The 57,424-nt window shown below is 72.5% G+C and carries 46 protein-coding genes and 1 pseudogene (2 of these 47 running past the window's edge); 13 read left to right on the top strand and 34 right to left on the bottom strand.

What is annotated here, in order from left to right; translation table 11 throughout:
* The 3 genes from D3218_RS04035 to D3218_RS04025 form a co-directional block, all read right to left on the bottom strand.
* Positions 1–958: the 5' portion of an ActS/PrrB/RegB family redox-sensitive histidine kinase gene (locus D3218_RS04035; protein WP_119538627.1), read on the bottom strand. The gene continues 431 nt to the left of window position 1, outside the view; only the first 958 of its 1,389 coding nucleotides appear in the window; it begins with the start codon at positions 956–958; its stop codon lies beyond the left edge, outside the window.
* A 91-nt stretch (positions 959–1,049) separates the two neighbouring features.
* Entirely contained in the window at positions 1,050–3,533 is a 2,484-nt protein-coding gene (gene hrpB, locus D3218_RS04030) for an ATP-dependent helicase HrpB (RefSeq protein ID WP_119538626.1), read from the bottom strand.
* Between the two features lie 68 nt (positions 3,534–3,601).
* Positions 3,602–4,279 (bottom strand): DUF1345 domain-containing protein, encoded by a 678-nt coding sequence (locus tag D3218_RS04025; protein WP_119538625.1) that lies wholly within the window; start codon positions 4,277–4,279, stop codon positions 3,602–3,604.
* 89 nt (positions 4,280–4,368) lie between these two features.
* On the opposite strand from D3218_RS04025, the gene D3218_RS04020 reads away from it, so the two are divergent.
* The gene (locus tag D3218_RS04020) at positions 4,369–5,202 is read left to right on the top strand and encodes an SDR family NAD(P)-dependent oxidoreductase (protein WP_119538624.1); all 834 of its coding nucleotides are present in this window, start codon (positions 4,369–4,371) and stop codon (positions 5,200–5,202) included.
* A gap of 14 nt (positions 5,203–5,216) precedes the next feature.
* Here D3218_RS04020 and D3218_RS04015 read toward each other — a convergent pair whose 3' ends face one another.
* From D3218_RS04015 to D3218_RS03970, 10 genes and pseudogenes are all read right to left on the bottom strand, one after another.
* A complete protein-coding gene (locus D3218_RS04015) occupies positions 5,217–5,789 on the bottom strand; it encodes an HdeD family acid-resistance protein (protein WP_119538623.1) in 573 nt (190 codons plus the stop codon).
* 62 nt (positions 5,790–5,851) lie between these two features.
* Entirely contained in the window at positions 5,852–6,448 is a 597-nt protein-coding gene (locus tag D3218_RS04010; protein ID WP_168990408.1) for an NADPH-dependent FMN reductase, read from the bottom strand.
* Positions 6,445–7,059 (bottom strand): class I SAM-dependent methyltransferase, encoded by a 615-nt coding sequence (locus D3218_RS04005; RefSeq protein WP_119538621.1) that lies wholly within the window; start codon positions 7,057–7,059, stop codon positions 6,445–6,447. The genes D3218_RS04010 and D3218_RS04005 overlap by 4 nt, the downstream gene beginning before the upstream one ends.
* 59 nt (positions 7,060–7,118) lie before the next feature.
* A complete protein-coding gene (locus tag D3218_RS04000) occupies positions 7,119–7,760 on the bottom strand; it encodes a class I SAM-dependent methyltransferase (protein ID WP_245414914.1) in 642 nt (213 codons plus the stop codon).
* 34 nt (positions 7,761–7,794) lie between these two features.
* A complete protein-coding gene (dnaJ, locus tag D3218_RS03995) occupies positions 7,795–8,931 on the bottom strand; it encodes a molecular chaperone DnaJ (protein WP_119538908.1) in 1,137 nt (378 codons plus the stop codon).
* A 172-nt stretch (positions 8,932–9,103) separates the two neighbouring features.
* Positions 9,104–10,183, bottom strand: coding sequence for an acyltransferase family protein (locus D3218_RS03990; protein WP_119538620.1), 1,080 nt, complete (start codon positions 10,181–10,183; stop codon positions 9,104–9,106).
* 180 nt (positions 10,184–10,363) lie between these two features.
* Positions 10,364–12,328: pseudogene (gene dnaK / locus D3218_RS03985) on the bottom strand (molecular chaperone DnaK); the annotation flags it as partial.
* Between the two features lie 232 nt (positions 12,329–12,560).
* Positions 12,561–15,191 (bottom strand): transglycosylase domain-containing protein, encoded by a 2,631-nt coding sequence (locus D3218_RS03980; protein WP_119538618.1) that lies wholly within the window; start codon positions 15,189–15,191, stop codon positions 12,561–12,563.
* Between the two features lie 246 nt (positions 15,192–15,437).
* Positions 15,438–16,259 carry an alpha/beta fold hydrolase gene (locus D3218_RS03975; protein WP_119538617.1) on the bottom strand — a complete coding sequence of 274 codons (822 nt, stop codon included), beginning with the start codon at positions 16,257–16,259 and terminating at the stop codon, positions 15,438–15,440.
* Between the two features lie 87 nt (positions 16,260–16,346).
* On the bottom strand, positions 16,347–17,177 hold the full coding sequence (locus tag D3218_RS03970; RefSeq protein WP_119538616.1) for a MipA/OmpV family protein: 831 nt from the start codon (positions 17,175–17,177) through the stop codon (positions 16,347–16,349).
* 255 nt (positions 17,178–17,432) lie between these two features.
* Between D3218_RS03970 and D3218_RS03965 the strand changes: the two genes are divergently transcribed.
* Together D3218_RS03965 and D3218_RS03960 are read left to right on the top strand one after the other, a co-directional pair.
* Positions 17,433–18,404: a Bug family tripartite tricarboxylate transporter substrate binding protein gene (locus tag D3218_RS03965; RefSeq protein ID WP_119538615.1), complete on the top strand. Its 972-nt coding sequence runs from the start codon at positions 17,433–17,435 to the stop codon at positions 18,402–18,404.
* 84 nt (positions 18,405–18,488) lie between these two features.
* Entirely contained in the window at positions 18,489–18,851 is a 363-nt protein-coding gene (locus D3218_RS03960; protein ID WP_119538614.1) for an arsenate reductase, read from the top strand.
* 13 nt (positions 18,852–18,864) lie between these two features.
* Here D3218_RS03960 and D3218_RS03955 read toward each other — a convergent pair whose 3' ends face one another.
* Positions 18,865–20,805, bottom strand: a complete 1,941-nt coding sequence (locus tag D3218_RS03955; RefSeq protein ID WP_119538613.1) for a putative bifunctional diguanylate cyclase/phosphodiesterase — start codon at positions 20,803–20,805, stop codon at positions 18,865–18,867.
* A gap of 163 nt (positions 20,806–20,968) precedes the next feature.
* On the opposite strand from D3218_RS03955, the gene D3218_RS03950 reads away from it, so the two are divergent.
* On the top strand, positions 20,969–22,039 hold the full coding sequence (locus D3218_RS03950; RefSeq protein WP_168990407.1) for an MBL fold metallo-hydrolase: 1,071 nt from the start codon (positions 20,969–20,971) through the stop codon (positions 22,037–22,039).
* Between the two features lie 32 nt (positions 22,040–22,071).
* Here D3218_RS03950 and D3218_RS03945 read toward each other — a convergent pair whose 3' ends face one another.
* The 4 genes from D3218_RS03945 to D3218_RS03930 form a co-directional block, all read right to left on the bottom strand.
* Positions 22,072–25,260, bottom strand: coding sequence for a sensor domain-containing protein (locus tag D3218_RS03945; protein ID WP_168990406.1), 3,189 nt, complete (start codon positions 25,258–25,260; stop codon positions 22,072–22,074).
* A 125-nt stretch (positions 25,261–25,385) separates the two neighbouring features.
* Complete coding sequence (locus D3218_RS03940) at positions 25,386–27,641, bottom strand: xanthine dehydrogenase family protein molybdopterin-binding subunit (protein ID WP_119538611.1); 2,256 nt, start codon at positions 27,639–27,641, stop codon at positions 25,386–25,388.
* Positions 27,634–28,692: an FAD binding domain-containing protein gene (locus D3218_RS03935; RefSeq protein ID WP_119538610.1), complete on the bottom strand. Its 1,059-nt coding sequence runs from the start codon at positions 28,690–28,692 to the stop codon at positions 27,634–27,636. The genes D3218_RS03940 and D3218_RS03935 overlap by 8 nt, the downstream gene beginning before the upstream one ends.
* Positions 28,689–29,183, bottom strand: a complete 495-nt coding sequence (locus D3218_RS03930; RefSeq protein WP_119538609.1) for a (2Fe-2S)-binding protein — start codon at positions 29,181–29,183, stop codon at positions 28,689–28,691. Before D3218_RS03930 ends, D3218_RS03935 begins: the two co-directional genes overlap by 4 nt.
* 167 nt (positions 29,184–29,350) lie before the next feature.
* Between D3218_RS03930 and D3218_RS03925 the strand changes: the two genes are divergently transcribed.
* Together D3218_RS03925 and D3218_RS03920 are read left to right on the top strand one after the other, a co-directional pair.
* Entirely contained in the window at positions 29,351–29,962 is a 612-nt protein-coding gene (locus D3218_RS03925) for a TetR/AcrR family transcriptional regulator (RefSeq protein WP_119538608.1), read from the top strand.
* Complete coding sequence (locus tag D3218_RS03920) at positions 29,955–31,208, top strand: glycerate kinase type-2 family protein (RefSeq protein WP_119538607.1); 1,254 nt, start codon at positions 29,955–29,957, stop codon at positions 31,206–31,208. The genes D3218_RS03925 and D3218_RS03920 overlap by 8 nt, the downstream gene beginning before the upstream one ends.
* Before the next feature lie 9 nt (positions 31,209–31,217).
* On the opposite strand, the gene D3218_RS03915 is transcribed toward D3218_RS03920, so the two are convergent.
* From D3218_RS03915 to D3218_RS03900, 4 genes are all read right to left on the bottom strand, one after another.
* On the bottom strand, positions 31,218–32,063 hold the full coding sequence (locus D3218_RS03915) for a type 1 glutamine amidotransferase (protein ID WP_119538606.1): 846 nt from the start codon (positions 32,061–32,063) through the stop codon (positions 31,218–31,220).
* 123 nt (positions 32,064–32,186) lie between these two features.
* Positions 32,187–32,366 carry a hypothetical protein gene (locus tag D3218_RS03910; protein ID WP_119538605.1) on the bottom strand — a complete coding sequence of 60 codons (180 nt, stop codon included), beginning with the start codon at positions 32,364–32,366 and terminating at the stop codon, positions 32,187–32,189.
* 66 nt (positions 32,367–32,432) lie between these two features.
* On the bottom strand, positions 32,433–33,698 hold the full coding sequence (locus tag D3218_RS03905) for an SLC13 family permease (protein WP_119538604.1): 1,266 nt from the start codon (positions 33,696–33,698) through the stop codon (positions 32,433–32,435).
* A gap of 76 nt (positions 33,699–33,774) precedes the next feature.
* Positions 33,775–35,145, bottom strand: a complete 1,371-nt coding sequence (locus tag D3218_RS03900; RefSeq protein ID WP_119538603.1) for an MFS transporter — start codon at positions 35,143–35,145, stop codon at positions 33,775–33,777.
* A 249-nt stretch (positions 35,146–35,394) separates the two neighbouring features.
* On the opposite strand from D3218_RS03900, the gene D3218_RS03895 reads away from it, so the two are divergent.
* Positions 35,395–36,849, top strand: a complete 1,455-nt coding sequence (locus D3218_RS03895; RefSeq protein WP_119538602.1) for an NAD-dependent succinate-semialdehyde dehydrogenase — start codon at positions 35,395–35,397, stop codon at positions 36,847–36,849.
* An 85-nt stretch (positions 36,850–36,934) separates the two neighbouring features.
* Entirely contained in the window at positions 36,935–38,275 is a 1,341-nt protein-coding gene (gene aptA / locus D3218_RS03890; protein WP_119538601.1) for an omega-aminotransferase AptA, read from the top strand.
* 5 nt (positions 38,276–38,280) lie between these two features.
* Here the strand turns inward: aptA and D3218_RS03885 are convergent, their stop codons facing one another.
* The 5 genes from D3218_RS03885 to D3218_RS03865 form a co-directional block, all read right to left on the bottom strand.
* Positions 38,281–39,828 carry a GMC family oxidoreductase gene (locus tag D3218_RS03885; RefSeq protein ID WP_119538600.1) on the bottom strand — a complete coding sequence of 516 codons (1,548 nt, stop codon included), beginning with the start codon at positions 39,826–39,828 and terminating at the stop codon, positions 38,281–38,283.
* On the bottom strand, positions 39,825–41,201 hold the full coding sequence (locus D3218_RS03880; RefSeq protein WP_119538599.1) for an alpha/beta hydrolase: 1,377 nt from the start codon (positions 41,199–41,201) through the stop codon (positions 39,825–39,827). Before D3218_RS03880 ends, D3218_RS03885 begins: the two co-directional genes overlap by 4 nt.
* A gap of 185 nt (positions 41,202–41,386) precedes the next feature.
* Positions 41,387–41,854, bottom strand: a complete 468-nt coding sequence (locus D3218_RS03875; protein WP_136625054.1) for a hypothetical protein — start codon at positions 41,852–41,854, stop codon at positions 41,387–41,389.
* 148 nt (positions 41,855–42,002) lie between these two features.
* Positions 42,003–43,622, bottom strand: coding sequence for an exodeoxyribonuclease VII large subunit (gene xseA / locus D3218_RS03870; protein ID WP_119538597.1), 1,620 nt, complete (start codon positions 43,620–43,622; stop codon positions 42,003–42,005).
* Positions 43,616–44,569, bottom strand: a complete 954-nt coding sequence (locus D3218_RS03865) for a LysR substrate-binding domain-containing protein (RefSeq protein ID WP_119538596.1) — start codon at positions 44,567–44,569, stop codon at positions 43,616–43,618. Before D3218_RS03865 ends, xseA begins: the two co-directional genes overlap by 7 nt.
* Positions 44,570–44,756: 187 nt before the next feature.
* Here D3218_RS03865 and D3218_RS03860 point away from each other — a divergent pair, with 187 nt between their 5' ends.
* Entirely contained in the window at positions 44,757–45,032 is a 276-nt protein-coding gene (locus tag D3218_RS03860) for a DUF1127 domain-containing protein (RefSeq protein ID WP_119538595.1), read from the top strand.
* A gap of 100 nt (positions 45,033–45,132) precedes the next feature.
* Here D3218_RS03860 and D3218_RS03855 read toward each other — a convergent pair whose 3' ends face one another.
* The 7 genes from D3218_RS03855 to D3218_RS03825 form a co-directional block, all read right to left on the bottom strand.
* Positions 45,133–46,446, bottom strand: a complete 1,314-nt coding sequence (locus D3218_RS03855) for a hemolysin family protein (protein ID WP_119538594.1) — start codon at positions 46,444–46,446, stop codon at positions 45,133–45,135.
* Between the two features lie 137 nt (positions 46,447–46,583).
* Positions 46,584–47,417 carry a hypothetical protein gene (locus D3218_RS03850; RefSeq protein WP_119538593.1) on the bottom strand — a complete coding sequence of 278 codons (834 nt, stop codon included), beginning with the start codon at positions 47,415–47,417 and terminating at the stop codon, positions 46,584–46,586.
* Between the two features lie 110 nt (positions 47,418–47,527).
* On the bottom strand, positions 47,528–48,901 hold the full coding sequence (locus D3218_RS03845) for a glutamate--cysteine ligase (RefSeq protein WP_119538592.1): 1,374 nt from the start codon (positions 48,899–48,901) through the stop codon (positions 47,528–47,530).
* Between the two features lie 119 nt (positions 48,902–49,020).
* On the bottom strand, positions 49,021–49,767 hold the full coding sequence (locus tag D3218_RS03840; RefSeq protein WP_119538591.1) for a 16S rRNA (uracil(1498)-N(3))-methyltransferase: 747 nt from the start codon (positions 49,765–49,767) through the stop codon (positions 49,021–49,023).
* Positions 49,768–49,881: 114 nt separating this feature from the next.
* Complete coding sequence (locus tag D3218_RS03835; protein ID WP_136625053.1) at positions 49,882–50,943, bottom strand: phosphatase PAP2 family protein; 1,062 nt, start codon at positions 50,941–50,943, stop codon at positions 49,882–49,884.
* A 216-nt stretch (positions 50,944–51,159) separates the two neighbouring features.
* Positions 51,160–52,134 carry a phosphatase PAP2 family protein gene (locus D3218_RS03830; RefSeq protein WP_119538589.1) on the bottom strand — a complete coding sequence of 325 codons (975 nt, stop codon included), beginning with the start codon at positions 52,132–52,134 and terminating at the stop codon, positions 51,160–51,162.
* Between the two features lie 53 nt (positions 52,135–52,187).
* Positions 52,188–52,721, bottom strand: coding sequence for an O-acetyl-ADP-ribose deacetylase (locus D3218_RS03825; protein ID WP_119538588.1), 534 nt, complete (start codon positions 52,719–52,721; stop codon positions 52,188–52,190).
* Between the two features lie 128 nt (positions 52,722–52,849).
* Here D3218_RS03825 and D3218_RS03820 point away from each other — a divergent pair, with 128 nt between their 5' ends.
* The 4 genes in view from D3218_RS03820 to glcF are tightly spaced (at most 13 nt apart) and all read left to right on the top strand, a layout consistent with a single transcriptional unit that may run on beyond the window.
* Positions 52,850–54,343, top strand: coding sequence for an FAD-linked oxidase C-terminal domain-containing protein (locus D3218_RS03820; RefSeq protein ID WP_119538587.1), 1,494 nt, complete (start codon positions 52,850–52,852; stop codon positions 54,341–54,343).
* Positions 54,343–55,599 carry a glycolate oxidase subunit GlcE gene (gene glcE / locus D3218_RS03815; RefSeq protein ID WP_119538586.1) on the top strand — a complete coding sequence of 419 codons (1,257 nt, stop codon included), beginning with the start codon at positions 54,343–54,345 and terminating at the stop codon, positions 55,597–55,599. Before D3218_RS03820 ends, glcE begins: the two co-directional genes overlap by 1 nt.
* Before the next feature lie 13 nt (positions 55,600–55,612).
* On the top strand, positions 55,613–56,290 hold the full coding sequence (locus tag D3218_RS03810; RefSeq protein ID WP_119538585.1) for a hypothetical protein: 678 nt from the start codon (positions 55,613–55,615) through the stop codon (positions 56,288–56,290).
* A protein-coding gene (gene glcF / locus D3218_RS03805; protein ID WP_119538584.1) for a glycolate oxidase subunit GlcF crosses the window boundary here: on the top strand, positions 56,290–57,424 show its 5' portion. 176 nt of this gene lie beyond the right edge of the window; the window shows 1,135 of its 1,311 coding nt (coding positions 1–1,135); it begins with the start codon at positions 56,290–56,292; its stop codon lies off the right edge, out of view. Before D3218_RS03810 ends, glcF begins: the two co-directional genes overlap by 1 nt.

The following is a 57,424-nucleotide window of genomic DNA, read 5'->3' as shown; positions in this document are numbered from 1 at the left end:
CGGAGGCTTCGAGGACCCGCACCCGGATCGCGACGCCGAAGTCCCGGTGCGGCGCCACCGCCTCCTCCACCAGGGACGACAGGGGAAGCTTGGCGAGGTGCTCCTCGGACACGGAGGACAGGCTGGCGAGCTGGCCGAGGATCGCGCGGCAGCGTTCGGACTGGCTGACCAGGAGATCGATGTCCTCGCGGAAGCCATGGTCCGGCGGCGCCGCGCGGCTCATCTCCTTGGCGACCAGCGAGATGGTGGCGAGCGGGGTGCCGAGTTCGTGGGCGGCGGCCGCCGCGAGGCCGTCCAGCGCGGACAGGTGCTGCTCGCGCTGGAGCATCAGCTCGGTCGCCGCCAGGGCGTCGGACAAGGCCCGTGCCTCGGCCGCGACGCGGTAGATGTAGAAGGTCGAGAACACCAGCGTGGTCACCAGCGCGAACCACATGCCCCCGAGGAACGGGAAGGGCAGGTCGAGGCTGAGGCCCGCCGGCCACGGGATCGGCCAGTGCACGAAGGCGATCGCGGTGGCGCACAGCACCGCCAGCACCCCGATCCCGACCGAGATGCGCGCCGGCTGCGTGGCCGCCGCGATCATCGCCGGCACCACCAGGAACACGGCGAACGGGTTCTGGATGCCGCCGGTCAGGAACAGGAGCCCGGTGGGCTGCACCACGTCGAACACGAGGATCAGCGCCGTGCGCCGCTCCGACAGGCGCTCGGCCTTGGAATAGCGCGTCGACAGGTGGAGGTTCAGGAGCGCCGAGACGCCGATCAGCGCGAAGCAGGCCCAGACCGGATAGGGATACCAGAGCCCCCAGGCCACGAACACGCAGGCCGCCGCCTGGCCGGCGATCGACAGCCAGCGCAGCCGCGTCAGCGTGGCCAGGCGCACGCGCTGGCCCTCGCGCGACAGGCGGCGCTCGGGGGGCAGGTCGGCTTCGAGGTCGGGAGCCTTGGCGACGGTCATCATGACAGGCGAACTAGGTGCCGCGTCGCCCGCGCACAGATGCGGCCAATGCGCCGCGGCGCCGACGCGTGGGCGCCGGGGCGCGTGCCGGCGCTCAGCCGCGCGGCTTGGCCCGGTTGGTGGCGACGGCGCTCGCCGGGTCCTCCGGCCAGGGGTGGCGTGGGTAGCGGCCGCGAAGGTCGGCCCGGACCTCGGCCCAGGAGCCCTTCCAGAAGCCCGGCAGGTCGCGCGTGATCTGGATCGGCCGGTGGGCGGGCGACAGGAGCTCCAGGATCAGCGGCAGCCGTCCGCCCGCGATCGCCGGGTGCCGGGCGAGGCCGAAGAGCTCCTGCACGCGCACCGCCAGAACCGGCCCTTCCGCCTCGTAGCGGATCGGCAGGTGCGAGCCGGTGGGCGCGGTGAAATGCGAGGGGGCGAGCGTGTCCAGCTTGCGCGCCTCGCCCGGCGGCAGGCGCGCCAGCAGCGCCTCGCGCAGCGCGCCCTCGCCGATCTCGGACAGGGCGGCGGCGCCCGGCGCGAAGGGCAGGAGCCAGTCCTCGAGCGTCGCCATCAGCGCCTCGTCCGACGGGTCCGGCCAGCCGGCCTCGGCCCCGTAGGCCGGCTGCAGGAAGCGCAGGCGCGCGAGCAGCCGTTCGCCGTCGCGGCCGAGCGGCAGGGCGCGCGGGCCGAACTCGCGCAGGCCCGCCATCAGCGCGCGCCCCGTCGCCTCGCCCCGGGGCGTCGGCAGCGGCGCCTCGGCTAGGACGGCACGGCCGAGGCGGCGCACCCGCCGTGCGCGCACCGAGCGGCTGGCGGCGTCGAAGGCGAGCGTGTCCTCCTCCACGATGCGCGCTTGGAGGAGCGCGTCGAGGCGGGCCTTGGGAATCGCGGCCGCGCTGCGGATGCGCCCGGTGCGCTGCGCGGCGCCCGTGGACACGCCCTGCAGGTCGGCCACCACCAGCGCCGCCTCGCGCGACAGCGCATGTTCGCGCTCCAGCACGCCGCCCCGGCCGTTGGCGAGCACGAAGGCGCCGGGCGCCCCGCGCGCCAGGGCCACCCGGTCGGGATAGGCGAGCGACAGGAGCGCGCCCGGATCGTCGTCGTCCAGCGGGTCGGGCAGGGCGGGCAGGGGCGTCGCGGCGATGCGGCCGGCCAGATGCTCGGCCGCGCGGGCGCGGGGAGTGCGGTCGGCACGCCACTGGCGCAGCCGCTCGGCGAGGTCTACGCCCAGGCCGCCGAGGCCGGGCTCGGTCAGGAGCACGGTGAGCCGGGCCGCCGCGCGCCGCGCCTCGCCCGCCGCCGCGCCCGCGACCATGCGTGCCAGGCGCGGGGGCAGCGGCAGGGCGCGCATCGCCTCGCCCACCGGCGTCATCCGCCCGTCCCCATCCAACGCGCCGAGATCGCGCAGCAGCGCGCGCGCCTCCGCCACGGCGGGCGCGGGCGGCGGGTCCAGGAAGCGCAGCGAGGCGGGCTCGGCGACGCCGAAGGCCAGGGCGTCGAGCACCAGCGCCGACAGGTCGCTGGACAGGATCTCGGGCCGGTCGAAGGGCTCCAGCGCGGCGGTCTGCTCCGCCCGCCACAGGCGGATCGCGGTGCCCGGCGCGGTGCGGCCGGCACGACCGGCCCGCTGCTCGGCCGCCGCGCGCGACACGCGCACCGTTTCCAGCCGCTGGAGCCCGGTGGCCGGCTCGAACACGGGCTGACGCTTCAGGCCGGAATCGATCACCGTGGCGACGCCGTCGATGGTGATCGAGGTCTCCGCGATCGTGGTGGCCAGCACCACCTTGCGACGGCCCGCCGGTGCCGGACGGATCGCGAGGTCCTGTTCGGCCCCCTCCAGGCGCCCGAACAGCGGGGCGAGAACCACATCGGCCGGCAGGCGCCCGGCGAGGCGCTCGGCGGTCCGCTCGATCTCGCGCTGGCCCGGCAGGAAGGCGAGGATCGAGCCCGAGCCGGCGCCGAGTTCCTCGCGGATCGCGGCGGCCACGGCGTCCTCCACCGCCTCGGCGGCGCCGCGCTCGCGGTGGCGCACTTCGACCGGAAAGGCCCGGCCCGCGCTGCGCACCACCGGCGCCTCGCCGAGGAGCGAGGCCACCCGCGCCCCGTCCAGCGTCGCCGACATGACCAGGAGCCGCAGGTCGGGGCGCAGGGCCTCGCGCACGTCGAGCGCGAGGGCGAGGGCGAGGTCGCCGTCCAGCGAGCGTTCGTGGAACTCGTCGAACAGGATCGCCGCGACGCCTGAAAGCTCCGGGTCCGACAGGATCATGCGGGTGGCGACGCCCTCGGTCACGACCTCGATGCGGGTGCGGGCCGACACCCGCGTGTCGAGGCGCATGCGCCAGCCGACCGTCGCGCCGGGCGTCTCGCCGAGGAGATCGGCCATGCGCGAGGCCGCGGCCCGCGCGGCGAGCCGGCGCGGCTCCACCAGCACGATGCGTCCTTCGGGCAGCGCGCCGAGAAGGTGCAGCGGCACCAGCGTCGTCTTGCCGGCGCCGGGTGGCGCCACCAGGACGGCGACCCCGTGGCCGGCCAGCGCCGCGCCGAGTTCGGCGAGGACGGCGGTGACGGGAAGGCTGGGAAGCGCGGGAGCGGCGGGCATGGGCCCGTCTTGCCCGAGGCGCGCGCGCCTTGTCCAGCCGGCCGGCGGGTGCGCCGCCGGGTCGCGCCCTAGATCACGCTCGCGCCCACATTGACCGCCAGCGCCAGCACCGTGGTGTTGAACAGGAAGGCGAGGATCGTATGGGCGAGCACCAGCTCGCGCATGCCCTTGGCCGAGACGGCGACGTCGGAGGTCTGGCAGGCGGCGCCCATCGTGAAGGCGAAGTACAGGAAGTCGCCGTAGCCCGGCGTCCGGTCGCCGCCGGGAAACTCCAGACCGCCCTCCGCGTCCGGCCGGGCGTAGAACTCGCCGGCATAGTGCAGCGCCATCATCACCTGGGTCACGGTCCAGGACAGGAGGATGGTGCCGCCCGCCAACGCCAGCCGCCACGGATTGGGATCGCGATCGTCGAGCCCGTGAAGGTCAGCCGCGATGGCGCCGAAGCTGGCGGCGATCGCGAGGCCGGTCAGCAGGAGGATCGTCCGCCGGCCCTCGTCCTGACGGCGGGCGCGACGGCGCAGGTTCCCGGCGCCCGAGCTGCGCGCCATCATGCGCGCGATCATGCCGAGATAGAACAGGACGCCGACGTCCCAGCCGACGAGGACGCGGGTGGTGAGGTCCAGCGAGCGCGGCGAGGCGAGGGTCGCCGCCACCGCCAGCCCCGCCGACAGGAGCAGGCGCGGGCGCGCCCGAACGCCGCGCAGGAAGGCACGGTGGAACGTATGGGTTCCGGGCTTCGCCGTCATCGCATTCTCCCTGCCGTCCCGGCCGGTGGCTTCTCGCCGACCCGCGGCGCGCAATCGAGGTTCGCGCGCGGCGGCGGATCGGCTAAAGGATGTCTCGGGCCGCCGCGACCGATCGGGGCCGGCGCAACCTCGCGAGTGATCCGATGCCCCATCCCGCCGCCGACACGTCCGCTTCCGCCTCGGCCGACGAGCGCCCGACGCTGGTGCTCACCGGCGCCTCGCGCGGCATCGGCCATGCGACCGTGAAGCGGTTCTCGCGCGAGGGGTGGCGCGTCATCACCTGCTCCCGCCAGGACTTCTCGGTCGACTGCCCCTGGCCGGCGGGCCCGGAGGACCACATCCGCGTCGACCTGTCGGACCCGGAGGACGTCGGCTACGCCGTGTCGGAGATCCGCCAGCGGCTCCAGGTCGGCGGCGGCCGCCTCCAGGCGCTGGTCAACAACGCGGCGATCAGTCCCAAGGCCGACAAGGGCGCGCGCATGGATTCGATCCGCACGCCCATGCACGTGTGGCGCGACGTGTTCCAGGTGAACCTCTTCGCCCCGATCATGCTGGCGCGGGGCCTCCACCAGGAACTCGCCGCCGCGGGCGGGGCGATCGTCAACGTGACCTCGATCGTCGGCAGCCGCGTCCATCCCTTCGCCGGCACCGCCTATGCGACCTCCAAGGCCGCGCTCGCCTCGCTGACGCGCGAGATGGCGGCGGACTTCGGACCGGACGGCATCCGCGTCAACGCCATCGCGCCCGGCGAGATCGACACCGCGATCCTGTCGCCCGGCACGGAGAAGATCGTGGAGCAGATCCCGATGCGCCGCCTCGGCAAGACCGCCGAGGTCGCCGACATCATCTATTTCCTGTGCTCGGGGCAGGCGTCCTACGTGAACGGCGCCGAGATCCACATCAACGGCGGCCAGCACGTCTGAGCGCCGCCCGCGCCTCACCGCGCGCGCAGCGCGGCGGCAAGAAGGCTGGCGCCGGAGCTGAGGAGCGAGATGCCGAGGAACAGGCCGACGGCCCAGACCGCCGTGCCCGGCAGCCCGACCACCAGGAACAGCGCGAGGCCGACATTGACGATGCCGGCTAGCGCCAGCAGCCAGAACCGCCCGCCCGACACCCGGAAGGCGTTGGCCATGGCGAAGGTCGCAAGGCCCAGCAGCATGAAGTAGATCGCCAAGAGCGTGGTCAGCGCGACGGCCCCCGCGAACGGATCCACGACGATCAGGAGGCCGAGCACCAGCGTCGCGGCGCCGATCGCGAGCCCCGTGCCGAAGCCGCCGAAGGCACGGCCCGCCCGCGCGGTGGCTACCAGGCCGACCAGCCCGAGCGCGGCGAGGAGCCAGCCGAAGAACAGGGTCGAGGCCAGCGTGGCGGCGAAGGGCACCAGGATCGCGAGCGCACCGGCCGCCATCATCAGCACGGCCTGGACGGCGTAGCCCTTCCAGTGGTGGTGCAGGTGTCGCCGGACGTCGCGTTCGAGCTCGCCGGACGGTGTGAGCGTCGCGTGGGACATGGCGCGGATTTCCCCTGGCCGGTGGATGGCCGGCCAACGGCCCCCGCGCCGAATGGTTCCTCTCAGCCGCCCTGTCGCCCGAGCGCGCGGGAGGCGTCGAACAGGCGGTCGAGGAGATCGTCGAGGCGGGCACGCATGGCGGGGTCCCGGATCCGGCCGCTGGCGTCGAAGGCGTCCTCGCCGGCGGCAAGACGCAGTTCGGCGGTGAGCACGTCGGCGCCGAGCGAGGCCAGGATCGCCCGGAGCTGCGCCAGCGCCGAGCGCCCGTCCTCGCCCCCCGCGCCCGTGGCGGCGAGCGCCACCACGAGGCGCGCGAAGGGCGGGCGCCCCGCCGGGTCCGCGGCGCCCACGGCGCCCGCCCAGTCCAGCGCGTTCTTGAGGGCCGCGGGCGGTCCCGCGTTGATCTCGGGGCAGACCAGGAGGAGCCCGTCCTGGAGGGCCAGCCTCTGCGCCAGGAGGCGCGCGTTCTGCGGCGCCTCCTCGACGTGCCCCGAACCGGGCGGCGGGCCCTCGAAGAAGGGAAGCGGGTAGTCGGCGAGCGCCGCCGCCGTCAGCGCCGCGTCGGTCGGCGACAGGGCGCGCGTCGCCTCCTGCGCCAGGCGCGCGGCGGGTGAGCCGGCGGCGGTGTCGCCGGCGAGGACCAGGATGCGCGGGATCAATGCAGCGGTGCGGCGCCGGCCTGCGAATAGATCCAGACCCGGGCGGGCGGGATGTTGTCCCAGACGATGTCGGAGGCCGACACGTCGAAGCGGCCGGGCACCGCGCGCACCGGCGGTTTCCAGAGATAGGAAAGCTGGGTCAGGTTGCCGCCGGGCAGGAGCCGGTCGAAGTAGCGCGAGAACAGGCGCTGGCGCTCCTCCTGCGGGAACTTCACGATCGGGATCGCGAACAGGATGGCGGCGAACCGCGTCCGGCCGCCGTCGCCCAGCGTGGCGTCGAGGTCGAACCCGTCGCCTTGGATCACGTTGATCGCCGGGAACCGGTCCTTCAACGTGGCGGCGAACTCGGCGTCGTACTCGATGGAGGTGATGCGGGCGGGATCGACGCCCGCCTCCAGAAGCGCCCGGGTCACGCAGCCGAGGCCCGGCCCGAGTTCCAGGATCGGCCCGTCGACCTCGGTGGTGGCCGAGGCGACCATGGTGGCGCAGTAGCGGGCCGAGGACGGGGCCACGGCCCCCATCTTGACCGGGTTGCGCATCCAGGTGCCGAAGAAGCGTGCCAGATCCTTCCGGCGCTCGCGCGCCGCGTCCTGTTCCATGCGTCCGCTCATCTGGTCCTCCGGCTCCCCTTCGCGACCCCTCGGGCCGATTGGCGACGATGCTTACCCGATCATTTTGGCACGACGGCGAAGGCCGGCAATGCCTCCCGGCCCGCCCGACCCGCGTCTCGCCTATAGGTGATGACGCGCGCGGGCGGAAGGTTGCGCTTGATCCAGGGCGAGACCGTGGTTCCCGCGTCGACGCGCTCGGCGCGGACCGGCGGCGCGAAGGCGTAGGAGAACTGGATGAAGGGCGCGCCCGGCGGCAGGAGGTCGAGATAGCGCGCGATGGCGCGGGCCCGGTCCGGCTCGGGCCGCGTCATCAGGGGAAGGCTGGAGACCACGGCGCGCAGCGGCCGCCCGTCCAGAAGGTGCGCCAGCGCGGCGGGCGGCTCGTAGGCGTCGCCCTGCAGGACGTGGACGCGGGGAAAGCGCGCCCGCAGGAGCGTGCAGAACTCGGCCGAGTATTCCAGGCACGCCAGGTGGTCCGGCGCGATGCCGGCCTCCAGGAGGCAGGCGGTGACGACGCCGGTGCCAGGCCCGAGCTCCACCACGACCCCGTCCGCCGGCCCCTCCGGCACAGCCTCGGCCATGCGGCGGCCGAGCGCGCGCGAGGAGGGCGAGACCGCGCCCATCTTGAGCGGGTTCTTCAGCCAGCTACGGATGAAGGCGGCGTCCGCCTGCCGGCGCAATGGATGTTGGTCTGCGTCCACACCGGCCTCCCCGCCGCCGTCCCGTGCGATGGTCTCAGTCGCTGAGGCCTTCGAAGAAGTCCTTCATCCGGGAGAAGAACCCGGTCGACTGGGGGGAGTTCTCCGAGGAGGAGATGTCCTCGAACTCCTGGAGAAGCTCGCGCTGCCGGCGCGACAGGCTCTGGGGGGTCTCGATCGAGATCTGGATGAAGAGATCGCCCGTCTGCGTGGAGCGCAGCACCGGCATGCCCTTGCCCTTGACGCGGAACTGCTTGCCGTACTGCGTGCCCTCGGGGACCTTCACGCGCGACTTGGCGCCGTCGAGCGTGGTCACCTCGAAGGAGCCGCCGAGCGCGGCGGTGGTCATCGAGATCGGCACCTTGCAGAAGAGGTCGGCCCCGTCGCGCTGGAAGAACTCGTGCGGCTTCACCGACAGGAAGATGTAGAGGTCGCCCGCCGGCCCGCCGCGCAGCCCCGCCTCGCCCTCGCCCGCCAGGCGGATGCGCGTGCCGTCCTCGATGCCGGCCGGGATGTTGACCGACAGGTTGCGCTCCTCGGGCAGGCGGCCGTCGCCGCCGCACTTGCCGCAGGGGTCGGCGATGATCTCGCCGCGGCCCGCGCAGGTCGGGCAGGTGCGCTCGATCGAGAAGAAGCCCTGCGCGGCGCGCACGCGCCCGACGCCGCCGCAGGTCGGGCAGGCCTTGGGCGCGGTGCCGGCCCGCGCGCCCGTGCCGTGGCACTGGTCGCACTGGATCGTGGTCGGCACGCCGATCTCGGCGGTCTTGCCGGCGAAGGCCTCCTCGAGGCTGATCTCCATGTTGTAGCGCAGGTCCGAGCCGCGCTCGCGGCCCGACTGGCCGCCCTGGCGGCGGCCGCCGCCGCGCCCGCTCATCATCTCGCCGAAGATGTCGTCGAAGATGTCGGCCATCGAGGAGGCGAAGTCGCCGCGCCCGGCGCCGGCGCCCCCATTCTGGAAGGCGGCGTGGCCGAACCGGTCGTAGGCGGCGCGCTTGTTCGGGTCCTTCAGGACCTCGTAGGCCTCGCCGATCTCCTTGAACTTGAGCTCGGCCGTCGCGTCGCCGGGATTCTTGTCCGGGTGGTACTGCATGGCGAGCTTGCGGAACGCGGCCTTCAGGGTCTTGTCGTCGCAACCCTTCACGACGCCGAGCATCTCGTAGTAATCGACCTTCACGGACAAGCGGTTCACCGTTCTCGTGCGCGCCGGGCGGGGCCGACCGGCGCAGTCATGACGTGGGGACGGGCCTCGAGCAGGGAGCCGTCGCGGTCCCGATGTAGGCGCGGACGGGCCGCGTTACCATAGGACGGCGTCCAGCAAAAGTCGGGGCGAGGCCGGCTGCGCCGGTTCAGGCCCCCGCGAGAACGGCGGGGCGCGGCGGCACGCCCGCCAGACGCCTGCCGATGGGGGCCTCCACGAAGCGGGCGCACACCCACGCAAGCGTGATCGTCGCCAGCATCGGCACGGCGAGATAGGCGTAGAACCCGACGAGGTGCATCGGCTCCAGGACGCGCTTCCACAGGAACGACAGGAAGACGATCTCGCAGGCCGCGTGCAGGATGTAGATGCCGAAGGACAGGCGCATCAGCGCCATCCAGGGCTCCAGCCGCTCGGTGGAGCGCGGGCGCGCGCTTTCCGACAGGCCGATCAGCAGGATCGACAGGAACAGGAGCGCCAGCGTCAGGTGCACCAGCGGCGTCGCGACCATGGTCGCCAGCGCGGCGGCGAGCGCCAGGAAGCCGGGCCCGTGCGAGACCACCGGCAGGACGCGCCGCTCGACGAGGGCCGCTGCGAGGGCGCCGGCGGTGAAGTCGGCGAAGGCCCGATAGGCGCCGAACGTGTCGGCCCCGGTCCAGTGGGCTCCGGGAAACACGCCCCCCCGGCTCCACACCTCCAGGACGGCGATCCAGCCGAAGAGCAGGAAGCACAGGCCGGACACGCCGGCGCGCCGCAGCACCAGCACCACCGCCGGAAACAGGAGATAGCAGAAGAACTCGGCGCTCACCGACCAGTTCGGATAGTCGAAGGCGAGGCGCGCGGTTGTGCCCCATGCGTGGAGCGCCAGGACGTGGAAGGGCAGGTCCGCCATGTTCCATCGGGGCAGGTCGTGCAGGGTGACGAGCCCGAGGGCGCCCGCGGCGCCGACGGAGCCGAAGAACAGGAGCGTCAGGAGGTGGAGCGGGTAGAGCCGGGCCACGCGCCGGCGCAGGAAGCGGCGGTAGTCGCCCATCGTGTTCATGCGCGCGGCGTAGCGCGCGGCGATCACGAAGCCGGAGATCATGAAAAACGTGTCGAGAAGCGGCGACAGGTGGTGCAGGAGATCGGTGCCGCTCCGCGCGTCCGCGCCGGGCGCGAAGAACAGGAAGTGATAGGTCATCACGAGGATCGCGGCGCAGAAGCGCCAGCAGTCGAAGATCCGGTAATGCATCGTCGGTTCGCGTCCCGGCAGGTCGTACGGGCCGGATCCTAGGGGCGTCGGGTGTCCAATCCGTTCACGCGGACCGGGGAGGGGAGACGGGGCGAGGCTTGCGTCCGGCAAGCGAAAGGCCCCGGCGGGATGTCCCGCCGGGGCCTCGTGACGCGTGTCGCGCGCAAGGCGTCGCCCGGGTCAGGCCGACTTCTTGCGCTCGTCGTCCTGGACCTCCTCGAAGTCGGCGTCCACCACGTCGTCGCGGCCGGCCTGCGCCGTGGAGGCGCCGGGCTGCGCGCCCTCGTCCTCGCCGGCCTGGCTCGCCTCGTACATGGCCTGGCCGAGCTTCATGGAGACCTCCGCCAGGCTGTCCGACTTCGCCTTGATGGCGTCGGCGTCGGCCTCCGGCTTGTCGAGCTCGACGCGCAGCGCCGCGATGGCGTCCTCGATCGCCTTGCGGTCGTCGGCTGAGACCTTGTCGCCGTAGTCCTTGAGCGACTTCTCGGCCGAATGGACGAGGCTCTCGCCCTGGTTCCTGGCCTCCACGCCGGCGCGGCGCTTCTTGTCGGCGTCGGCGTTGGCCTCGGCCTCCTTCACCATCTTCTCGATGTCGGCGTCCGACAGGCCGCCCGACGCCTGGATGGTGATGCGCTGCTCCTTGTTGGTGCCCTTGTCCTTGGCCGACACGTTGACGATGCCGTTGGCGTCGATGTCGAAGGTCACCTCGATCTGCGGCACGCCGCGCGGCGCGGGCGGGATGCCTTCGAGGTTGAAGCGGCCGAGCGACTTGTTGTCGGCCGCCATCTCGCGCTCGCCCTGGTAGACCTGGATGGTCACGGCGTTCTGGCCGTCCTCGGCGGTGGAGAAGACCTGGCTCTTCTTGGTCGGGATCGTGGTGTTGCGGTCGATCAGGCGCGTGAACACGCCGCCCAGCGTCTCGATGCCCAGCGACAGCGGGGTCACGTCGAGAAGCAGCACGTCCTTCACGTCCCCCTGGAGCACGCCGGCCTGGATCGCGGCGCCCATGGCGACGACCTCGTCCGGGTTGACGCCCTTGTGCGGCTCCTTGCCGAAGAAGTTCTTCACCACCTCCTGGACCTTGGGCATGCGCGTCATGCCGCCGACGAGCACGACCTCGTCGATGTCGCCCTGCGTGAGGCCGGCATCCTTGAGCGCGGCCTTCATCGGGCCGACCGTGCGCTGGACGAGGTCGTCCACGAGGCTCTCGAACTTGGAGCGCGTCAGCTTCAGCGTCAGGTGCTTCGGGCCGGTCGCGTCCGCCGTGATGAAGGGCAGGTTGATCTCGGTCTGCGAGGCGGAGGACAGCTCGATCTTGGCCTTCTCGGCCGCCTCCTTCAGGCGCTGGAGGGCGAGCTTGTCGTTCTTCAGGTCGATGCCCTGGTCCTTCCTGAACTCGGAGGCCAGGTAGTCGACGAGGCGCATGTCGAAGTCCTCGCCGCCGAGGAACGTGTCGCCGTTGGTCGACTTCACCTCGAACACGCCGTCGCCGATCTCGAGCACCGAGACGTCGAACGTGCCGCCGCCGAGGTCGTAGACCGCGATCGTCTTGCCGTCGTTCTTCTCGAGGCCGTAGGCGAGGGCGGCGGCGGTCGGCTCGTTGATGATGCGCAGGACGTCGAGGCCCGCGATCTTGCCGGCGTCCTTGGTGGCCTGGCGCTGGGCGTCGTTGAAGTAGGCGGGAACGGTGATCACCGCCTTCTCGACCTTCTCGCCGAGATAGGCCTCCGCCGTCTCCTTCATCTTCTGGAGGATCATCGCCGAGACCTGGCTCGGCGAGTACTTGTCGCCGTGCGCCTCGACCCAGGCGTCGCCGTTGGACGCGTTGACGATCTTGTAGGGCACGAGGCCCTTGTCCTTGGCCACGGTCGGGTCGTCGTAGCGGCGGCCGATCAGGCGCTTCACGGCGAACAGCGTGTTTTCAGGATTGGTCACCGCCTGCCGCTTGGCGGGCTGGCCGACGAGGCGCTCGCCGTCCGTCGTGAAGGCGACGATGGAGGGCGTGGTGCGCGCGCCTTCCGCGTTCTCGATCACCTTCGCGCTCTTGCCGTCCATGACGGCGACGCAGGAATTGGTGGTTCCGAGATCGATGCCGATCACCTTCGCCATGTCGTGTCTCTCCTTGTTGAGCGTGGAGCCCGGACCCTCGAGCGAGGCGTTCCGTCAGGCTTCACCTGGGAATGGGATTCCGGTTCGCCGCGGGGCCCTGGCGGGGCCGCCCCGGCGGGCTGAGGGCTATATATGAACGGGGTTTGGGGGGCGCAAGACGGTGTCGCGCCCCGCCCGCCGCCGCTGCCGGCCCGCCGCCGGAGCGGCGGAACGCGGGGGGCATGTGGGCCGCGACGCGCCGGGCGTCGGCCCGCCGCCGGCGCGGTGGTCAGCCGCCGAACAGGCCGCGGAACAGGGAGCGGTCGCTGGCCCGTCCGCCCGGCGCGCGCCCTTCGAGCACCGCGTCCGGCGGCAGCTCGTCGGGGTTCACCGCGATCGCCGGCCCTTCCAGGACGGCGTCGGGGGGAAGCTGGTTGCGGCCCACCGCGCGGGGCGAACCGATGTCGGCGGGCGGGCGCATGCGGGCCGGTTCGCCGTAGCCGTATTCGGGCGGCGGGCCGCCGTACCCGTCGTCGCCATAGGGGTCGTCGCCGTACGAATCGTCCCGGCCCGGCGGCGGACGGCGGGCGTATTCGGGCTCGCGCGGCAGCTCGCGATAGCCCGGCATGCCACGGTCCTGCGGCTCGCCGCGCGGGTCGCGGGCGGCATAGCCGTCCTGGCCGGGCACCACGCCGCCGGGCGCGGCTGGCGCGTCGGCGGCGGCGCCGCCGGCGTCCGCCTCGCCGTAGCTTCCCGGCCCGGGCAGCTCGTTGCTCTCGTATACCGGGTTGCCCTGGGCGTCGTAGCCGATGATGCGGTCGCCGTAGCCGGAGGCCATCGGCTGGTTGCCGGGATCGCCGATCCGGTAGTCGCCGGGCAGCGGCATCGGCGGCAGGCCCTCGTGGGCCGCCGTCATGAACATCTTCCAGGCGTCGGCGGGCAGCGAGCCGCCGGTCACCTGGCGCATCGGCTTGCCGTTGTCGTTGCCGAGCCAGACGCCGGTGGTGAGGTTGGCGGTGTAGCCCACGAACCAGGCGTCCTTGAAGTCCTGCGTGGTGCCGCTCTTGCCGGCCGCCTGCCAGTCCTTCAGCGCGGCGCGCCGGCCGGTGCCGGACGCGATCACCCGCGTCATCATGGCGTTCATCATGCCCACGATGTCCGCCGTCACGATCACCGGCGGCACCGCGTCGTCGCGCTCGTAGAGCACCTTGCCCGAGACCGTGGTCACCTTGTTCACGAGATGGGGCGTCGCCTGGTAGCCGCCGTTGGCGAAGGTGGCGTAGGCGCCGGTCAGCTCCAGCAGCGAGACCTCCGAGGTGCCGAGCGCCAGGGAGGCGTTGTCCACCAGGGGCGAGTGGATGCCCATGCGCTTGGCGGTCTCGATCACGGCCGCGGGCCCGACCTGGGCGGTGAGCTGGGCGGCGATGGTGTTGAGCGAGCGCATCAGCGCATCGGCCACCGTCACCGGACCCCGGAAGCGGTTGTCGTAGTTGGAGGGCGACCAGTTGCCGATCTTGGTCGGCCCGTCGTTCATCACCGTCTCGGGCCGGACGCCGTATTCCAGCGCCGTCTCGTAGACGAAGGGCTTGAAGGCCGAGCCGGGCTGGCGCTTGGCGTCCACCGCGCGGTTGAACTGCGACGAGGCGTAGTCGCGGCCGCCTACGATGGCGCGGATGGCGCCGGTGCCGTCGATCGAGACCAGAGCCCCTTGCGTCACGTTCTGCGTGGCGCGGTCGATGGTGGTGGCGACGGCCTTCTGCGCTTCCTTCTCGAGGGTGAGGTCGATGGTGGTCTCGACCACCACGTCTTCCTTGATCTCGCCGCCCACCAGGAGCGGCAGGTCGCGCATCACCATGTCGGCGGCGTAGTGCTCGGGGCCGGTCCAGAAGCTGCGCGCCTCCGTGGGCTTGGCGGCGAGCGCGTCGTCGTAGTCGGCCTTGGTGATCTCGCCCTCGTCCAGCATCGCCTGGAGGACGACCTGGGCGCGCGCGCGCGCCGCGTCCGGGTCGCGCGCCGGCGACAGGCGCGAGGGCGCCTTCAGGAGGCCGGCGATGGTGGCCGATTCGATGAGGTTCAGCTCGTCCGCGTTCTTGTCGTAGTAGCGCCGCGCGGCGGCCTGGATGCCGGTGGCGCCCGAGCCGAAGTAGACGCGGTTCAGGTACATCTCCAGGATCTGGTCCTTGGAGAACTTGGTCTCCAGCCAGAGCGCCAGGATCGCCTCCTGGATCTTGCGCTGGATCGTCTGGTCGGGCGTCAGGAAGATGTTCTTGGCGAGCTGCTGGGTCAGCGTCGAGCCGCCCTGCACCGTGTCGCCGGCGGCCAGGTTTTCCGAGAAGGCGCGCAGGATGCCGATCGGGTCGACGCCCCAGTGCGAGTAGAAGCGCCGGTCCTCAATCGCCATCACGGCCTGCGGCACGTAGGGGCTGATCCGGTCCAGCGCCACGGCCTCGCCGCCCGTGGTGCCCCGGTCGGCCAGGAGGTCGCCCGAGACCGAGACGATCTTGACGTTGGGCGGCCGGGCCGGGATCGCCCAGGCCTCCTGCGGCAGCTTGATCGCGAAGTAGCCGATCACGCCGAGCCCGGCGACGCCGCCCCAGAACAGGACGAGGAAGCACAGGCGGATCACGTGGCCGAGGAACGAGCGCCGGCGCCGGGGCCGGCCGAAGAAGCCGCGCCCGCCCCCGTCGCCCCCGTCCTCGCCGCCCGATCCGCGACCGCCGCGCCGTCCACCGCCGCCGCCGCCACCGGAGCCGAGGTCCTTGGAGCGGCGCGTCGCCTCGCCCTCGATCTGGCGTCCGCGCGCGGAGCGGCTCGCGGCCGTCACCGCCCGGTCGTCGGGCGAGATGCGGATCTCGTCGTCCTTGTCGCCCGACCCGCCGAAGCTCGGCTCGATCCGCTCGCCCTTGCGCCTCGCGGCCATCGCGACTGTCCCCTCGTCTCTCGAACGCCGGATGCGGCTGCGGGGCGCTCGGCCCCCGCGCGATGCCGGCTGCATGCGACCCTTGGGACGGAGCGCCTGAACGCGCGCTGAACCGCTGGCCGCGCGCACCGGCGGACGGCCGCTCCCGATGGGTGGGGGTGCAGACTAAATGCGGCGATTTAACGGGGCGTTAACGAAGGCTGACGGCGCGTTAAGGGGCCCCCGGCCAGCGCCGGGGGCGGCGCCTCAGGCGCGCGCGAAGGCGAGGAGGTCCTCCAGGAGCCGATCCTGCTCGGTGTAGTGCAGACCGTGCGGCGCGCCCTCGTAGATCCGCAGCTGCGCGCCCGCGATCGCCTCGGCCGACCGCGCGCCCGCGATCTCCAGCGGCACGATCTGGTCGGACGAGCCGTGGATCACGAGCGTCGGCACCCGAACGGCGGGGAGGTCGCCCCGGAAGTCGGTCTGCGAGAAGGCGCGCACGCAGGCCAGCGTCGAGCGCAGCGACGCCTGGAGCGCGAGGTCGCTCGTGTATTCCAGGTACTCGCTCGACACGGTGAAGCTGAGCAGGCCCGCGCCGTAGAACTTCTTGCCGAACGAGGCCAGGAAGCTCGGCCGGTCCGACTTCATCTGCTCGATGAAGTCGTCGAAGGTCGAGCGGTCGATGCCGTCCGGGTTGCTCTCGTCCTTGAGGAGGTAGGGCGGCGCGGCCGACACGAGCACGGCCTTGGCGACGCGCTCCGAGCCGAAGCGCGACAGGTAGCGGACCACCTCGCCGCCGCCCATGGAGAAGCCCACCAGAACCGCGTCGCGAAGGTCCAGCGCTTCCAGAAGGGCGTGGAGGTCGGCGGCGAAGGTGTCGTAGTCGTAGGGACCGCCCGGCTGGTCCGAGCGGCCGAAGCCGCGCCGGTCGTAGGACACGGCGCGCAGACCCTCGTCGGCGAGCGCGTTGGCGTGGAAGTCCCACATGTCGGCGCTGAGGGGCCAGCCGTGGATCAGCACCACAGGGCGCCCCTGGCCCCAGTCCTTGTAGAAGATCCGCGTGCCGTCGCTGGTTTCGATGAAGCTCACGTGGCTGGTTCCCTTTTTCCGGTGGGGTGTCGCAGCCACAATGGTCGGCCCACGGCCGGCGTTCCCGCCGGCCGCGGCGAGCGCCGATCAGAACAGGTCGATCGAGAAGCGGCGGGACAGGCCGATGCCGGCGAAGAACTGGTCCTTGGAGCCGACCGCGACGATCGGCGAATCGGCCGCGTCACCGACCATGCGCTCGTAGGCGGCGTTGGCGTTCAGGAACCAGTCGGGGCGGAACTCGTAGCGCGCCGAGGCCGCCACGCCCACCGACTTGAAGCCGCCGTCCGCGTCGAAGGCGGCAAGGCGGCCGCCGGAGGCGACGGACTCGATCGGCAGCACGGAGAAATAGGTGCTCATGTAGTTGGAATCGGCGAAGGTCGTGCGCGGTCCGAGCTTGAACTCCCACTGCTCGGTCGGGCGGGAGATGAAGTCCACACCCGCGCCGCCGACGAAGCCCTCGCCCTCGTTGAAGGCGTAGCGCGCCTCGCCGTACACCTCGACGTTGAGCGTGTCGTAGACCGGGAACTCGTAGCCGGCGCGAAGGCCGAGCTGATAGCTCTCCTCCAGCGGCAGCGTGCCGTCGAGCTCGCGGTACTTGGTGGCGTTGCGCTCGCCCACGTAGCGGAACGAGGGGGCGATGCGCAGGCCGCCCTGCTTCTCCTCGGGCGAGCCGATGTCGAACAGGCCGGGCAGGCTCAGATACTGGAGCGACACGATCGGGTAGGCCGACACCTGGTAGTCGTTCGAGCCCTCGTAGGCGGGCTGGGTCGAAACGCCGGCGCCGAGCTCGATGATGAGATCGACGTTGTTGGCGACCGCCACCGCGCTCGTGTCGACCGTGCCGTAGTCGGCGGCCAGCGCCGGCGAGGCCAGGAGGGCCGTGGCGGCCAGGAGGGCGGCGGGAAGGCGATGCGGCATGATCTGAACTCCGGTGGCGAAATCGTCGCCCTGGCGATCATCTTTCGCACCAGGCATCGCGTTTCAATCGCCGCGGCCCGGATCGGGCGACTTCGCGGCAACGCCGTTGCTGTGCGGACACACGCGCCGGGGGTGGCATCACGAAGTTTCCATCGATCGCGTCGGGTTTGCGTAGGCACACAGCGATTGCGCTCGGCGGCGCGGCCGGCCATCCTCGGCGCGCTTGCCCGTAAAGGGTTTTCGCAGGGAGGACGCATGAAGACCCTATCCGCCATCGCCGGAGCCCTGGCGCTCCTGGCCGCCGCCGCCCCGGTCGCCGTCGCGCAGACCTATCCCGACAGGCCGGTCACGCTGGTCGTGCCCTTCGCGGCGGGCGGCTCCACCGACCTCGTCGCGCGCACCATCGCGCAGAAGATGAGCGAGGAGCTCGGCCAGCAGGTGCTGGTCGACAACAAGGGCGGCGCGGGCGGAAACCTCGGGGCGACCTTCGTGGCACAGGCCCAGCCGGACGGCTACACGATCCTGATGGGCACGATCGCCACGCATGCCCTCTCGGCCTCGCTCTACGCCAAGCCCCCCTTCGACCCGATCGCCGACTTCACGCCGATCGTCTGGCTGGTGACGGTGCCGAACGTGCTGACCGTCAACAAGGACTACCCCGCCAAGACGGTGCAGGAGCTGATCGCGCGGCTCAAGGCGCATCCGGGCGAGGAGCTGTATTCCTCGTCGGGCAACGGCACGCCGCTGCACCTGTCGGGCGAGCTGTTCAAGTCGATGACGGGCACCGACATGGTGCACGTGCCCTACCAGGGCTCCGGCCCGGCGCTGGTGGACGCGATCTCGGGCGCGGTGCCGATCAACTTCGACAACCTTCCCTCCTCGACCGAGCACATCCGGGCCGGTGCGCTGCGCGCCCTGGCGGTGACTACCAAGGAGCGCGCCGCCAACTTCCCCGACCTGCCGACCATGGAGGAGGCGGGCGTGCCGGGCTACGAGACCAACACCTGGAACGCCTTCTTCGGCCCGGCCGGCCTGCCGCCGGAGGTGGTGGCCACGCTGAACAGGGCGGCCAACGCGGCGATCGCGGACGAGACCGTCAAGGCGCGGCTCGCCGAGGTGGGCGCCGCCACGGTGGGGGGCACGCCCGAGGAGCTCGCCGCCCACGTGACTGCGGAGATCGCCCGCTGGAAGCCGGTGATCGAGACCGCCGGCGCGAGGATCGAGTAAGGGGGAGCGCCGCCCGCGCGGCGATAGATTCGATCCGAAGGGCGGAGCGATCCGCCCTTCCTGCTTTTTCGGGAGTTCCCGCTCGTGACCCTCACGCTCCACGGCATCCGCAACTGCGACACGGTGAAACGCGCGCGCGCCTGGCTCGACGAGCGCGCGATCGCCCATCGGTTCCGCGACTTCAAGACGGAGGCGCCGGACGAGGCCGCGTTGCGGCGCTGGTGCGCGGCGGCGGGCTGGGAACGGCTGCTGAACCGCGCCGGCAACACCTTCCGTCGGCTGCCCGAGGCCGAGCGCGTCGATCTGGACGAGGACCGGGCGATCGCCCTGATGCTGGCCCATCCGAGCGCCATCCGGCGGCCGGTGGTGGAGGCGGACGAGACGATCCTGGTCGGCTTCCGCCCGGACGAGTTCGAGCGCGCCCTGCGCCGAGACGCCGGCGCCTAGCGCGCCCGAGACCTCAGGCGACCTCGGCCCTGCGCGCGGCGCCCTGCGCGGCCAGGAAGGCCGGCACGTCGGCCTCGGGCAGCGGCCGGGAATAGAAGTATCCCTGGATCAGGCGGCAGCCGATGCCCTGCAGGATGTCGAGCTGCTCGCGCGTCTCCACGCCCTCCACCACGCAGGACAAGGACAGGTCGCGCGACAGGGCGTTGACCGAGCGAACGATCTTCCGGCTCGCCTCGCTGCTGGCGAGATCTCGCACGAAGCTTCCGTCCACCTTGATCTTGTCGAGCGGCAGCTTCTGGATCTGGCTGAGGCTGGAATAGCCGGTGCCGAAGTCGTCCAGGGAGATGCACGCGCCCGTCGCCTTCAGGCTGTGGAGGTTGGCGATCGCCGCGTCGAGGTCCATCATCAGCGCGGTCTCGGTGACCTCGAACTCGACCCGGCGGGGCGACACGCCGCTCGCCATCAGGATGCCCACCAGCGCCAGGACCCGCTCGGGCGAGCAGATGTCGTGGCCGGACAGGTTGAACGAGATGCCCACGTCGTCCGGCCAATGCCGGATCGCGGCCAGCGCCTTGCGCAGGAGGACGGGGGTGAGGGTCGAGATGAAGCCCGACTGCTCGGCGGCCTCGATGAAGCGACCCGGCGAGACGGCGCCCAGGACCGGGCTGTGCCAGCGCGCCAGGCATTCGAGCAGCGGCGTCCGGTCCTCCTGCGAATCGACGATCGGCTGGAACACCAGCGAGAACTCGGCCTCCAGGTCGGCCGCGCGCAGCGTGCGCTCTAGGAGCGCCGCCTCCCGCACGTCGCGCTCGTGCTCGTCGCTGAACACCACGGTCTTCAGGCGCCCCGTGCGCTTGGCGTGGAACAGCGCATAGTCGGCGCGGTCGTGCAGCTCGGTGGCAGTGCCGGCCGAGCGCGGAAAGGTGGCAAAGCCGACCGAGCAGCCCACGAGAAGGCGCAACTCGCCGACCTGGAGCGGCATGTGCACGGCCTCGATCACCGCGTCGCCCAACCGCCGCAGCCCGTCCGGGTCGTCCACGCCGAGCACCACGAAGGCGAACTCGTCGCCGCTCAGCCGGTAGACCTCGCCGTTGTCGGCCAGCGCCTCCCGCAGGCGCCCCGCCATCGCCCGCAGCAAGCGGTCGCCCGCGAGGTGGCCGTGGCTGTCGTTGACGCTCTTGAACCCGTCCAGGTCGATGATGCCGAAGGCGACGGTGCCGCCGTCCGCGCGCGCCCGGCGCAGCGTCGCCTCGAGGTCGCAGAAGCAGCTCCGGCGGTTGCCGATCTCGGTCAGCATGTCGGTGTTGGCGATGCGCAGGTTCTGCTCGCCCAGCGCCGCGATCTCGGCCGACTTGGCCTCCACGGCGATGCGCGACAGGACCAGGCGGCTGAAGTCCCGCTGGATCTCGTAGGCGACATAGGCGAGCCCGGCCAGGCCGCCGCCCAGGAGCACCAGGATACCGAGGACGTCCGGTCCCGTGCCGGCCGCGATCGCCAGCAGGCCCGCGACGCACAGGCAGGCGGCCAGGACCGAGAAGACGCGCAGGTGGAGGAGGCCGAACAGGAGGAACACCATCTGCCCGCCCATGCACAGCGACAGGAGCAGCAGCGCCTGCGGCGTCGCCCAGCGGCTGATCCAGACCTGCCAGACCACGATCACCGCGATGCCGAGCACCACCTCGACGCCGACCAGCCGGATCCGCCTCGCGCAGTCCGCGGGCGCGGGGAGCGTGCCCCAGTCGCGCAGGAACATCGCGTACCAGAAGATCGCCTTGGGGATCATGAACAGGGCGAGAAACGGGGCCCAGGCCCACCACGGGGCCGTCGCGGCATGCACGTAGGCGATGGCGCCGAGGTCGGCGCTGAGCGCCACGTACATCGCCAGGCAGCTCCGTCCCAGTGCCTGGAAACGGGCCTGCTCGATGGAGCCTGCGGCCGAAAGATCCTGAATCATGACTGGTCCCGAGGCCGGCTCTGGCGAGACCCTGCCAGGGGTTCGTGAATTTCCGCGTAAGCGATTTGCGCAGATTGGCCGGAACCGCCGGCGGCCGGATCACACAGTTGCGACCGGTTGCCGGACTTGGCCCCGACCCGACGCCCCGCTAGGCTCCCCGCCGATGAACCGGCGCCAGATTCTCCAGACCCTCGGCCTCGCCGCGCTCGGCGGCGCCAGCCTCGCCGGCACCGGGATAGCCATGGCCGCGAACCGCTACTACCAGGGTCCCGTCAGCGACCATTTCGACGGGACGCGCTTCTTCAACCCCGGCGGCGCCGAGCCGCGCGGCTTCTCGGACCTCCTGCGCTGGCGTCTCGGCGGGGGCGGCAGCCGCGCCGTCTGGCCACGCCGCGTCGAGAGCCCGTTTCCCCAGGCGGTGCCCGAGGCCCGCGTGGCGGACCTTCGCGTCACCATGGTCGGTCACGCGACGCTGCTCGTGCAGGCGGGCGGGCTCAACATCCTGACCGATCCGGTCTGGTCCGAGCGCGTCTCGCCCGTGTCCTTCGCCGGGCCCCGGCGCGTGGTGGAGCCCGGCATCGCCTTCGACCGGCTGCCGCCGATCGACCTCGTGCTGCTCAGCCACGACCACTACGACCATCTGGACACCGAGACGCTCGGGCGGCTGCGGGCACGGCACGACCCGCTGGTGGTCACCCCGCTCGGCAACGACCGCATCGTCGCCGAGGCGGCGCCCGGCCTGCGGATCGCCACCGGGGACTGGGGCGACCGGATCGAGGTGCCGGGGGCCGTGGTGCACGTGGAGCCCGCCCATCACTGGTCGGCGCGGGGACTGCGCGACCGGCGCATGGCGCTCTGGGCGGCCTTCGCGGTGGAGACGCGGGCCGGCCGGATCTACCATGTCGGCGACACGGGCTTCCACGGGGGAACCAACTACCGCGCGGCGGCCGCCAAGCACGGCGGCTTCCGGCTCGCCATCCTGCCGATCGGCGCCTATGCGCCCCGCTGGTTCATGGCCGCCCAGCATCAGGGGCCGGAGGAGGCGGTGGAGGGCATGCTTCTGGCGGACGCGCGCCACGCCGTCGGCCACCATTGGTCGACGTTCCAGCTCACCGACGAGCCGATCGACGAGCCGGGCCGGCTGCTGGCCGGGGCGCTGGCGGCGCGCGGGCTGGGGCGCGACCGGTTCCGCCCCATGCTGCCGGGCGAGACCTGGGACGTGCCGGAGGCCTGAGGCGCCGCTCCCGCCCCGATGCGGCTGCCCGGTCAGCCGGCGCGCCGCGGCCGGCGGGGCGGAGCGGGCGCTTCGGCCGGCGGCGCTTTGGCATCGCTTTCCAGCAACCGCAAGGCCTCCGGCGACATCGGGCGGGCGAGCAGGAAGCCCTGGACCTCGCGGCACTGGAGCTGCATGAGCATCGCGAGCTGGTCGTTGGTCTCGACGCCCTCGGCGGTGACGCCGATGCCGAGCGACTGGCCGAGGCCGATGATGGCCTGGACCACGGCCCGGCCGCGGCCCGGGTCGTGGAGGCCGGACACGAACTTGCGGTCGATCTTGATGACGTCGAAGGGGAAGTCGCACAGGTAGCTCATGGACGAGTAGCCGGTGCCGAAGTCGTCCATCGCCAGGCGCAGGCCCATCTCCTTCAGCCGCCCGAGCGTCTGGCGCGCCCTTTCGGCGTCCTCGATCAGGATGCCCTCGGTGATCTCGAGTTCCAGCCGGTGGGCGGGTAGGCCCGCCTCGTCCAGCGCCGAGGCGATGATCTCGACGAGGCGCGGGTCGCGGAACTGCACCGGCGAGACGTTGACCGAGACGCTGATCGCGTCGAAGCCGGCGATGGTCCGGCAGGCGTCGCGCAGCACCGCCTCGCCGAGCGGAATGATGAGGCCGCTGCGCTCGGCCTGGGGAATGAACTCGGCCGGCGACACGCGGCCGCGCTCGGGATGCGCCCAGCGCACCAGCGCCTCGACGCCGCGGATGCGGCGCGAGCTGGTCTCGAAGCGCGGCTGGAACTCCACGAAGAACTCGCCGTTGCGGATGCCGCGCCGCATCTCGTCCAGGAGGCGGCGGTGGGCCGCCAGCCGTTCGTTCTGGTCCGCCGCGTAGAAGCTGTAGCCGCCGCGCTCGTCGCGCTTGGCGCGCGCCAGCGCCGTGTCGGCGCAGCGCAGGAGCTCGTCCACCGTGGTCGCGTCGACCGGCGCCAGCGCGACGCCGATCGAACCGCGGACGGGCAGTTCGGTCCCGCCGTGGTGCATGGGCACCGCGAGTTCGCTCGCCAGCCGGCGGCAGAGCTGCTCCGCCCCTTCCGCGTCGAGGCCCGGCGCGGCGATCACGAACTCGTCGGCCCCGAGCCGTGCGGCGATCTGGTCGTTGCGCAGGAGCCGGCGCACGCGGTCGGCGACCTCGCCCAGCACCCGGTCGCCGACCACGTGGCCGTAGGTGTCGTTGATCGGCTTGAAGTGGTCGAGGTCGAGATACAGGACGGCCATGGACGAGCCCGGCTGCGCCAGCGCCGACGCCATGAAGGCGGCCAGGCGCGCGCGGTTGGGCAGCGCGGTGGCGGGGTCGTGCTGGGCCTGGCGCTTGGCGTCCTCGTAGGCCTCCGCCAGCATCACGTTCTGCGTCACGTCGGTGACCAGCGCGACGATCTTGAACGGCTTGCCGGCGAGGTCGAGGATCGGGCTGTAGTTCGCTTGGAGCCAGACCCGGCGCCCGTCCTTGCCCTGGTGGCAGTGCAGGCCGGTGTGGAAGCGCCCGGCGCGCAGCGCCGCCCAGTGGGCCTCCGCGTCCGGCCCGCCGCGCGCGCCCGCCTCCATCAGCATCCCGTGGTGGCGACCGCGGATCTCCTCCAGCTCGTAGCCGAGCGCCGACAGGAAGTTCTCGTTGGCGTCGAGGATCGTCCCGTCGAGAGCCAGCGTCATGACGCCCTGCGACCTGCCGATCGCCTGGATCTGGCCCTGGTGCTCGGCGTGGCGCAGCTTCGCCGCGGTGATGTCGAGCGCGTATTTCACCACCTTGAACGGGCGGCCCTCCAGGTCGAGGATCGGGCTGTAGACGGCCTGCAGCCAGATCTCGCGCCCGTCCTTGCCCACGCGCCGGAACTCGCCGGACTGGTGGTGCCCCTGCGCGAGACCCTGCCAGAACAGGGCGTAGGCCTCGGCCTCGTCCGCCTCGTCGCCGACGGCGGCGATCATCCGGTGGTTGCGCCCGACGAGTTCGGCGTAGCGGTAGCCCGTCACCCGGAGAAAGTTGTCGTTGGCATCGAGGATCGTGCCGTCGAGCGCGAAGGAGATCACGCATTGCGACTTGTGGATCGCCGCGACCTGGCCTTCGATCTCGGCCTGGCGCATGCGCTCCTCGGTGACGATCGTGGCGTATTTCACGACCCGGACCGGGTGGCCGTCCATGTCGAAGATCGGGCTGTAGGTCGCGTGGAGCCAGATCGGCCGCCCGCATCGCCCGATGCGCTTGTACTGGCCGGCATGGTGCCGGCCGGCGCGCAGGTGACGCCAGAAGGCGGCGTATTCGGCCCCGTGCACGAAGGCCGGGTCCACGAAGATGCGGTGGTGCCGGCCCTCGATCTCCCCCATCTCGTAGCCGAAGGCGTCGAGGAAGTTCTGGTTGGCCTGGACGATGGCGCCCGTCATGTCGAAGGTGATCACGGCGTGGGTCTTGTCGATCGCCGCGATCTGCCAGGCGCATTCCGACTGGCGGCGCTTGTGCTCGGTCACGTCGAAGCCGGTCTGGACGACCTTGGCGAGGCGCCCGCACGGATCCAGCACCGGGGTGAAGGTCGTCTGGAGCCAGACCCGCTCGCCGTCCCGGCCCACGAGGCAGCATTCGCCGGCATGGGGGCGGCCCCCGAGGACCTCGATCCAGGCATCGGGCGCCGCGCGGCCGGTTGGCGCCGCGGGATCGGCGAACAGGTCGGCGTGGCGGCCCATGATCTCGTCGAGGCGGTAGCCGGTGAGGCCGAGGAACACGTCGTTCGCGCCGATCACCAGGCGCTCGGGCGACAGGTGCAGCACCGCGTGGGACAGGTCGAGCGCGGCGAGCCGTCCCCGCGTCTCGGCGTCGCGCGCGATCTCCGCCGTCACGTCGGTCAGGATGGCGATGGTCTCGATCGGCGCGCCGTCCTGCCCCGTCACCGCCGTGACGTGGCTGCGCACCCACAGCTCGCTCCCGTCTCGCCGACGGCGGCGGGCGGCGGCGGACCAGTTTCCGCCGGTCTTGATTCGCGTGCGCAGGCGGGCCCAGTTTTCCTGTTCCTCGGGCGGCACGAACAGGGTGACGTCGCGTCCGACGATCTCCTCCAACTCGCAGCCGAACATCGACAGGAAGCGGTTGTTGGCACGCAGCACGCGCCCGTCCGGATCGATCGCCAGCGTCGCGAACCCCCGATTGAGCGCCTGGAGCTCCGACGGGACGTCATACGGGGAAACTTGAATGGGAATCACGGAACCGGTCGCGAAATCGTTTGCCGCGACCATACCCGTCAGACCTTGACAGGGACTGAAAGCGCCGCGGCCGGCCGCGATATGTCGCACGGCCGGCCGCGGCTCCACAGTATCCCAACGGATGCCTATCCGACGAGGTCGGCGAGACCGATCGGGAAACGCCGGATGCGCCGTCCGGTGGCGTGGCGCACCGCGTTGGCGATGGCGCCGGCCGTGCCGGTGATGCCGATCTCGCCGACGCCCTTGATGCCGAGCGCGTTGACGTGCGGGTCGTCCTCGTGGACCAGGATCGCCTCCATCGGCGGCACGTCGGCGTTCACCGGGATGCGGTATTCGGCAAGGTCGGCGTTCATCACGCGGCCCGAGCGCCGGTCCACCACGGCATTCTCGTGGAGCGCGAAGGACAGGCCCCAGATCATGCCGCCGAAGAGCTGGCTCTCGACCATGCGCGGATTGACCACCCGACCGGCGGCGAAGGCGCCCACGAGCCGCGTCACGCGGATCTGGCCGAGATCGGGGTCGACGCTCACCTCGGCGAACACCGCGCCGTGCGCGTGCATGGCGTAGGCCTCCTGCGCGGCGGGGTCGGCCGCCGCCTGCCCCTCGGCCTCGAGCGTGTTCAGGCCGGCGCGCGCGAGGATCGCGGCGAAGTCCTCGCCCCGCGACGGGTCGTCGCGCCGCACGAGCCGTCCGTCGCGCGCCAGCGTGCCCACGTTGCCCGCGCCGAAGAGCGGCGAGCGTTCGTCGGCGGTCGCGAGTTCGGCGAGCCGGGCGATCACGGCCGCGCCCGCCGCGTGAAGCGCGGTGCCGGCGGTGGCCGTGTGGCCCGAGCCGCCGGCGATCCCCGCGTCCGGCAGGTCGGACGTGCCGGCGCGGAACTCGACGCGCCCGAACTCCAGCCCCACCGCGTCGGCGGCGATCTGGGCGAGCGCGGTCCAGGCACCCTGGCCCATGTCGTGCGCGCCGGTCTCCAGGAGCGCCGTGCCGTCGGCGCGCAGGGTGGCGCGCGCCTTGGCCTGGAACATCAGGGCGGGGAATGTCGCGGTGCCCATGCCCCAGCCGAGGAGGCGCCCCGCCTCGTCGCGCATGGCGCGCGGTTCCGGCGGGCGCCCGGCCCAGCCGAACCGCTCCGCGCCCCGCTCGTAGCAGGCCCGGAGCGCCTTGGACGAGAACGGCTTGCCGGAGATCGGCTCGGCCTCGGCGTAGTTGCGCAGCCGGAAGGCGAGCGGGTCCATGCCGGCGGCCTCGGCGGCCTCGTCGATGGCGCTTTCCAGGGCCGCCGACCCCGACGCCTCGCCGGGCGCGCGCATGAACAGCGGCGTGCCGGTGTCGAGGCGCACCGCCTCGTGCGCCGTGCGGATCGCCGGGCTGGCATAGAGCGTGTGGGCGACGTCGGCGGCGGGCTCGAAGAAGTCATCGAAGGTGCTGGACGCCGTCCGGGTGCGGTTGTCGATCGCCGTCAGCGCGCCGTCCGGGGCGAGACCCAGACGGATGTGCTGGCGCGTCGGGCCGCGATGGCCGACGGGGCCGTACATCTGGTCGCGGCGCAGCACCAGCTTCACCGGACGCCCGGTGAGGCGTGCGGCCAGGATGCCGAGGATCTGCGGCCCGGCGGGAAAGCCCTTGGAGCCGAAGCCGCCGCCCAGATACGGGCTGCGGATATGGATGTCCCCGGGCGCGATGCCGAACAGGCCGGCGACGCGCTGCTGGGCCATCGCCAGCGCCTGCGTCGGCATGTCGAGATGGAGCCGGTCGCCGTCCCAGCGCGCCACCACGCCGTGCGGCTCCATGGCGTTGTGGTACTGGGCGGGCGTCTCGTAGGTGGCGTCCACCGTGTGCCCCGCCGCCGCGAGGCCGGCCTCCACGTCGCCCTTGGCGGCATCGGCCGGGTTGCCGGCGCCCACGGTCTCGGGGACGAAGCTCTCCGCCGCGTCGAGCGAGGTCCGGGCAGGCTCGGCCTCGAAGCGTGGGCGCAGGAGCGCCGCGCCCTCGGTCGCCGCCTCCAGAGTCTCGGCCACCACCACCGCGACCGGCTGGCCGGCATAGCGGACCCGGTCGTTCTGCAGGAGGTCGAGCCGGAACATGAACGGATTGGTCTTGGCGTCCGGGTCCATCGCGAGCAGCGGCCGGTTGGCCGTGGTCATCACCTCCACGACGCCCGGATGGGCGCGCGCGGCGGCCTCGTCGAGGGCTGCGAGCCGGCCGCGCGCCACCGTGGCCGTGGCCAGCACGGCGTAGAGCAGGCCCGGCGGGTGGTTGTCGGCGGCGAAGGTCGCCGCGCCGGTGACCTTCAGGACGCCCTCGCGGCGCGTCATGGGCTGGCCGATGTTGGATCCGTGCCGCATGCGGGCGGGATCGTTGGCGAGGCCGATCTCAGACATGGAGCGTTCCTCCCGGAACCGGGGCGAAGGGGGAGCCGGGCAGCGCGGGAACGCGCTCCGGCGTGCCGGCGGCGGCGAGCAGCAGCGCGCGCAGCACGAGGCGCCGGGCGAGCTCGATCTTGTGCGCGTTGTCGCCGGAGGGGCGCGCCTGCGCGAGGGCCGCCTCCGCCGCGCGCCCGAAGGCCTCGCGGCCGGGCTCGGCGCCCGCCAGGAGCGCCTCGGCCTCCTCGGCGCGCCAGGGCTTGAGCGCGACGCCGCCCAGCGCCAGGCGCGCCTCGGCGATCCGCCCGCCGTCCATCCGCAGGAGGGCGGCGACGGACACCACGGCGAAGGCGTAGGAGGTGCGCTCGCGCAGCTTCAGATAGCGCGCGTGGCCGGCGAAGGCGGTCGCCTCGGCGGGCAGGCGGAGGGCGAGGACGATCTCGCCCGGCCGGCGCTCGGTCTCGTGCTCGGGCGTCTCGCCGGGCAGCCGGTGGAAGTCCGCCAGCGGCACCTCGCGCCGCCCGTCCGGCCCCTCCAGCTCCACCACGGTTCCGAGCGCGGCGAGCGGCACGCAGAAGTCCGACGGGTGGGTGGCGATGCAATGCTCGCTCCAGCCGAGCACAGCGTGCGAGCGATTCTCGCCGTCGCGCGCGTCGCAGCCGGTGCCGGGCTCGCGCTTGTTGCAGGCGCTGGCCGGGTCGTAGAAATAGGCGCAGCGCGTGCGCTGGAGGAGGTTGCCGCCGGCGGTCGCGGCGTTGCGCAACTGGCCCGACGCGCCCGACAGGAGCGCCTCGGCGACCGCCGGGTAGCGCGCGGCGAAGGCGCGGTCGTGGGCGAGGTCGGCGTTGCGCACCAGGGCACCGATGCGCGTCGAGCCGTCCGCGAGGCGCTCCACGGCCGACAGGCCCGGCAGACGCGTCAGGTCGACGATCCGTTCGGGGCGCGCGACGCCGCCCTTCATCAGGTCGAGGAGGTTGGTGCCGCCGGCCAGGCAGGCCGAGCCCGGCAGGGCGGCGGCCGCGACGGCCTCGGCCACGGAGGCGGGGCGCACGTAGTCGAAGCGGTTCATGCCGCCTTCTCCCGCTCGGCCGCGATCGTGCCGTGGGCCTCGATCACCGCCTCGGTGATGCCGGCATAGGCGCCGCAGCGGCAGAGATTGCCGCTCATGCCCTCGCGCACGCGCTCCGGGTCGCCGCCGGCCTGCGCCTCGGCGATGAGGCCCACGGCGCTCATGATCTGGCCGGGCGTGCAGTAGCCGCACTGGAACCCGTCATGGGCGATGAACGCCGCCTGGACGGGATGCAGCTCGCCGCCTCGGGCGAGGCCCTCGATGGTGAGGATCTCGGCGCCGTCGAAGGAGAGCGCGAGCGACAGGCAGGAGAGCACGCGCCGGCCGTCCACCAGGATGGTGCAGGCGCCGCACTGGCCGCGGTCGCAGCCCTTCTTGGTGCCGGTCAGCTCCAGCCGTTCGCGCAGGAGGTCGAGCAGCGTGACGCGGGGGTCGTCGAGCTCGACCTCCCGCGGCGCGCCGTTGATGGTCAGACGAATGGAATGGTTCATGCCGTCACCCTTTCGGTGATATGTCGAACCGGACGCGCGGAACCACGGGCTTCGCGCTGGCGGGACACGGGGGAGACGCGCATCCGGGGACGGATCGCGTGGCGCCGCGCCCCAATTATACGGAGGGTACCTCCGTTTTCAAGACTGGAGCGATTCCAATTCAGGAGATGGAGCCCGATCCCCCCAAGGCAACGCGCAGGCCGCGAGCCGATTCGGCCCGCAACCGCGAGCGGCTGCTCGTGGCGGCGGCGGAGGTGTTCCGCGCAGGAGACGGCCGGGCCAGCCTCGAGGCGGTGGCGCGGCGGGCCGGTGTCGGCATCGGCACGCTGTATCGCCACTTCCCGACGCGCGAGGCGCTGTTCGAGGCGGTGTACCGCCGCGAGGTGGAGCAGCTCGTCCGCCTCGCCGAGACGCTGGCGGTGTCCGAGCCGCCGCTCCCCGCGCTGCGCCTGTGGTTGCGCGAGGAGGTTCGGCTGGTGGCCACCAAGCGCGGCATGCTCGCCGCGCTGGCGCTGGCGGTGGACAGCGGATCGGAGCTCTACGCCTTTTCCTTCCGGAACCTGTCCCACGCCGTGGGCACGCTTCTCGACCGCTGCGTGGCGGCGGGCGACGTGCGCGGCGACGTCGGGCCGGAGGACCTGCTCCAGACGCTGGTGGGGCTGTGCCTCATGGCGCGGGAGCCGGACTGGGAGAGCAACGTGGTCCGGCTGATGGACGTGTTCGTGGATGGAATGCGCGTGGGGGCGGGAGCCCCGCCCGCGGGAGGGACGCATGGGTGAGACCGAGGACGGGCGGATCCTGCAACGGGTGTTCGGCGCGGCGCTGGGGCAGGCGATGCCGGCGGGGCGCTTCGCCGGCCGGCTCCCGGAGCGCCCGCGCGGGCGCACGCTGGTGCTCGGCGCCGGCAAGGCCGCGGCCTCCATGGCGGCCGCCTTCGAGGCGGAATGGGACGGCCCCTGCGAGGGGCTCGTGGTGACGCGCTACGGGCACGGCGTGCCGACGCGGCGGATCGAGGTGGTGGAGGCGTCCCACCCCGTGCCGGACGCGGCGGGCGAGGCGGCCGCACGCCGCATCCTCGATCTCGCCCGGGGCGCGGGCGCGGACGACCTCGTCGTGGTGCTGATCTCGGGCGGCGCGTCGTCGCTTCTGGCCTTGCCGGCGCCCGGCGTCACCCTGGCCGACAAGCAGGCGGTGAACCGCGCGCTGCTCCTCAGCGGCGCGCCGATCGGCGAGATGAACACGGTGCGCAAGGCGCTCTCGGCGATCAAGGGCGGCCGGCTGGCGGCGGCGGCCGCGCCGGCGCGGCTCGTGACCTACGCGATCTCGGACGTGCCGGGCGACGATCCGGGCACGATCGGCTCGGGCCCCACCGTCCGGGACGCGCGCGGGGCGCCGGAGGCGCTGGCGATCCTGGCACGCCGGGGGATCGGGGTGGACGCGCCGCTGCGCCGCGCGGTGGAGGCCAACGCCGCGAGCGCGCCGCAAGACGACGCCGGCGTCTTCCACATGCTGGCGACGCCGATGATGGCGCTCGAGGCGGGGGCCGAGGCCGCGCGGGCGCTCGGGCTCGAGCCGGTGATCTGGGGCGACGCGATCGAGGGCGAGGCGCGCGCGGTGGGTGCCGAGCATGCCCGCAGGGCTCTCGCCGCACCGCCCGGGCGGCCGACGCTCTTCATCTCGGGCGGCGAGACCACCGTGACGGTCGGGCCCGAGGCGCGGGGCGGGCGCGGCGGGCGCAACAGCGAATACCTCCTGTCGCTGGCCGTGGCGCTGGACGGGCGTCCCGGCGTCTCGGCCATCGCCTGCGACACGGACGGGATCGACGGGTCGGAAAGCAATGCCGGCGCCTGGTTCGACCCGTCGCTGACGGCGCGGGCGCGGGCGGCGGGCATCGACCTCGCCGCGCATCTCGACGCCCACGACGCCTTCACCCCGTTCGAGCGGCTGGACCGGCTGGTGGTGACCGGGCCGACCTTCACCAACGTCAACGACTTCCGCGCCATCCTGGTGCGCGGCGGGTGGTGAACCCGTCGCTCACGACGCCTTTCGGGCCGCCGCGCGGGCGATGAAGTTGCGCACCTCGCGCATGCGGCGCGCGGGCTCCGTGATCTCGCGGTCGAGGCCGAGCTGCCAGGCGAGGTCGCGCCGCTCCGGCTCGCGGTCCAGCGCGTCGATCCGGGCCGCGTGGGCGTCCAGCGCCGCCCGGTCGGCCACGAGCCGCTGCTCCAGAAGGTCGTCGGCCTGCCGGCGCAGCGCGGCCGCGATCTCGGCGAGCGACAGTTCGGGATGGTACTGGACGCCCCAGAACGTGCCCGGCCCGCGCGCGATCTCCACGGCCTGGACGGGCGTGGTGCGCGTGCCCGCCAGGATCGTGGCGCCGTCGGGCAAGGTGGCCACCTCGTCGGAATGCATGGCGGGCGCGTCCCATGCGAGCGGCCGGCCGGCCAGGAGCGGGTGGTCGCGTCCGGCCTCGGTGGCCACGATGCCGCGCACGAAGGCCGCTTCCATGCGCGGGGAGCGCGGCTTGCAGCGCCCGCCCGCCGCCACGGTCGCGATCTGGAGGCCCGCGCACGAGCCGAACGACGGCGTCCCGGCCTCGAAGACCCGCGCCATGAAGGCCGCCGCCGAGCGCGTCTCCGGTCCGTCGGCATGCATCTGGATGGGCGAGCCGGACAGGACGACCCCGCCGTAGGCGCGCAACGCCTCCAGCGAGGGCGGCGGCGTGCCGTCGACGCAGGACACCGTGTCGCACGCGAGGCCGGACTCGATCGCCCGCAGCGTCTCGGCATAGGTCTCGTCGGAGGCCGCGCCGACCTCGCGGCGCCGCGCGTCGCGCTGGTCCGGGGTTTCGCTGGCGACGATCAGGAAGCGGAGGGACACGGCGCATCTCTTCAGGAAGGGGAGGCACCGAGATAGGCTCGATGGCGACGGGCGCCATGGGGTGCGTTGTCACGCATGGGCGAGCCGCGCGTGAGGCCGCCCCCGGCATGCGGCATCCGCGCCTCAGCGGGCGACCAGCGCCCAGAGACCCTCGACCACGCTGGTTCCGGCGAGCGGCGCGACCAGCAGCAGGGCGAGGTTGAGCGCCAGGATCCACAGGAGCACGCGCTCGCCGCGCGGCGACATGCGCGGCGCGGGGCGCCTCGGCTCGGGCGGTCGCCAGTCTCGGTATTCCAGGAACATCGCGGGCGTTTCCGGTTGCGCCGCCGAGACTGCGCCCCGGCCGAGCCGTTCGCAAGCCGGCCGTGCTCAGCCCCAGGGCTGGAACAGGACGGCGAGAAGCGCCGCGACGAGGGCCGGTGGCATCACCACGAAGCCGAGGCGCAGGAACGCCAGCGCGCCGAAGTCCAGACCCTCGCGCCGCAGCGCGGCCAGCCACAGGAGGGTCGCCAGCGACCCGGTCACCGAGAGGTTGGGGCCGATGTCGATGCCGACCAGGATCGCGTCCACCACCTTCTGCGGCAGGTCGGCGGCCGTGGTGAAGGCCCCGGCCAGGAGCCCGAGCGGCAGGTTGTTCGTGAGGTTGGTGCCGAAGGCGAGCGCGGTGCCGGCGGCGAAGGCGCCGACCTCGGGCGCCGCGTTCAGCGGCGCCTGGAGCGCCGAGACGAGGCTCGACTGGAGGCCGCTCGTCTCCAGCGCGCGCACCACCACGAAGAGCCCGGCGACCATGGCCAAGGTGTCCCAGGACACGTCGCGCACGAGCGGCAGCGGGCTCGCGCGCTCGCCCACCGCCACCGCGAGGGCCGTCGCGAGGCCGGCGGCCAGCGTCGGCGGACCGAGTTCCAGGCCCAGCGCCGAGGAGGCGAGGAGCACGCCCGCCGCCGCGACGAGGCCGACCGCGGCGATGCGGCCGCCCAGCGACAGGCGGGGAACCGCCACCGCCGTGTCCGTGGTGCCCACGAGATGGGCGCGCTGCGTCCAGCGCAGGAGCCAGAACGTCGCCAGGACCGCCAGCGCCGAGGGAAGCCCGAAGCGGGCGAGCCAGGCGCTGAGGGGCGGCATGTCGGCGCCGAACACCACGAGATTGGCCGGATTGGAGATCGGCAGCACGAAGGAGGCGGCGTTGGCGACGAAGGCGCAGACCAGGAGATAGGGAAGCGGCGAGGCGACCCCGGCCGCGCGCGCCACCGCGATCACCGCCGGCGTCAGCACCACGGCGGTCGCGTCGTTGGACAGGAACACGGTGACCAGCGTTCCGATCGCGTAGACGAGGGCGAACAGCCGGCGCGGCGAGCCCCGCGCCGAGCGGGCGGCCAGGGCGGCCAGATAGTCGAACAGGCCCTCGCGCCGGGCGGTGCCGGCCAGGAGCATCATGCCGGCCAGGAACAGGTAGACGTCGGTCCCCATCGCGATGCCCCCGAGCGCCTCGCGCCAGGGCAGGAGGCCGAACAGCACCAGGAGCGCCGCGCCGCCAAGCGCGAACACCCATTCCGGCCAACGGCCCGGCCGGAAGATGACGCCGAACACCGTCAGGGCGCTGAGGACCCAGGTGGCGAGTTGCAGGCTGGCGGACATGCGATCGGGCCCAGGGGCGAAAGGGGCGGGGCGCCCCGGCGCGGTTGGTCGGGAGGGATGCGGGCGGCGCCCGCCGTCAGTCGCCCGAGCAGGCGGCCGCGACCTTGGGCGAGGACACGAGCCATAGCACGAGTCCGCATAGCGCGAAGGCGGCGAGCGCCAGATAGGCGGTGGAATAGCCGAAGCGCGTGACGATCGCGCCGGCGATCGCCGGGCTCAGGCTGGCGCCGACGCCCTGCACCGTCATCACCGCGCCGAGGCCGGCGTTGATATGGCCGGTGCCGCGCAGCATCCGCGCCACGAGACCGGGCACCGCGACGCCGAGGAGGCCGGCGCCCACCCCGTCCAGCATCTGCACCGGAACCAGGGCGTAGGGGCTCGGCCAGAGGCCGGCGATCAGGCCGCGCAGGGGCAATGCGACCAGGGCGGCCACCAGCAGCAGGAAATAGCCGCGCCGCCCGGCGAAGCCCGCCGCCAGAAGCGCGATCGGGATCATGGTGAGCTGGGCGATGATCACGGTGGCGGCGGTGTAGGACACGGGGTCCGACAGCAGCGTCTGGATCGTGGAGTGCTGGCGCACCGGCTCGGCGGCGGGCCGCCCGGCGGTCGCCTGGCCGGGCGGGATCGAGGTGACGTCGCCCGCGGCCGACGACGCGCCGCTCTCGGCGGTCTCGGCCTGGGCGGCGACCTGCTGGCCGAGCAGCGGCAGCATGGCGCCGTTGCCGAAGTGGAACAGCATCAGCGTCGCGGCGAGGATCAGCAGCGGGCGCGAGCGCCACAGGACGCCGAAGCCGGACGGCGGCTCGCGCTCGGCCCCGTCCTCGCGGTCGAGGCCCCGCGCCACGTCGTGGTCGATGTCGCCGGGGCGGATCGACAGGACGGCGACGATCGAGCCCACCGCCATCAGGGTCATCAGCACGAACACGGCCGCGATGCCGAACTCGTAGCCGAAGAAGCCGGCGCCCGCCGCCGCGGCGACGTTGCCGCCGTGGTTCCAGGCCTCGTTGCGGCCGAGCTGGTGCGCCAGCCCCTTCTGGCCGACGATGCCGAGCGTCAGGCCGGCCAGCGCCGGACCGATCGCCGCGCCGGCGACGCCGGTGGCGATCTGCGAGGCGGTGACGAAGGCGAAGCTCGGAACGAACAGGATCGCCAGGGAGGCGACGATCACGAGCGCGGCGCAGAAGCCCACCATGAAGCGTTTGGCGCGTGAGGCGTCGGCCAGGGCGCCCAGCGGCGTCGTCGCCAGCATGCCCGCGATGCCGCCGATCGTCATCACCAGGCCGATCGTCGCCGCGCTCCAGCCCTGGCCGACCAGGAAGATGCCGAGGAACGGTCCGAGCCCGTCGCGCACGTCGGCCAGGAAGAAGTTGACGGCGCCGAGCGCGCGCACCGAGCGCGAGCGTGGCTGTGTCCCGTGCGCGATCGGCGGGGCGGCGGTGGTGCTCATGCGTGACGATCCCGGTGACGCGGCTCGCGGCGGCGGGTCGCCGGGCGTTCAGCCGGCTATCAAGTCCGCGTGATTGGAAATGGTTGCGCGCGGGGCGTGCGATTTCTCGCGCCAGCGCCGGCCGGCGCGGCCGAATGTAGTCCTGCCGCCCGGGCCCGTCGCGTTCCGGGCTTGCGGTGCGGGCGCGAACGGGCGACATCGGGGCGACGCCTCGCGCGCCTGTCGAAGCCAAGCCGAAGGAATGCCGACATGCAGCTCCAGACCCGCCTGAAAGACCCATCCCTCCTGCGCACGCAGGCCTTCGTGGGCGGCGAATGGGTGGACGCCGGGGGCACGATCGAGGTCGTCGACCCGGCCACCGGCGCGGTGATCGCCACCGTGCCCGACTGCGGCGCGGCCGAGACGCGCGCCGCGATCGAGGCCGCGGACAAGGCGTTTCCCGCATGGCGGCGCACGGCGCCCGCCGAGCGCGCGGCGATCCTGGAGCGCTGGAACGACCTGATCCTGGAGAACGCCGACGACCTCGCCGCCATCATGACGGCCGAGCAGGGCAAGCCGCTGGCCGAGGCGCGCGGCGAGGTGGCCTACGGCGCGAGCTTCGCCAAGTGGTTCGCGGAAGAGGCGCGGCGGATCTACGGCGACGCCTTCACCGGGCCGACCGGCGACCGGCGCATCCTGGTCCTGCGCGAGCCGGTGGGCGTGTGCGTCGCCATCACGCCCTGGAACTTCCCGATCGCGATGATCACCCGCAAGGCGGCCCCGGCCTTCGCCGCCGGCTGCCCGATCGTGCTCAAGCCGGCCGACCTGACGCCGTTCTGCGCCCTGGCCCTGGCCGCGCTGGCCGAGCGCGCGGGCATCCCCAAGGGCGTGTTCAGCGTGGTCACCGGCAAGGCCGCCCCGATCGGTGGCGAGATGACCGGCAACGAGACGGTGCGCAAGCTCTCCTTCACCGGCTCGACGCCGGTCGGCCGGCTCCTGATGGAGCAGTCGGCCAGGACGCTGAAGCGCCTGTCGCTCGAACTCGGCGGCAACGCGCCCTTCATCGTCTTCGACGACGCCGATCTCGACCAGGCGGTGGCGGGCGCCATGGCGTCGAAGTTCCGCAACGCGGGCCAGACCTGCGTGTGCGCCAACCGCATCCTGGTGCAGGACGGCATCTACGAGCGCTTCGCCGAGCGGCTGGCGGCCGAAGCCGCCCGGCTGAAGCTCGGCAACGGCTTCGACGAGGGCGTGACGGTCGGCCCGCTGATCAACGATGCGGCCGCCGAGAAGGTGGTGCGCCACATGGAGGACGCGCTGGCCAAGGGTGCCAAGCTGGTGCAGGGCGGCGCCGAGGCGGGGCGGGGCCGCCTCGTCGCGCCCACGGTGCTGACCGGCGCCGACACTTCGATGCTGCTCGCCAACGAGGAGACCTTCGGCCCGCTCGCCCCGCTGATCCGGTTCGGCGCGGAGGAGGAGGCGATCGCGATCGCCAACGACACGCCCTTCGGCCTCGCCTCCTATTTCTACACCCGCGACATCGGCCGCGCCTGGCGCGTCGGCGAGGCGCTGGAGTTCGGCATGGTGGGCCTCAACACGGGCTCGGTGTCGATGGAATCGGCGCCCTTCGGCGGCGTGAAGCAGTCGGGCCTCGGCCGCGAGGGCTCGGCCTACGGCATCGACGAGTACCTGGAGATCAAGGCGCTCCACATGGGCGGCCTCTGACGCCGGGGCGCGGCCCGAGAAGAAAGGGGTTGTGGGGGCCCGCGATCCGGGCTTCCCTCGGCGCGTTCGGCAAGGAACCGCTCCGATGAACCAGCACGCCCGCCCCAACCGTCCCGCCCTCGACAGCTACTGGATGCCGTTCACGGCCAACCGGCAGTTCAAACGCGCGCCGCGGCTTCTGGCGGGCGCCTCGGGCATGCACTACACCGACATGGACGGGCGCCCCGTGCTGGACGGCACGGCGGGCCTCTGGTGCGTCAACGCCGGCCACGGGCGGCGCGAGATCGCGAGCGCGGTGGAGCGCCAGCTCCTCCAGCTCGACTACGCGCCCTCCTTCCAGATGGGCCACCCGATCGCCTTCGAGTTCGCCGAGCGCCTCGCCGCGATCGCGCCGGGGCCGGAGGGACAGAGGCTCGACCGCATCTTCTTCACCGGCTCGGGCTCCGAATCGGTCGACACCGCGCTCAAGATCGCGCTCGCCTACCAGCGCGCGATCGGGCAGGGCACGAGGACGCGCCTGATCGGGCGCGAGCGCGGCTACCACGGCGTCGGCTTCGGCGGCATCTCGGTGGGCGGCCTCGTCAACAACCGCCGCGCCTTTCCGACCCTGCCGGGCACCGACCACCTGCGCCATACGCACGACATCGCGCGCAACGCCTTCACGCGCGAGGGGCTGCCCGCGCACGGGGCGGAACTGGCCGACGACCTCGAACGCCTCGTCGCCCTCCACGGCGCCGATACGATCGCCGCCGTAATCGTGGAGCCCGTCGCGGGCTCCACCGGCGTGCTCCTGCCGCCGGAAGGCTACCTCCAGCGCCTGCGCGAGGCGGCCACGCGCCACGGCATCCTCCTGATCTTCGACGAGGTCATCACCGGCTTCGGCCGCCTCGGCTCGCCCTTCGCGGCCGACCATTTCGGCGTGGTGCCGGACCTCGTGACGACGGCCAAGGGCCTGACCAACGGCGTGATCCCGATGGGCGCGGTGTTCGCCGGGCGCCACGTCCACGATGCGCTGATGCAGGGGCCGGAGGGCGCGATCGAGCTCTTCCACGGCTACACCTATTCGGGCCACCCAGCCGCCTGCGCGGCGGGGCTCGCGACGCTCGACATCTACGAGCGCGAGGGCCTTCTGACGCGCGCCGCCGCGCTCGCGGGCCACTGGGCGGGCGCGATGCACGACTTACGCGCGGCGCCGAACGTCGTGGACATCCGCACGATCGGCCTAGTGGCCGGCGTCGAGCTCGCCCCGCGCGAGGGCGCACCGGGGGCGCGCGCCTACGAGGTCTTCGTGGAATGCCTGGCGCGCGGGCTCCTGATTCGCGTCACCGGCGACATCGTCGCCCTGTCGCCGCCCCTCGTCGTGGAGGCGGGACAGATCGACGAGATGGCGGCGACGCTCGGCGAGGTGATCCGCGCGACACCCTGACCCGCTCAGGCGCGGGCCAGGAAGCGCTCGGCCGTTCGCAGCGACAGGGCCATGATGGTGAGCGCCGGATTGGCGATCAGCGCGCTCGGGAACACCGAGTTGTCGCAGATCCACAGGTTCTCGACCTCGTGGCTCCGGCCGTCCGGATCCACCACCGAATCGGCCGGGTCGGCGCCCATCCGGCAGGTGCCGATCGTGTGCGCGGTGCGCGGCAGGACGCGGATGTCCCGGCCGCCCGCCGCCTCCACGATGGCGCGCATGGTGCGCACCGCGTGGCGGTCGATCGCCTGCTCGTTCTCGCCGAGGCCGAAGCGCACCACGGCCTTGGGCACGCCGAACGCGTCCGCTTCGTCCGACAGCTCCAGCCGGTTCGCGTCCTGGGGAAGGCAGTCGGTGTTGATGCCGACGCCCGCCATGAAGCGGTAGCCGTCCATCGCCTCCACCAACGCGGCGCCCCAGAGGCCTGCGCCGCGCGCCAGGGTGGTGGCGAGGGTGAGCGGCATGACGCCGAGGCTCTGGATCAGGTACCCGCCCGCGAAGTCGGCGTCCGCGGGACGCACCATGTCCTCGGTCAGGAGCGAGGACGGATAGCCCCGCCAGCCGCGCATCTCCCCGTCGAAGCGGCCCCAGACCTGCGTCGCGCCGTGCGCCATGAAGTTGCGCCCGACCTGGCCGTTGCCGTTGGCCAGACCGCAGTGGAGCAGGAGGCGCGGGGTCTCGACGCCGCCGGCCGCCAGCACGAGGTGACGGCAGCGAAGCCGCAGGTCCTCGCCGCCCTGGCGATACACCACCGCGGTGACGCGGCCCGCCGCGTCCCGTTCCACGGTGTGGGCGCGCGCCTCGGGCCGGATCTCCGCGCCCAGGGCGACCGCCAGCGGCAGATAGGTCGTGTCCATGCTGGTCTTGGACCCGTTGCGGCAGCCCTGGTGGCAGGAGCCGCAGTTGACGCAGGCCTGCCGGAGCGGCGCCGCCTCCTGCGTCCGGTCGCGCGAGACCAGGGCGGCGGGCGCGTCGGTGGCGCGGATCCCGAGCGCCTCGCAGCCGCGCATCATCATGTCGGCCGAGGCGTTGCGGCGGGCCGGCGGCAGCGGATAGCGCCGGCCGGGATCCCAAGGGTAGTCGGCCGGGCCCGACACGCCGATGAACCGTTCGACGCGTTCGATGTAGCCGATCAGCTCGCGATGCCGGATCGGCCAGTCACGGCCCTCGCCGGTCCCCGAGCGCAGGGTCAGGTCGGCCTCGCTCGGGCGCGGCGTGAAGGCGCCCCAGTGCAGCGTCGAGCCGCCGACGCCCATGCCCGAATTGTTGGTCCCGAACGCGGTGGGCGTCGGCCCGCCCGACAGGCGCTCCTCCATCCAGTTGATGTCCGACCCTTCCATCTCGTCGGGCGTGTGCTCGCCCGGCTCGAAGTTGCGCCCGGCCTCCAGCGCCACCACGCTGAGGCCCTTGGCGGCCAGCATGGCCAGGAGCGGGGCGCCGCCGGCGCCCGTGCCCACCACCACGACGTCCACCGTCTCGTTCGCGCCGAAGCGGCGCATCGCGTCGAGCCTCATCGCACCGTCTCCGTCACCGGTTCCCACGCTTCCCGCTCGTCCGCCCCAAGGCGGTCGTAGCCCTCCTTGCGCTCCCCGTCGCCGCCGTTGGCGAACCCGTCGAAGCCGATCCGCGCCATGGTGGCCGGGTGCGCCAGCCACTGGCGCACCAGGTCGGTGCGAGCGTCCTCGAACCAGGCGGCCATCTGCTCGGCCGTGAGGGCCCCGTCGCCTTCGCGAAAGCGGCCCTCCGCCACGGCGGCGATGCGCGCGTCCCGTTCGGCGGGCGCGAGCGCGGCGAGCCCGTCGATCGCGTCGAGGGCGCGCGCATAGGCCTCGCGGTCGGGCGGCAGCACGGCGGGGCGCCAGCCGTCGCCGCGCCCGCGGGCGACCTCTTCCTCGACCCGCGCGGCGAGATCGATCGGCGGCCCGTCCTGCGGCACCACACGCTCGGCCAGCGCGCGAAGGGTGGCGCGCTGCGCATCGCCCAGGAACCCCCCCGGCGGGACGGGGTCGCTCGCCAGGATCCGGGCGGCGAAGATCGCGCGGGTGCGGGCGCTGACGCGCGGCGAGGCGATCAGGCGCACGTAGTCCGGCGGCACGGCGGGGCCCTGGCCGGCGCGCTCGTCCCAGAATCGCTCGATGGCCTCGGCGACGGCCTCGGCGCGCTCCAGCGGAAGCAGGTGGCCGGCTCCTTCGAGCACCTCCAGCGTGCCCCGCGGATAGGCCGGCATATTGGTGCGGCGCTGGCCGTCCGGCCCGAGGTCGCCGTCGGCGCCGCCCGCCAGCACCAGCGCGGGCAGGGGGGAGGCGCCGACCGTCCCCGACCAGTCCTCGCGGCTGCCGCGTTCCAGCCAGGCGGCCCAGGCTTCGGGCGCCGTGCGCGAGAGGTCCTCGCGCATGCGCGCGTCCGCCGCCTCGTGCAGGGGCGCGCCCACGTTGGCGTCGATGAAGCGGCGCGCGGTATCGGGGCCGAGCGGCCGGCCGTCGCGCACCCAGGACAGCATGTCCTCGCGGCGCGCCTCGTCCATCGGCTCGGGGCCCGGCGGCGACGCGGCCAGAAGGACGATGCCGGCGAGGCCGAACAGCGGCTCGTGGCCGGAGAGCACGCGGGCGGCCAGCACGGAGGCGACCTTGCCGCCCATGGAGTGTCCGGCCAGCAGCCAGCGTGACGGCAGGCGGTCCCGGATGTCCCGGACGACGTGCTCGACCATCCGCTCGACGCCGGTTCCGGCGGCGGGCGAGGCGTCGCCGAAGCCCGGCAGGTCGACGCCGATCACCTCGAAACGATCCGCGAGCCGTCCGGCGACGTCGTCGAAGGCGCGGCGGCTGGAGCCGAGGGCATGAAGAAACACGAGCGCCGGACGTTCGGGCGCGCAAGGGGCAGGGGACATGGGCTCCGCGAGGCTAGGGCACCCACCGGCGCGGCCGGCCGGGGGATGCGTCAGAGACGGCAGGCCGGCGCGGACCGGGGCGATCGCTACCCGCCCGTCCCGTGCCGGAACCTTTGAACCCGTCTAAGGTCTGGGCGGGCGGGCGGTTCCCCCGCCCCCTGCTGCAAACTGTCGCCCCGTGCGCCTCAGGCTGGACGGCGGAGCTGCCAGACCTCCTGCAGCATGGTGTCCACGATCTGGCGGAAACGCTTGTCGTCCAGCCGCTCGGCCAGGAATCGAAGCTCGATGATCCGCTCGATGAACTCGTCCTCGACCATGGAATGGACCTGGCTCTCGATCTCCTTGATCACGGCCACGAACAGCGTCGGCTCGCCGGCGCGGTTCATCTCCCACCGGCTGACGCTGCGCACGCGCACCACGCTGCCGTCGCCCAGACGAAGGCCGTAGACGTTGACCATCGGCTCGGAGCGCAGGAAGCTTCGCGCCAGGCGCTCGTAGACCACCTGCAGGTCGCTCGGCGCGATCCGGTCGCGATAGGTGGTGATGTCGATGCGGCGCGGGTCGGACGAGGAGAGGCCAAGGCGGGCGGCAAGGTCCGGCGTCAGCGACAGAGTGTTCTGGCCAAACTCCCAGACCAAGGTTCCTGCCAACATTCGTCCCCCGTTTCGGCCACAAAATCGTCATATGAGACGGCCTGTGCCCGATGCCAGCGTTTCCGCACGGGTTCCGGTCGCGCGACCATAAAACGCGCGGGTCGGGACGACCCGTCCGGCCGGGGTGCCGGGGGCGCGGCGGGCCGGTTCAGAACAGGTCGCCCTGGTCCCCGGCGGGCGCCGTCGCGCCCCGGCGCCGCGGCGCCTTCGCCGGTCGAGGCGCCTCGCCCTCGGTGCCCAGCGCGACCGCCGCGCGGCGGTGGCCCCGCGCGAATTCCAGCTCGAAGGCGGTGCCGGGCGGCAGGTCGTCGGCCCGTGTGATGGGCGTGTTGTCGGCACCGCGGACGATGGCGTAGCCGCGCTCCAGAACCTGGCGCGGATCGAGGCTGGCGGCCACGCGCCAGGCGCCGGCCAGCGCCACCTTGCGGCGTTCGGCGAGGTCGCGGAAGGCGCGGTCCATCCGCTCGCCCGCCTGGGCGAGGCGGAGGCGCGCCCGGTCGGAGCGGGCCGAGACCACGTGCGGGCGCAACGCGGCGTCGAGGCGCTCGAGCCGGTGCCGTTGGCGGGCGAGCGCGGCGCCCAGCGCATGGGCCATCCCGCCTTCGGCGTGCCGCAGGTCGGCGCGCCGGTCGCGGATCGCCGATTCGAGGCGGGCGGGCGACAGGAGCGCGCCGGCCTCGCCGAGCATGCGCCGGCGCTCGCCCGCGTAGAAGCGCAGGGCCCGCCCCAGCGCGGTCTCGGCCTCGTCCAGGCGGCGGCGCGGCAGCGAAAGGAGGAGGCCGGGCGAGGGCAGGGCGCGCGCGAGGTTGGCCACCGCGCGGCGCTCGGCCTGCAGCGTGCGCGAGACGGCGGCGGCCGAGCGCGCGTCCAGCGCCGCGAGCGCGGCCACGAGGTCGGCCCGCACCGGCACGGCCATCTCCGCCGCGCCGGTGGGCGTCGGCGCCCTCCGGTCCGCGGCGTGGTCGATCAGCGTCCAGTCGGTCTCGTGGCCGACGGCCGAGATCAGCGGGATCGCCGATCGCGCCGCCGCGCGCACCACGGCCTCGTCGTTGAAGCCCCAGAGATCCTCGAGGCTGCCGCCGCCGCGCGCCACGATCAGGACGTCGGGCCGTGGCAGGGGGCCGCCCGGCTCGATCGCGTTGAACCCGTCGATGGCCGCCGCGACCTCCTCGCCGCAGGTTTCGCCCTGCACCCGCACCGGCCACACCAGAACGTGCAAGGGGAAGCGGTCGGCGATGCGGTGGCGGATGTCGCGGATCACGGCGCCGGTGGGCGAGGTGACGACGCCCACGACGCGCGGCATGAAGGGCAGCGGGCGCTTGCGATCGGGGGCGAAGAGCCCCTCCGCCTCCAGCTTCAGCCGCCGCTCGTTCAGGAGCGCCATCAGCGCGCCGGCGCCCGCCGGCTGCATGTCCTCCACCACGATCTGGTACTTCGAGGAGCCGGGAAAGGTCGTCAGCCGGCCGGTAGCGACCACCTCCAGCCCTTCCTCGGGCTTGAAGGCGAGCTTGGCGAAGGTGGTGCGCCAGACCACGGCCTCGAGGCGGGCGCGCTCGTCCTTGAGCGCGAAATAGGCGTGGCCGGAGGAATGCGGGCCGCGATAGCCCGACACCTCGCCGCGCACCCGCACGTGGCCGAACCGATCCTCCACGGTCCGCTTCAGGGCGCCGGAAATCTCCGACACCGAGTATTCGGCGACGTTGGAGGCGGCCTCGCCCGCCTCCAGGGTCTCCACGGGCGCGGCGGCGGCGCGGGCGCGCTTCACCATCCGGCGACCCCGACGCCCGGCCGAAGGCGCTGCGAGCGGATCATGCGCGTTTCGGGAATGCGCGCCGCGATCGTCTCGGCCGGGGCGACGGGCAGGTTGCGCAGGCTTTCGCGGATGTGCTGCACCAGGGCCGTGACCGCGGAGGACTGTGCGTTGCGCCCGCGCATGAGCGCGATCTGGGCGTCCGGCAGGCGCGGGAAGCCCTCGTGCTCGGCCAGGACGCGCATGCCGGGGCGCAGGGCGCATTCGGGCAGCACGCTGACGGCCAGCCCGGCCAGCACCGCCGAGGTGACGATCTGCGCCGACCAGGAGGTGAACAGGATGCGGTGCTCGCGCCCCACGCGACGCAGCGCCTCGATCCCCTGCTGGCGCCAGGCGCAGTCCTGCCGCCCGATCGCCAGCGGCAGCACGGGCTGCTCGTGCACGGAATGGGCCGCCGAGGTGACGAAATGGAGCGGTTCGGTGCGCACGATCTCCGACCAAGCGCTGGTCTTGGTCGGGCAGACCAGCGCGAGGTCGAGGTGGTTCTTCTCGATGTGCTCGATCAGGCTCGAGGTCGTCTCGCAGGCGATCTGCAGCTCGACCTTCGGGTTGGAGCGCACGAAGCGGGCCATGATCTCGGGCAGGAACCGCTCGGCGTAGTCGTCCGGCAGGCCGATGCGCACGTGGCCCTCGATGGTCTCCTCGTCGAAGGCGAGCAGCGTCTCCTGGCTGAGCGAGAGCATGCGCCGGGCGAAGGTGAGCAGGCGCGCCCCGTCGTCGGTCAGCTTCACCGCGCGCCCGTTGCGCTCGAACAGGTCGGCGCCCAGCCGCTCCTCCAGCCGGCGAACCTGCATGGACACGGCCGACTGCGTCTTGAAGACCTCCTCCGCCGCGCGGGTGAAGCTCCCCGTGTCGACGATGGCGACGAAGGTGCGGAGTTGGTCGAGATCGAGGGGGGAAGCCATGGCGGCGATCCATCACGATTGATGATGACGCCCATAAGGAACATTCGTTGGCCTGATCCGTCAAGCGGGACTATCTCCCACATCGTCAGCACCGCGACGACCGCCACGAACCGCCGGACACCCCGTCCGCCGGACCGGCCCCGCCTTGCCCAGACGCACCGTATGGCCCTCGAAAGGAGACCTCGCCATGACGCTCGCCACGAAGACGCCCCGCTTCCGCCTCGCGGAAATCCTGGCCCCGTCCACCGGACTGGCCTTCCCCGCCCTTCGCGCGATCGTCCGCACGCTCCAGAACCGCCGCGCCGCCTATCGCGTGTCCGAGCTGCCGGACCACCTGCTCAAGGACATCGGCCTGAAGCGGGACGACGTGCACGAGGCGCTGCATGCCGACTGGCGCGAGGATCCGACCTTCAAGCTGGCCGTGAGCGCGGCGCGGCGCCGCGGCCGCGCGAACCTCGACTGAGGCGCATCGCCGCCGAGAACGAGAAGGCCGCCGCGAACGATCGCGGCGGCCTTTTTTCCGTCGGTCTTCTTCCTGGCGTCGGCGCTCGGGGCGCCGGCGGTCAGGCGTCCTCGCGCACGGCGCCCACGAGCTCGCCCGTCTGCACGGCGAGGATCTTGTCGACGCGCCGTCCATCGAGGTCCACGACCTCGAAACGCCAGCCGCCGTACTGGATCGATTCGCCGACCTCCGGGATGTGGCCGAACTGGTCCAGGATGAAGCCGGCCAGCGTCTCGTAGTCGCGCTCGCGCGGAAGCTGGGCGGAGCCGAGCGTGCGCTCCACGTCGTCGATCGGCATGCCGGCGTCGATCAGGAACGAGCCGTCCTCGCGGCGCACGGCCGCGTAATCCTCGTCCGCGCCCTCCGGCAGCGAGCCGGCGATGGCGGCGAGGATGTCGGTGGGCGTCACCACGCCCTCGAAGGAGCCGTATTCGTCGAGCACGATCGCCATGTGGATGTTGACCGCGCGGAACCGGTCGAGGAGCTTGAGCACCGGCATCGTCTCGTTGACGTAGAGCGGCTCGCGTACGGCGCTGCGCACGTCGATCGAGCCGGTCTTGCGGTACTGTTCCAGGAGCTCCTTGGCCTGGACCACGCCCACCAGGTCGTCGACGTCCTCGGAGGCCACGGGGAAGCGCGAGTGGCCGCTGGAATGGATCTCGTCCAGGATCGTGTCGGGCGTGTCGGCCAGCGAGATCCAGGCGACGTCGGGACGGGGCACCATGATGGAGCGCACGTTGCGATCGGCGATGCGCAGCACCCCCTCGATCATCTCGCGCTCCTTCTCCTCGAACACGCCCGACTCGGTGCCCTCGGCGATCATCGCCTTGACCTCCTCCTCGGTCACCGCGTTCTCGTTCTTCTCGTTGGCGCCGACCAGCTTGCCGACCGTCTCGGTGGAGACGCGCAGGAACCACACGATGGGCGCGCCGACCTTGGCCAGCCCGCGCATGGGCGCCGAGACGAAGCAGGCGATCGCCTCCGGGTTGGCGAGCGCGAACCGCTTGGGCACGAGTTCGCCGAGGATCAGCGAGAAGTAGGTGATGAGCACGACCACGAGGCCGAAGGCGGCGCCCTCGGCATAGGCGCCGATCACCGGCAGCGGGGCCAGGAACTCGGCCAGCGGGCCGGCGAAGGCCGAGCCGCCGTAGGCGCCGGCGAAGATGCCGACGAGCGTGATGCCGATCTGCACGGTGGACAGGAAGCTCGTCGGATCGTCGATCAGCTTGATCGCTCCTTCCGCCCCTCTCTTCCCGTTCTGTGCCATCTGCTGGAGACGGGCGCGGCGGGAAGAGACCACCGCCAGTTCCGACATCGCAAAAAAGCCGTTGAGAAATATCAGGAAGACGACGATCAGAAGGTTAGCGACTAGCATCCGGTATCCGTGAGGGAACCCATGTCCCTCTGTTGACGATACGCGCGATTATAAGTGGCAAGCGCCCGCTCTTCCAATAGCGATCACGTGCAAACTTGGCCGATGGCTTTGCGGCCGGCCGCAGGGCGGCCCCGGCGTCAGCCTGCGGGCGGGCGCGGGCCGGCCCCGTGCCGCTCGAACACGGCCAGCATCTCGCGCATGTAGTCCGCCTGGAGCGACTGGGCGCTGGCCAGCATGCCGGCGAAGGCGAAGGGATTGGCAGCCGCCGGGGCCTCCCGCGGCGTCGGCGCGGGTGCCGGGGGCGGCGCGGGCGCCGGCGGCGGGCGCATCCATCCCGTGGTCCAGGCGGTCATCAGCGCCATCGGGTCCATGGCGGCCGCCGCCGGGCCGGCCATCCAGGGCCAGCCGCGCAGCGCCCCGGCGAACAGGTCGGTCATCGCCTGGCCGGAGACGCGCGGCGCGTCGGCCGGCCGGCTGAAGGCCTCCAGCGCGTTGGCCGAGCGACGCATCGCCTCGGCCATGGCCTGGCCGGCCGGATCGGTCGGATAGGCGCCCGGCGCCTGGCCGGAAAAGGCGGCCATGGTCTGCAGCATGGACTGGAACGACAGGAGCCCGAGGGCGGGCATCATCTTCTCGATCACGTCCGGCGCCTGCCCGCTGAGGAGCGAGGCCTGGCGCGCCACGGCGCCCGCCAGCTCCGGGCCGAACAGGGTGCGCACGAAGGCCTCGCCCGCCTCGCGGGGGGGAAGCGCGGTGGCGCCGCCCGCCGGCAGGGCCGGCGCGAATCCGCGCAGCAGGCGCCCCCAGGTGTCGGGGTCCAGCATGGAGCGCTGGAACCCCAGCATGAAGGCCGGCACCAGCGCGTCCGTGGTGCGGCGCATCTCCTCGTGGCTGAGCCGGAACTGGTTCGCCAGGCGGTCCGCCAAGACGCCCGCGTCGGTCGCGGTGAGCCAGTCGAAGAAATCGGTCATTCCGGCCCCCCTGTTCCGTGCGGCACCCGCACGGCGCGACCGTCAGAATGACGCGAGCGCGCGGCGCTGCCAAGCCGCCGGGCGCAAATCCGCGCCGTGCCGCGTCCGTCTCAGTAGGCGAGATGCCGGAACAGCGGCTCCATCCGCTCGCCCCAGGCGCCCCGGTAGAGGCGCAGGAGCTCCTCGGCCGCCGTTTCGCCGCGCGCCAGGATGTCGTCCAGCGGTGCCAGGAACACGGTCTCGTCGTGACCCTCCTCGTTGAGGCGCGCCCGCGCCCGCAGGCCGCGGCGGGCGATCGCGAGGGCGGGACGCGCCAGGTCCATCACGGTGCCGTCCCGGAACGGCGTGGCGAGGCCACGCTCGGGCACCGTCGCGCGCAGGCGCGAGGCCTCGGCGAAGTCGATGTCGCGGACCAGCGCCTCCACCTCGTCCAGCGCGTCCGCGTCGTAGAGCAGCCCGGTCCAGAAGGCCGGCAGGGCGCAGATGCCGCGCCAGGGGCCGCCGTCGGCGCCGCGCATCTCGATGAACCGCTTGAGCCGCACGTCGGGAAACAGGGTCGACAGGTGGTTGGCCCAGTCGCCCATGTTGGGTTCGGGCGATTCGATGCGGCCGCGCAGCGCGCCGTCCAGGAACTGGCGGAAGGTCACGTCGGTGGCGTCGTGGTAGTGCCCCTCGCGCATCGCGAAGTACATCGGCACGTCCAGCGCCCACTCCACGTAGTCGCGATAGCCGAAATCCTCCTCGAACACGAAGGGCAGCAGCCCCGAGCGCCGGTTGTCGACGTCGGACCACACGTCGGATCGCCAGGACAGGAGGCCGTTGGGGCCGCCTTCCGTGAAGGGCGAGTTGGCGAACAGGGCCGAGGCGACCGCCTGGAGGCGCATGCCGACCTGCATCTTGCGCCGCATGTCCGCCTCGGAGGCGAAGTCGAGGTTCACCTGGATGGTGGCGGTGCGGAACATCATGTCGAGGCCGCGCGTGCCGACCTTGGGCATGTAGCGCGCCATGATGGCGTAGCGCGACTTCGGCATCACCGGCGTCTCGGCCAGCGACCAGAGCGGGCTCGCCCCGATGCCGAGGAAGCGCAGCCCGAGCGGGTCGGCCACCTGGCGCAGGTCGGCGAGGTGGCGCCCGGTCTCGCGGCAGGTCTGGTGCAGCGTCTCGAGCGGCGCGCCCGACAGCTCGAACTGGCCGCCCGGCTCCAGCGAGATGGCGCCCTGGCCGCCGGCGCCCGCCAGGCCGATGATGCGCCCCTCGTCCAGGATCGGCTCCCAGCCGGACAGGGCGCCCATCTCCTCCAGAACGCGGCGGATGCCGCGCTCGCCCTCGTAGGGCACGGGCGACAGGTCCGCGGCGTTGAAGCCGAACTTCTCGTGCTCGGTGCCGATCCGGAACGCGTCGGCCGGCTTCTCGCCTTCCCGGATATGGGCGACCAGTTCGTCGGTCGAGCGGATCGGGGTCAGGTCGGTCGTGTCGCGCGCCATCGGGGGCTCCGGCCAGTCGTCGGGATCGCCTGCCGGACCATCGGACCGTCAGGGTGCCAGGGTGTCTGTCCGCTTTCGCGGCGCCAGGCAAGGGCTTTCGGGTGAACGGTGCGGCCGCCCTAGCTGGCCGCCCAGTCGCCGGCGCTGGCCTGGATGGCGGCGAGCGCGGCGACGGCGGCCGTGTCGGCCCGCAGGATGCGGGGGCCGAGCGAAATCCGCACGACGTTAGGGGCGGCCGCGAGGCTCTCGCGCTCGCCCGCCGAGAAGCCGCCTTCCGGGCCGATCAGAAGGCTCAGCGGCCGGCCCGCCAGGGAAGCGAGCGCCGCCAGCGGGCTCGCCGCCTCCGCCCGCTCGTCGCAGAAGATCAGGACGCGCGCCGGATCGCGGGTCGCCAGGAACCGGTCGAAGCGCAGCGCCTCGCGGCATTCGGCCACGGACAGGATGCCGCACTGCTCGGCCGCCTCCACCGCGTTGGCGCGCATGCGCTCGAGATTGACGCGCGGCGCCTGGACATGCTGCGTCAGCACCGGCTGGAGCACGCCCGCGCCCATCTCCACCGCCTTCTGCACCATGTAGTCGAGCCGCGCGCTCTTGAGCGGCGCGAAGCAGTAGTGGAGGTCGCCCGGCGCGTCCTGCTCGCGCCGGCGCGCTTCCGGCACCAGCGCGAGGCGCTTCTTGCCCTGGCGGCGCAGGCGCGCCGCCCATTCGCCGTCCCGCCCGTTGAACACGAGAACCGTCGCGCCCTCGTCGAGGCGCAAGACGTTGAGAAGGTAGTTCGTCTGCGGCGCATCCGCCTCCACCACCTCGTCCGGCCGCAGCGGCGCATCCAGGAACAGGCGCGGGCCGGAGAAGTCGTGGTCGGGCATCCGGGTCCTCGGGCGGGCGGCGGGCCGAACGGGCCGGCTCGTCACCCCGTTGTAGCGAGCCGCCCCGCGATTTCCACCCGCCCGTGCCGGGAAGGGTGCGCCGGGGCGCCGCGTTCAGGGGGCGGCCGTCGCGTGGCGGGCCTCGCGGGTCCGCCGCTCGGCCACGAAGCGGTCCCACCGGTCGCCGATCGGTCCGAGGCCGAACCAGATCGCCAGGGTGAGGGCGAAGGACAGGTAGGCATCCACGGCATAGTGCCAGCCGAGATGGATCGAGCCGAGGAACACCATCACGAGGTGGAGCGCGAAGGCCGCGCGCACCCACCGATGGAGCTTCCACGCGGCCAGCAGCATCAGGAGGGCCATGGCGTTGTGCAGGCTGGGCATCGCCGAGATGCCGTATCCTTCGATCCCGGCCCGATGCACGGCCCAGAGCATCTCCTGCAGATCGAGCGCCATCAAGGGGAACTGCGCGTCGGCCTGCCGCAGGTATTCCATGAGCGGGAGGTAGGGATCCGCGCCATCGACCACGTGGCCGTAGTAGCAGGGCCCCACGGAGGAGAAGACCGTCGCGAGCAGGGTGCCGCCGACGGTCCACAGGAGCACGAAGCTCGCCAGGAAGCGCGTGCGTCCCGCGGTGCCGCCCGGCTGGCTGTGGTGGAAGAAGAACATGCCCCACATCAGCGTGAACCAGAGGCTGTAGTTGAGGTTCAGGACGAAGGTGACGAACGGGTATCCGAGGATCGGCTGCAGCAGCTCCCACGGTGCCGTCCCGCCGTGCAGCGCGAGGTCGAGCCGCTGGAACGTCGCGTCCCAGAGGAAGCCTCCCGCCATCAGCGGGATGTCGGTCTTGGCGTCGGCGAAGACGATCATCAGCACCGAGCCTGCGAGCGCCACGGGCGCCCAGCGTTCCAGCCAGCCGCCGCGCAGGGCGGCGCCCGCGTCCGACGCCATCCGGCGGATTGGACTGGCCGGCTTCGTCACGAAGAAGCAGCGAAGGGCGCCGATCGCGGTGGCGGTGATGGCGGCCATCATGATGAAGACCGCCAGCCTGTCGGGCACGCGCACCAGGATGTCGGCGAGACTCTCACGCGTCGCGAGCAGGGCGCAGGCCGTGTAGAGCGCGACGAGGCCGATCGCGGGAGCGTCCGTCAGGAGGCCGATGCGCAACTGCGCCACGTTGATCCGAACGGACCGGCGACTCGCTCGGACGTCCTCGACTAAAGCGGACATGGCTCGTTCCCCGACTGATGCGATCCGTTCGCGGCGCGCCGCACCATGCCGGCCCCTATCTGAACGAACCGCTTCCGTTTCCCGCCGTGGGGCCATGCCCGTCGCATTCCGGTGGGCATGGTGAACATCCGGTTCCGTCCCGGCCGGCGTGCCGGTCGTCCCTCACGGCCGCGCCGCCGCCGCCCTGCTCCCGGCGCCGGCGCGGATGCCGGCTTCGACGCGCGCCGGCCGGTCCAGCGCCGCGACCACCCGCGTGGCGAGGGCCTGCGCGCCCCAGAAGAAGAGCGCTCCGCCGGCGAGGTCCAGCATGTAGTGCGAACCGTGCAGCAGGATCGCGGGCGCCATCGCGAGGTTGATGGCGAGGTAGGGGTAGCGCAGGATCGGCGCCTCCCACGCGAACCGGACGCACAGGAGCGCCAGCACCGTGTGGAACGACGGAAATCCGATCAGGCCGGTCATCGCCCCGGGCGCGATCCTGTCGGGGCCGTGGCGCACGAGGTGCAGGAGTTCGGCGCCGGCCTCCATGCCGACCGCCGGCGCGACGATCCGCGCCGCCTCGGGCGAGATCGCCTGGAAGGCCGAGATGCTGATCGACGGGAACAGGCCCCAGAAGGCGACGGTCGCGACCGACGCGAACACCAGCGTGACCTGCATCCGATCCAGCGTGTTCCATCGCCGGAGCCCGGTCAGCACCACGATCAGGACCGCGATCTGCATCAGCGTCGAGGCGTAGATCCAGCCCAGGAGCCGGGCGAGATGCGGCACGCCGGCGCTCCACTCCACCCAGTCGCTCCATCGGTAGCCGATCAGCGCGTCGAAGCGCGCGAGCCACGGGTCGAGCGGGAAGCCGAAATTGGGCAGGAGCAGGTAGTTGTAGGTGGCCAGTGCCGACGTGAACAGGAGCAGCAGGGCGATGGACAGCATGCCGGACGCGATCCGCTCGTCGCGCCCGGTGAGCCGGTAGACAATTCCCACGAGCGCCAGCACCGCCACGACATAGGCCTGCATCCGGTATCCGGGGATGTCGATCGGCGCGCCGCGCAGCGGCGCCACCACCGCGACAATGAGGCACGCGCAGGCAAGAGCCGTCGCGAGGATGCGTTCGCCGGGGCGCGCGAGGAGGCGGTCGAGGATCATGCCGGCGACGCTAGCGCCGCTCGGGTTGCGATCCGGTGAAGGCCGGGGCGCCGTCAGGCCGCCGACGCCTCCAGGGCCCGGCCGTAGGTCGCCGCGTCCGCCTCGCTGAAGCAGCACAGGACGATGCGCCGGAAGTGGCCGCCCGCCGCCGCCGCCAGCGCCTCGCGCGCCGCGATCCGGGCCGCCCGGGCCTTCGGGAAGCCGTAGACCCCGGTGGAGATCGCGGGAAAGGCGAGCGTGCGCAGGCCGTTGTCGAGCGCCAGGGCGAAGCAGGCGCGGTAGGCGCCGGCCAGCACCGCGTCCTCGCCCCGCTCGCCGCCGTGCCAGACCGGCCCCACCGTGTGGATCACCCGTTGGGCGGGCAGGCCGTAGCCGAAGGTGATGCGCGCCTCGCCCGCCGGGCAGCCGCCGATCGTGCGGCATTCCTCCAGGAGCTCGGGCCCGGCCGCGCGGTGGATCGCACCGTCCACGCCCCCGCCGCCGAGAAGGCTGGAATTGGCGGCGTTGACGATCGCGTCCAGCGCCAGGCGCGTGATGTCGCCGGTCACGACCTCGATCGCGGCGCCGCCCTTCTCGATCCGCACCATGTCGTCCTCCTCGCCCGGCCGGTCCGGCGCGTCCCGCCTCGATCCGCGCGCTCCGGGTTTCGTGACGGATCGGAATTGCTCTAGTCTGGCTTCGGGACCAGGAGGATAAATAAGACCGGGAGGTGCCGATGACCATCGCGATGCCCAAGCCAAGGACCGAGATCCTCGCCCGTCGCGCCGCCATCGTCGCGGCGATGCGGGCGATCGTGCCCGGCGAGGGGGTGGTGGACGCCGCGGTCGAGATGCGCGTCTTCGAGACCGACGCGCTCACCGCCTATCGCCAGCTCCCGCTGGTCGTGGTGCTGCCGGAGACGGTGCCCCAGGTCGCCGCGATCCTGCGCTACTGCAACGAGAATGAGGTGCCGGTCGTGCCGCGCGGGGCGGGCACCTCGCTGTCGGGCGGCTCGCTGCCGCTGGCCGACGGGGTGCTGCTCGTGCTGTCGCGCTTCAACCGGATCCTCGAGGTCGACTTCGACAACCGCTGCGCCGTGGTGCAGCCGGGCGTCACCAATCTCGGCATCACCAAGGCCGTGGAGCATGCCGGCTTCTACTACGCGCCCGACCCGTCCTCGCAGATCGCCTGCTCGATCGGCGGCAACGTCGCGGAGAACTCGGGCGGCGTCCACTGCCTGAAATACGGGCTCACGGCCAACAACGTCATGGGCGTCGAGTTCGTCACCGTCGAGGGCGAGGTGATCCGCCTCGGCGGCAAGCATCTCGACGCCGAGGGCTACGACCTCCTGGGGCTGCTGACGGGCTCGGAGGGGCTGCTCGGCGTCGTCACCGAGGTGACGGTGCGCATCCTGCAGAAGCCCGAGACGGCGCGCGCCGTGCTGATCGGCTTCCCGACCTCGGAGGAGGCCGGCGCCTGCGTCGCCGCGATCATCGCGCGCGGGATCATCCCCGGCGGCATGGAGATGATGGACGCGCCCGCCATCCGCGCCGCCGAGGACTTCGTCCATGCCGGCTACCCGCTGGACGTCGAGGCGCTTCTGATCGTCGAGCTGGACGGACCCGGAGCGGAGGTCGACCATCTCCTGCGGGAGGTCGAGGCGATCGCCGGCGCCAACGGCGCCACCACGACGCGCGTCTCGCAGTCGGACGCCGAGCGCATGAGCTTCTGGGCCGGGCGCAAGGCGGCGTTTCCGGCCGTCGGGCGCATCTCGCCCGACTATCTGTGCATGGACGGGACGATCCCGCGCCGGGAGCTGCCGCGCGTTCTGGCGGGGATGCGCGCCTTGTCGCAGAAGCACCGGCTGCGCGTGGCCAACGTGTTCCACGCCGGCGACGGCAACCTGCACCCGCTGATCCTCTACGACGCCTCCAAGGACGACGAGCTGCAGCGCGCCGAGGATTTCGGCGCCGACATCCTGCGCCTCTGCGTCGAAGTCGGCGGCGTGCTCACCGGCGAGCACGGGGTCGGCATCGAGAAGCGCGACCTGATGCCCGTCATGTTCGGCGAGGACGATCTGCGCCACCAGCAGCGGGTCAAATGCGCCTTCGACGCCAAGCATCTCCTCAACCCCGGCAAGATGTTCCCGGTGCTGCACCGCTGCGCCGAGCTCGGCCGGCTCCATGTCCACAAGGGGCAACTGCCCTTTCCCGAGCTTCCCCGGTTCTGATGTCGATCGCCTCGTCCCCCGCCCCCTCTCCCGCGCCGTCCCCCGCCGTACAGGGCGAAACGCTCGCTCCCCGCTCGCCCGAGGAGGTGCTGGCGATGGTCGCCGAGGCGCTCGCGGCCGAAGCTCCGCTCGCCGTGGAGGGCTCGGGGTCCAAGGCCGGGCTCGGGCGCCCGGTCCAGGCGGCACGCACCCTGTCGCTGGCAGGCCTTGCCGGCATCCACTTCTACGAGCCGGAGGAGCTGGTCCTTTCGGCGCGCGCCGGCACGCCCATCGCCGAGATCGAGGCGCTGGCGGACGCGCACGGCCAGCGCCTCGACTTCGAGCCGATGGACTACGGCCCCCTCCATGGACGCCCGCGGGGCCTCGGCACGCTCGGAGGCGTCGTCTCGTGCAACCTGTCCGGCCCGCGCCGGCTGAAGCAGGGTGCGGCGCGCGACCACATCCTCGGGCTGTCGGCCGTCTCGGGCCGCGCCGAAGCCTTCAAGGCGGGCGGTCGCGTCGTCAAGAACGTGACCGGCTACGACCTGTCCAAGGGGCTGACCGGGGCGTTCGGCACGCTGGCCGTCCTGACCGACGTGACCATCAAGGTCATGCCCAAGCCGCCGGCCGAGACGACGCTGGTGCTGCGCGGGCTCGACGACGAGGCCGCGGCCGGCGCCATGGCCGCGGCCATGGGCTCCTCGGCCGAGGCGTCCGGCGCGGCGCACCTGCCCTACGGCGTCGCCGAGCGCGTGGCCGGGGGCGCGCTCGGCCGCGAGGCGGCCACCGCGATCCGGCTCGACGGGATCGGTCCCTCGGTGGAGGCGCGCGCCGCCCATCTCGGCGTCGGCCTCGCGCGCGTCGGACCGCTGGAGCGGCTGGAGGGCGAGGCGTCGGCCACCTTCTGGCGGGACGTGCGCGACGTGATCCCCTTCGCCGACGGAACGGCGCGCCCGGTCTGGCGCGTCTCGATGACGCCGACGCGCGCGCCGGGCTTCGTGATGGCCCTTCGCATGCGCTTGGCGGCCGAGGTCTTCTACGACTGGCAGGGCGGTCTGGTCTGGCTGCGCCTCGACGGCGCGGCGCAGGGCGAGACGGTGCGCGCCGAACTCGCCCGGCACGGCGGCGGCCATGCGACGCTGGTGCGCGCGAGCCTGGCCGAGCGGGCCGCCGCGCCCGTGTTCCAGCCGCAGCCCGCGCCGCTCGCCGCGCTGTCGCGGCGGCTGAAGGACCAGTTCGACCCCAAGGGCATCCTCAACCCGGGGCGGATGGACTGAGAAGGAGATGGTGATGACGCTGAGCGAGACCTTGGATACCATCATCGACGGAGCGCACGCGGCAAACGATCAGTTTCTGACGCTGTCGGGCGGTGCTTCCGTTGGCGAGTACGGCATCGAACCTTTCGTATCGTCCAACATCGCGATGCGGCTTTGGAAGACCATGAACGCCCACAAAGGCGAGATCCCCGCAAACCAGCCGGAGTTGACCAAGTTCGCCGTCACCCTCGAGACGCCATTCTGGGAGATCGCGGACGAAGCCGGCAGTCGTCGCGCGGGGCGTCCGGTGGCGAGATTCAGTCAGGGCGAACGTGTCGACGTCGTCGTTTGGAATGGGGACAATCGTCCGATCGGCGTCGTGGAGGTCAAACGCGACTTCTCCTTCCCCGCGATGAGAAAGGATATCGACCGAATTTCCCATCTTCTAGCCAAACATGGCCATTCGGCCGGCGGCAGTCTGAAATGGGGAAGCATCGTCGGGTTGCGCGCCGTTTGGGGAGAGAGCCCCAGAGCACCGGAGACGGTGCTCGGAGATTTCGTGAGCAAGCTCGAAAGCTGCGACGAGCTATCGAATATGAACTTTCGCGAAAGGCATCGGTCGCAGAGGCTGGATCACCCAAATGAGTACGAAGGGCGAAAATTCTGGGGTTTTGATGCCTTCGCCATTATCTTCCGAATGAAGCGAGCGTAATGCAAACCGCGTTCACCCCCGAAGCCCTCCGCGATCCCGAGACCGCCCACACCGAGGGCATCGTGCGGAAATGCGTGCATTGCGGCTTCTGCACGGCGACCTGCCCGACCTACGTGACGCTCGGCAACGAGCTCGATTCCCCGCGCGGGCGCATCTACCTCGTCAAGGAGATGCTGGAGAACGACCGGCCGGCGGACGAGCGGACGGTCACCCATATCGACCGCTGCCTGTCCTGCCTTGCCTGCATGACCACCTGCCCGTCGGGCGTGAACTACATGCATCTCGTGGACCACGCGCGGGCCCATATCGAGCGGACCTACCGGCGCCCGCTGCCCGACCGGCTGATCCGGCTCGCGCTGGCCAAGATCCTGCCCCATCCGAGCCGGTTCCGGCTGGCGCTCCGGCTGGCCCGGCTCGGGCGGCCCTTCGCGGGCGTGCTGGACGCCGTCGGCCCGCTGAAGCCGCTGGCGGCCATGCTCCGGCTGGCGGCCGCCGCGCTGCCGCCGTCGCCGGCGCCCGTTCCGCCGCTCGCCACCGGCCGGCGCGTCGCGATCCTCGCCGGCTGCGCCCAGCGGGTGCTGGATCCCGGCATCAACGCGGCCGCCGCCCGCCTCCTGGGGCGGCTCGGCGTCGAGGTCGTGCGGCCGCCGGGCGAGGGGTGCTGCGGCGCGCTGGTGCATCACATGGGGCGCGAGGCGGAAGCGCTCGCGCAGGCGCGCCGCATGGTGGACCTCTGGACGCGCGAGATCGAGGGGCGGGGGCTCGAGGCGATCGTGGTCACCGCGTCGGGCTGCGGCACAACGATCAAGGACTACGGCCATATGCTGCGCCTCGATCCGGCCTATGCCGAGAAGGCGGCGCGCGTGTCGGCGCTGGCCCGCGACGTCACCGAATATCTCGCCGGGCTCGACCTGCCGGCACCGGCGCGCCCGGTCGGGGCCGTGGTCGCCTACCACTCCGCCTGCTCCATGCAGCACGGGCAGAAAATCACCGGCGCGCCCAAGGCGCTGCTCGCCCGGGCCGGCTTCACCGTGCGCGACGTGCCGGAAGGGCATCTGTGCTGCGGCTCGGCCGGGACCTACAACATCCTGCAGCCCGAGATCTCGGCGAAGCTGCGCGGGCGCAAGGTCGCCC

Source organism: Aureimonas flava (assembly GCF_003583935.1).
Lineage (GTDB): Bacteria > Pseudomonadota > Alphaproteobacteria > Rhizobiales > Rhizobiaceae > Aureimonas > Aureimonas flava.
The sequence above is the reverse complement of the archived record's forward strand: the minus strand, read 5'-3'. Positions and strand labels throughout refer to the sequence as shown.

Excerpts from the sequence above, each read along its gene's own strand:
- hrpB (WP_119538626.1), bottom strand. The coding sequence starts at position 3,533 with ATGCCCGCCGCTCCCGCGCTTCCCAGCCTTCCCGTCACCGCCGTCCTC.
- D3218_RS04025 (WP_119538625.1), bottom strand. The coding sequence starts at position 4,279 with ATGACGGCGAAGCCCGGAACCCATACGTTCCACCGTGCCTTCCTGCGC.
- D3218_RS04020 (WP_119538624.1), top strand. The coding sequence starts at position 4,369 with ATGTCTCGGGCCGCCGCGACCGATCGGGGCCGGCGCAACCTCGCGAGT.
- D3218_RS04015 (WP_119538623.1), bottom strand. The coding sequence starts at position 5,789 with ATGTCCCACGCGACGCTCACACCGTCCGGCGAGCTCGAACGCGACGTC.
- D3218_RS04005 (WP_119538621.1), bottom strand. The coding sequence starts at position 7,059 with ATGAGCGGACGCATGGAACAGGACGCGGCGCGCGAGCGCCGGAAGGAT.
- D3218_RS03990 (WP_119538620.1), bottom strand. The coding sequence starts at position 10,183 with ATGCATTACCGGATCTTCGACTGCTGGCGCTTCTGCGCCGCGATCCTC.
- D3218_RS03980 (WP_119538618.1), bottom strand. The coding sequence starts at position 15,191 with ATGGCCGCGAGGCGCAAGGGCGAGCGGATCGAGCCGAGCTTCGGCGGG.
- D3218_RS03970 (WP_119538616.1), bottom strand. The coding sequence starts at position 17,177 with ATGCCGCATCGCCTTCCCGCCGCCCTCCTGGCCGCCACGGCCCTCCTG.
- D3218_RS03965 (WP_119538615.1), top strand. The coding sequence starts at position 17,433 with ATGAAGACCCTATCCGCCATCGCCGGAGCCCTGGCGCTCCTGGCCGCC.
- D3218_RS03955 (WP_119538613.1), bottom strand. The coding sequence starts at position 20,805 with ATGATTCAGGATCTTTCGGCCGCAGGCTCCATCGAGCAGGCCCGTTTC.
- D3218_RS03950 (WP_168990407.1), top strand. The coding sequence starts at position 20,969 with ATGAACCGGCGCCAGATTCTCCAGACCCTCGGCCTCGCCGCGCTCGGC.
- D3218_RS03940 (WP_119538611.1), bottom strand. The coding sequence starts at position 27,641 with ATGTCTGAGATCGGCCTCGCCAACGATCCCGCCCGCATGCGGCACGGA.
- D3218_RS03935 (WP_119538610.1), bottom strand. The coding sequence starts at position 28,692 with ATGAACCGCTTCGACTACGTGCGCCCCGCCTCCGTGGCCGAGGCCGTC.
- D3218_RS03930 (WP_119538609.1), bottom strand. The coding sequence starts at position 29,183 with ATGAACCATTCCATTCGTCTGACCATCAACGGCGCGCCGCGGGAGGTC.
- D3218_RS03925 (WP_119538608.1), top strand. The coding sequence starts at position 29,351 with ATGGAGCCCGATCCCCCCAAGGCAACGCGCAGGCCGCGAGCCGATTCG.
- D3218_RS03920 (WP_119538607.1), top strand. The coding sequence starts at position 29,955 with ATGGGTGAGACCGAGGACGGGCGGATCCTGCAACGGGTGTTCGGCGCG.
- D3218_RS03910 (WP_119538605.1), bottom strand. The coding sequence starts at position 32,366 with ATGTTCCTGGAATACCGAGACTGGCGACCGCCCGAGCCGAGGCGCCCC.
- D3218_RS03905 (WP_119538604.1), bottom strand. The coding sequence starts at position 33,698 with ATGTCCGCCAGCCTGCAACTCGCCACCTGGGTCCTCAGCGCCCTGACG.
- D3218_RS03900 (WP_119538603.1), bottom strand. The coding sequence starts at position 35,145 with ATGAGCACCACCGCCGCCCCGCCGATCGCGCACGGGACACAGCCACGC.
- D3218_RS03895 (WP_119538602.1), top strand. The coding sequence starts at position 35,395 with ATGCAGCTCCAGACCCGCCTGAAAGACCCATCCCTCCTGCGCACGCAG.
- aptA (WP_119538601.1), top strand. The coding sequence starts at position 36,935 with ATGAACCAGCACGCCCGCCCCAACCGTCCCGCCCTCGACAGCTACTGG.
- D3218_RS03885 (WP_119538600.1), bottom strand. The coding sequence starts at position 39,828 with ATGAGGCTCGACGCGATGCGCCGCTTCGGCGCGAACGAGACGGTGGAC.
- D3218_RS03880 (WP_119538599.1), bottom strand. The coding sequence starts at position 41,201 with ATGTCCCCTGCCCCTTGCGCGCCCGAACGTCCGGCGCTCGTGTTTCTT.
- D3218_RS03875 (WP_136625054.1), bottom strand. The coding sequence starts at position 41,854 with ATGTTGGCAGGAACCTTGGTCTGGGAGTTTGGCCAGAACACTCTGTCG.
- xseA (WP_119538597.1), bottom strand. The coding sequence starts at position 43,622 with ATGGTGAAGCGCGCCCGCGCCGCCGCCGCGCCCGTGGAGACCCTGGAG.
- D3218_RS03865 (WP_119538596.1), bottom strand. The coding sequence starts at position 44,569 with ATGGCTTCCCCCCTCGATCTCGACCAACTCCGCACCTTCGTCGCCATC.
- D3218_RS03860 (WP_119538595.1), top strand. The coding sequence starts at position 44,757 with ATGACGCTCGCCACGAAGACGCCCCGCTTCCGCCTCGCGGAAATCCTG.
- D3218_RS03855 (WP_119538594.1), bottom strand. The coding sequence starts at position 46,446 with ATGCTAGTCGCTAACCTTCTGATCGTCGTCTTCCTGATATTTCTCAAC.
- D3218_RS03850 (WP_119538593.1), bottom strand. The coding sequence starts at position 47,417 with ATGACCGATTTCTTCGACTGGCTCACCGCGACCGACGCGGGCGTCTTG.
- D3218_RS03845 (WP_119538592.1), bottom strand. The coding sequence starts at position 48,901 with ATGGCGCGCGACACGACCGACCTGACCCCGATCCGCTCGACCGACGAA.
- D3218_RS03840 (WP_119538591.1), bottom strand. The coding sequence starts at position 49,767 with ATGCCCGACCACGACTTCTCCGGCCCGCGCCTGTTCCTGGATGCGCCG.
- D3218_RS03830 (WP_119538589.1), bottom strand. The coding sequence starts at position 52,134 with ATGATCCTCGACCGCCTCCTCGCGCGCCCCGGCGAACGCATCCTCGCG.
- D3218_RS03825 (WP_119538588.1), bottom strand. The coding sequence starts at position 52,721 with ATGGTGCGGATCGAGAAGGGCGGCGCCGCGATCGAGGTCGTGACCGGC.
- D3218_RS03820 (WP_119538587.1), top strand. The coding sequence starts at position 52,850 with ATGACCATCGCGATGCCCAAGCCAAGGACCGAGATCCTCGCCCGTCGC.
- glcE (WP_119538586.1), top strand. The coding sequence starts at position 54,343 with ATGTCGATCGCCTCGTCCCCCGCCCCCTCTCCCGCGCCGTCCCCCGCC.
- D3218_RS03810 (WP_119538585.1), top strand. The coding sequence starts at position 55,613 with ATGACGCTGAGCGAGACCTTGGATACCATCATCGACGGAGCGCACGCG.